The sequence below is a fragment of the Leeuwenhoekiella sp. CH_XMU1409-2 genome, assembly GCF_037029365.1.
Lineage (GTDB): Bacteria > Bacteroidota > Bacteroidia > Flavobacteriales > Flavobacteriaceae > Leeuwenhoekiella > Leeuwenhoekiella blandensis.
In genome coordinates, this window is sequence record NZ_JAYMEI010000011.1 from 1 (window position 1) to 57,671 (window position 57,671).

Here is a 57,671-nt window from a genome sequence, read left to right on the forward strand (position 1 = left end):
CATCGCTATGGCATTAATTAAAAATCAAACAAATTATAAAAACCGCTTGGAATTGTCATAGAAATCGAAGTGACAGTACGTTGCTTATTTGTATTTCGTATTTCAAACAGCAAACCGTAAACAGAAAACAACAAACTGCCCACTGCCACTGCCTACTGTAAACTGAGAACAACTTCTCGATACAATCCTCTCGCGCTAAGGCGCTCGAGAATCACTCGAAGTGACAGTGCGTTGCTTATTTGTATTTCTAACTTCGTATTTCAAACAGCAAACAGCAAACTGAAAACTGCCAACTGCTCACTGCGACTGCTTACTGAACGTTGTATTTTGTACTTCTGATTTTGTACCTTCAATAGTCTTTGCTCTCTGTTCTATTCTCTAACATCTAACATTTCAACAAGAAGCTTCACTAAAAAAAGAAGTTCGTTTTGCATTTTTTTACTATTTTTCAGAAGATGTCCTTCCCTACAGGTCTTTAGCTTTTTTACATGATAAATTTTAGATACCTGCTATGCCTTATGCTGCTTGTAGCGGCTACAGGTTTTGCCCAAGAGGGAGTGCTTAAAGGAAAACTTTTTGATGATTATGGGGAGCCACTGCCGGGGGCTGTTCTCCAGATTAAAGGTACTCCAAAAGGGACGCAAACCGATTTTGACGGTGCATATACCCTAAAATGCTCGGTAGGAGATGTGCTGGTGATCACCGCGTTGGGCTATGCTACCCGGGAACTCACGGTAACAGCAGCGATGTTTAGAGAAGACGGTCTAGAAATCGATCCGCTTAAAAAGGCAGTAACGCCCATTACGCAAACGGACTATGAGCAAGCCATTAAAGACCACAATCCGGATTTCTATGCTATTCCCGATTTAAGCACCACGCCCCTGAGGTATACCACAAATAGGAAGTATCTGGATGTGCATCGCATTAAAAATGTGAGTAAGAAAGACAGTATCCTTCACCTGGAGACCTATGCCGACGAGGCATTTTTTGAAATAGGAGTGAGTCAGCACACGGCCTTACAGTATGTTCCTAAAAGCAATCTGCCCGAGCTGCAACAATCTTATGCTCAGGGCAGACCGGAAGCAGGTGAACTTACCCATCGCGGTCCTGAAACGGGAGAACGGTTTAGTTACGGGCCATTATTGAGCAGCTTAGCTTACGATGGGAGCAGCTATGCCTATGACGTTAATGGAAGGCCTGTACCTCGGGATCAAGTTTCAGGTGCCCCCGTAACGCCCTACGCTCAAGATATTTTTGAAAACGGATGGAATACATCAACTGCAGTTAAGTTGGGCGTGTATTATGATGTGCACCGGTTGAATTTCAACTTTGCTAACGGTACCCAAAGAGATCTTTTTGATCAGGGAAAAGAAACCTACAACCGGATCAACTTCGGTTACGAAAATAATAATAGTTTTTTGAGCTATAGCCTCAGCGCGGGTTACAGCAGTTCTAAAACTAACAACGCCAACCTTAATGGCTTGCATAATCAGGTATACTACAGCAGCCTGCTTACGCCGCCTACATTCTCCAATACACAAGGAATACGATTGTCAGACGGTACGCAACGCAGTTTCAGTCCGGGAAATTATAATAACCCGCTATGGCTATTACAAACCAATGCAAACCGGCTCAACGAACAGGCTTTTAATGTTCAAGGAACCGGAACGTACCTGGGCGAGAAGTTTCAATTACGGGTAAAGACCCTTTATGATACAAATACTGCCGGGCAGGAAGTTGGTATTGCAGCAGGAACTGCAGGTTTTAACAACGGCCTGTTTACAAACAAGAATTTTGAAAGTGAACAGTTGGCTGCCGAAGCTAAAGCGATGTGGTCTGACCTGTACATCACCGATTTTCTAGACTTTTCGCCTTCGGCTACGTTTCAATATACCTACTCCGGTCTGGATTTTGATTTTACCGAAACTCAGAGTGGTGAAGTGCTGACAGATCTAAATCCGTCCAAGACGACCATACAGATGTTAAATACCTTAGATGCCAAGGCCGACTTCTATGACTTTAAACTGAACCTAACCTTACAGCAAAAGCTATTTACCAGTTCATTACAAGGAAATAATTGGTGGCTTCCTGATGTTATTTTAAATGCTGATTTTAGGGACATCTTTTACAGTGATTTTTTGAGGCGATTTAAGTTTACCGCTGCCTATAGTACCAATGTGAATGATCTTTCGCTGTATTACAACAACTATGGGTATAACAGTTTGAACCTGTCGCTAAGCGAAAGTCAGCAATATACCACCAATGCCGATCTGTTCAACAACGCTGCTTTAACTTTTGAAAAACAAAAGGGTTTAGACTTAAGCCTAACCATGTGGTTGTGGAACCAGGTAACTATCGATCTTAATTATTATAGATCACAGACGCGAGATGCGATCTTTCCGGTTTTTACAGAGCAGGCCTGGAAGTTGTTAAATACAGCCGAGCTACGGGACAGCGGTTTTGAAGCCGGAATCAAGATCGATACCTATGACTACTCGGTAGAAACCGATTTTAGGTATACCACAGCGATAAGTTTTAGTACGCACAATCCCGTGGTTCGCAACCTGGGAACCTATGAAGGGACCAGACTGCCCGTTGCGGGTTTTGGAGAGGTGTCTCAAAATCTCATTGCCGGGCAGCCGGTAGGGGTTATCATGGGTACGGCCTATGCACGAGATGGGCAGGGCAACCTGCGCATAGGAGCTGATGGATTCCCGCAGATCGCTTCTGAACCTAAGATCTTAGGAGATCCTATACCTGATTTTAATTTGGGATGGAGTAATACGCTGCGGTATAAAAAGTTTTTACTCAAGTTTACCTTAGATTGGCAACAAGGAGGAGACGTGTGGAACGGGACGCAACAAGCCTTAAACTATTTTGGTACTTCTCTTGAATCTGCACAGCAGCGAACGATTACCGATTATGTCTTTGAAGGGGTTGCTCCTGACGGAACGCCCAACACACAGCCGGTTGCATTTGCACCTCCAGATGCCCCGGTTACGGCAAACCGATGGGTGCGTTATGGCTATGCCGGTGTGGCTGAAGCATCTATTGCAGACGCTAGTTTTTTAAACCTGCAACAGCTGAGCCTTACTTACGAATTGAAACGCAAGGCTTCCTATTTCTTTAAGATGCTCAGCATTAGTGTGTATGGGAATAATCTATGGAACTCTGCAGGTTTTAAAGGGGCCAACCCGTATAGCAGCTTATATGGTAATCCTACAGGAAGTGCACTTCATTACTTTAATATGCCGCTTGCCGGTGAACTGGGTATTCATTTAAACATCAAGATCTAATGCGTCAATGTATCACCCTATTTAAAATTGTTATTGCGTTATGCATTTGGAATACACCTGCGTTTACTCTGGCACAAAAGTATCATAAGATCGAAAAAATGTATACGCATACAGACCGGCCCTTCTATTTTCCCGGAGAGTCGATCTGGTTTAAAACCTATGCGGTTGATGAGACGAATATTCCTTCGGGCATCAGCGATGTACTGGTGACGGAGTTGATTTCACCTGCCGGAGACGTTGTTCAGACGCAAAGACATTTTCTACATTTCGGAGCGGCTTATGGAGCATTTCAGCTTAAAAAAGAATGGGTAGGTGGTATCTATACGCTACGCAGTTATAGCCAATACATGCGCAATCAAGGGGAGGACTCTTTTTTTACCAAGGAGATCACCGTACAAAAGGTGGTGGTTCCTCAGTTGCTGGTTAAGCTCGATTTTGACCGGGAAGCTTATGGTAAGGGAAGTGCTGTACGGGCTACCTATACGCTCGAAGATCTGGATAATCGCGCTGTTGCCAATGCTCGTCTGAGCGCGGTACTGTATATAGATGGTAAGGAAGTTACCCGGAAGCAGTTGCAAACACGCACCGATGGCACGCAGGATATAGACTTTAGCCTGCCTGAAGACCTGGATACCGTAGATGCCGTTCTGGTCGTTCAAGCCGAATATAACGGAGTTACTGAGTCCATTTCACGCAGTGTGCCTATTCTTCTAGATGCGGTAGACCTGCAATTTTTACCGGAAGGCGGTAAGCTGCTTTTAGGAAGCCCTAACCGGGTTGCTTTTAAAGCGATAGACCCCTTTGGAAGGCCTGCCGATGTGCGTGGGATGATCGTTAATCAGGACGGTGAAGAAGTGGTTCCTTTTGACAGTTTTCATGATGGGATGGGCAGTGTTTATTTTGAGCCGCAGGTAGGCCAGCAGTATTATGCACAGCTTACCCATCCTTTTGTTTCAGACAGTCTGTCGAGGTATGCTTTACCTAAGACAGAACTTATGGGTGCAAAGCTAGGTATGCTTAAGCAAGAGGGCGATAGCTTAGTCTTAGAAGTGGCTACCACTGCAAAATTTAAAGGCAAGATCGTCCTTATCGATGCCGCACAACACCTTTGGGATTCCCGGGAAATTGTTTTAAAAGAAGGGGAGACTACGCTGCATTTTGACGTGAAGCAACTACCTCAGGGTATTGTAAAAGTGCAACTGCAAGATCACATAGGTATCGTGCAAAGCGAGCGTTTGGTATTTGTTAATCCACAAGCCGGTTTACAGATCGCTTTGCATTTTGATCAAACACAGTATTTACCCCGAGCACCTGTGAATCTGGAGATCAGCACTACAGATGTGCAGGGGAATCCCGTGAGCAGTAACCTGTCTGTTGCTGTAGTTGACAATGCGTTGCTTAGCCTGGCCGATGATAAGCAAGATAACATTGCAAGTTATTTGTTGATGAGCAGCGAACTTAAGGGAACTATCCACGAGCCTTCTTTTTACTTTGATCCTGAAGAACCTGATCGTTTGGAAGCATTAGATCTGGTTATGCTTACGCATGGTTGGCGGACATATTTGCAAAAACCGGTTCCTAGAGGAAAGGCGCTTAAGCACAACCCTGAGCGTAAGGATATTGTGTATGGGCGTATAACAACTGTGGAAGGTGAAGCCGTACAAGCTGAGGTTTTGGTTTTAGACCGAAACGGAACTAAGATCCTTCAATTTAAAACCGATCCTGAAGGTCATTTTAAGTTCAAAGCAGGTACTGTAAATTATTATGTGATCGCAGCCTATACCGAAGACCGACAGCAGCTAAGCATTCACTTGGATGAAACCCTGAATGAGAAATACGGTACTGCCGGGTTTAATTTCAATAGAAATGCCAGAGCGACTAAAGAGACTGAAGTTGAAGCAGAAGCTCCGGAGTCTCCATTTACCCAACCCTTACAGGAAAAGGCGTTAGACCTTAGTCTCAATGCTGATAATGCTGCCCTAGATGAGGTGGTGGTCGTGGGGTATGGTATTGATAGAACCGCGACTACTACGGGGGTAGTTCAAAAGGTTGATAGTGACGACCTGGCGGGCGTGAGCGGTAGTGTTGCTCAGGTATTAGAGGGCAATGTTTCTGGGGTTCAGGTTACGCAAGCCCAAGGTAACGGGGACAGTCAAATTACGATACGCGGTGCAGCAAGCATACGCGGAGATAGCAGTCCGTTATTTATAATAGATGGCGTACCGGTAAATCTCGGAACCGGTCAGGATTTTGATCTTTCTCAATTAGATGCTTCTCAAATTGATGCGGTAAGTGTGGTTAAAGGCGCTGCCGCAACAGCTTTGTATGGTGCCCGTGGGGCGAATGGTGTCATTGTGATCACGATCAAGAATCAAAATTACGGGAATAACAAACGCCTGTTTTCCCAAAAGTTTAAAAACTATGCGGTACGCGAGATGTACCAAGGACAGCAAGAGGTACAACTCAATCAGCCCGTACACTTCTATACGCCGGTATATGATTCTCGGGAAGTTCCAGAAAAGCGAACTGATTTTAGAAAAACCCTGTATTGGAATCCGGTAGTACAAACCGATGCTTTAGGAAAGGCCAGTCTGCGCTTTTACAATTCTGATGCGCTCACCTCATTTAAGATCATCGCAGAAGGAATCGCTGCACAAGGAATCACAGGGCATAAGTCGCAGACGTATAGCGTGACCAAGCCTTTGAGCATTACCGCAAAACTGCCCGCTTATGCCAGTGTGGGAGACACCCTGAATATTCCTGTTAGGGTCACCAATGCAACACCTACCGCCCGGAAACTGAGTTTAGCACTTCAATTTACCGATGAATTTAAAGTGCTTCGTGCTCAGGAAATTCCAAAGGATCTTGAGGTAGCAGCAAATTCCTATCAGGTAATCGATGTTAGGGTAACCCCGGTCAAGACGGCTTTGAACGCAGGCTTTACAGCAAGCATTGAAGGGGCATCAAGTGCAGATGCTTTTGAAGAACGCCTGGAAGTGGTAAGTCCGTATTTTCCTATAGAGACCAGTATTAGTAACAATCAGAGTGCTGCTTATAGCTTTGATATTGTCAACGCTATTCCCGGAAGCCTTCAGGCAGATTTTGCACTCTATATTGATGTGGTGGGCGAGTTGATGAATGGCATTGAAGGCATCATTAGAAAACCTTATGGTTGTTTTGAGCAAACCTCTTCAGCGACCTATCCTAATGTTATGGTGCTGCAATATTTAAAAGCTACAGGTAAAGCCGATCCGGAGGTGACGGCAAAGGCTTTAGAGTATATCGCTCAGGGGTATAAACGCCTTATAAGTTTTGAGACTAAAAAAGGTGGTTTTGAATGGTTTGGGAAAACCCCTCCACATCAAACCCTTACCGCCTTTGGTATTTTAGAATTTACTGAAATGAAAGAAGTATATCCCGAAGTGAGTGAAGCGATGCTCAAACGCAACATCGACTGGTTGCTGGGTCAGCGGGATGGCAAGGGAGGTTTTCATAAAAGTAAAAAGGGTTACGACAGCTTTGCTAGTTCGCCTCCTTTAGTAGCTAATGCCTATATTGTTTATGCCTTAAGTGAAGTGGGTATCACTACTGAGATCAAGACCGAATATGAAGCGGCATTTGAAAAAGCCTTATCGTCTAAAGATGCCTATCAAATGGCATTAATGGCTTTGGCAGCTCATAATTTTGGAGATCATACGCGTTATATGCAACTCATGGAATTCCTTCTGGAAGCCTATAATAAGAATGCCTTTGAGTGGAATACGGGTGCAACGATCACCCGTTCTTATGGCAAAGCTAAATTTTTAGAAACCACCGCGTTTTTCATACTCGCAGCTTTACGAGAACAGGTATTTGACGAGGTTGTGGCCGAGGGGGTGCAGTATATCGCGCAAAACCGTGAGTACGGTGCTTTTGGTAATACGCAAACCACAGTCATGTGTTTAAAGGCTTTACTCAAATACAATCAGCAGTACACTGCAAAAGTTTTGGCTTCAGAAAAGCTCTTGACCCTAAACCTTAATGGAACAAAGCTCGATCTAAAACAAGCAGCACAGCATGATGGGGTGCTGCATATAGACTCCCTGGAGCGCTATATTGAACCCGGGAAACAGCGGGTACACGTGACTTTTGCAGATGAGAAGATTAGTTTTCCTTATGCATTAAATTATTCCTGGAAGAGCAGCCTACCTAAGAGTGCCGAAGCTTTACCGGTACAGCTGCGTACGCAACTGCTTGCCTCTAAAGTTCGTAAGGGGGAACTGGCGCGCATGCAGGTCGAAGTGCGTAATACCACGCAAGAAGGCAAAGGAATGATCACGGCTATTGTAGGGATTCCTGCAGGAGCTTCGGTACAAGCGTATCAACTTAAAGAACTTATGGAAGAAAACCAGATCGCTTATTATGAGGTAGTTGATAATTTTGTGATCTTGTATTGGCGTTCTTTTGAAGCAGCAGCGGTCAAACGTATTGCTTTAGATCTCAAAACCGATATCTCGGGGAGTTATACCGCACCTGCGAGTACTGTATACCCGTACTATGGTGATGACTTTAAATTTTGGACTAAAGGCGTACACTTAGAGATTTACGAATAAGCAATGCTATACTGGAGCATGTCACAAAACATCGGTTTCAAAAGTTTTAGCATTAAGCAGGTGCAGAAGAATGCTTTGCTGTAAGAAGATTATATTTACTCGATAATCGAGATTAAATCTTTCTTGTTCGTTTACTTAAGAGGTTTTCATTTTAAAAAGGCAATGGTGTTTTTACGTGTTTATTATAGTCTTATTTTAGTATTCAGTATAGGTTTTGTCGGGATGGCTCAGTCTTTAGAATCTCCTGTTCTATTGGCTGACCCAACGATCTTTGAAGAAGAAGGGATCTATTATTTATATGGGACCAAAGAAGATGCTTCGATCAAAGGTGCCGGATTTTTGGTGTATACGTCAACCGACTTAGAACACTGGTCTGGGCCTGCAGGGGTTCAGCAAGGTTATGCCTTTAAAAAAGGCGATGGTTTTGGGAGCACAGGTTTTTGGGCGCCGCAAGTGTTTAAATACCAAGATCGGTATTATATGGCGTATACGGCCAATGAGCAAATTGCTATCGCCACCGCTGATAGTCCGTTAGGCCCTTTTAAAAATACGGGGACAGCCTTACAGGCTTCCGTCAAGCAGATCGATCCTTTTATCTTTTTTGAGAATGAAAAAGCTTATTTATACCATGTACGGCTTCAGAAAGGCAACCGCATCTTTGTTGCGGAATTGACCAGAGACCTTTCGGCAATAAAAGAAGAAACCTTAAAAGAATGCTTGCATGCAGCCACCGGATGGGAAAACACACAAAGTACCGAGTGGCCGGTTTCAGAAGGACCTACCGTGTTCAAAAACGGAGCAACCTATTACCTGATGTATTCTGCGAATGACTTCAGAAATCCCGATTATGCGGTGGGGTTTGCTACAGCAATGCATCCTTTGGGACCGTGGATCAAGTACGAAGGCAATCCTATTATTAGTATGCAAAATACCGGACAGCCCGGTATTGGTCACGGGGATCTTTTTGTAGGTCCTGAAGGCATATTGCGCTATGTACTGCATACACATCAATCAGAAACGCAAGTGGGCCCGCGCATAACGGGAAGCGTAGGTTTACAATGGGAGGGAACCGTCTTAACTTTAATCCCCGGTAGTTTTAAGCACTAAATCTCGTTAAGCTTCTTCTTTTAAAATAAACCCTTTACGGTGAATGTTCTCAATGCTCAGGGAAGGGTCTTCCTGCAGGTATTTGCGTAAATGCGATACAAAAACATTCAGGCTTTTTTTATTGAAATAATCATTGGCTCCCCAAAGTTTAAGCAAGATGGCTTTGTGTGTGCACAACTCATTTTTATGCTGAATCAAATAGACCAACAGGTCAAGTTCGCGATTGGTGAGCTTTTGCGTGTGCTCATTAATAGACAGTTCTTGGGTCTCTTTATGGAGGGTATACTTACCTAACTGAAGAACGCGTTCTTGAGCAGTCGCTTCTTGTTCCTGCGGCAGTCTGTTGATGAGGTTTTTGATGCGTACCACGAGCTCTTCTTCGTCTATGGGTTTTTTGAGATAGTCTACTGCTCCTAAAGCAAAACCTTTAAGCACATCGACCTTTAAGGCACGCGCGGTTAAAAAGATAAAAGGCAGTTGCGCTGTGTTTTCTTTGATTTTAGAAGCTACTACAAATCCATCCATATCCGGTAGGCTTACGTCTAAAATGGCCAGATCAAAAAGATGCTGGTCGAGTGTTTCCAGACCCAGAGCACCGGTTTTTGCCCAGACCACTTCAAACCCATTCATTTGTAAATACTCAGACAGGAGATAACCTAATGTGGGATCATCTTCTACTAGTAAGAGCTTTTTTTTAGAGGCATTCATCGTTGTAATGGGATTTTAAGGGTGACCGTAGTGCCAGAATTGGGTTTGCTTTCAAAGTTAAGCCTTCCTTTGTGCTTTTTAATGATTTGTTGTACATAGGTGAGCCCGAGTCCGTAACCGCTTTTAGAGGTTAAAACAGCCGAGCCGCGGTAGTATTTTTTAAAGATCTTAGGGCGTTCTGCTTTTGATACTCCCATTCCCTGATCTGTAATACATATTTCAAGATGCCGCTTACTTTTATAGGCGACCAGGTGTATAGGCTTGCCTAAACCATACTTAAGCGCATTATCCAGCAGGTTGTTCACCGCGTTTTCCAGATGACCGGCTTCGGCTAAAATAGGATAGGATCCTTCCTGAAGTTGGTAGGTAAATGGGGTAGTTTCTAAAGAAGCGATCGCTTCAAACGAAGCGCAAAGCGCCTCGAGATTCGGTTTAAAATCTACAGGCTCAAGACGTATAAGGCGTTTTTTCTCTTCAAGTTGCGCCAACTCTAATACATTCTCGATATGTACTTTTAGACGGTCTGTCTGGGTGCGTATGGTTTGTACCAAAGGGCGGTCGCGGTCGGCTACCCGTTCATAAAGCATTTTTGAAGCCAGCCCAATGGAGAACACCGGAGTTTTGAGTTCGTGGGTAAGGTTATTGATAAATGCATTGGTGGTCGTGATCACATTGCGCTGCCAGTAAAAGGATCTAAGCACCCAGATCACCGTAATGATGATGGTGATCATAAAGAGTAATGCCGGGATAGTGAGTCCGTTGAGTTGAAAAAAGAAATAATCACTCAGGTTCTCAAACTGCAACTCGAGGATGAGCGGTTTATTTAGTGCATCTACCAAAAAACCTTCTATTTTAAAAGGATAGGTTTGGGCTTCGGTAGTTGAAGGAAGGCTGTTGGGCGAACTCAAATAATAGGTGCTGTCTCGTGTAAAAAGGCGGTAGCTGTAGGCTGCCGTAATTCCGTTTTCGGTAAGTCTGTGACGGATGAAGTCATTAAAGAAATGCCGAGAAGCGTCGGTAAGACTGTCGGGTGTGGTTTTAAAATACGAATTGTCCTGAAGCAAGGCTTGTTCTAAAAGAAAGGTAAGCTGATTGCGTTCACGAAGGTCCTGTTGTATGCTGGTGCCGGCATCCTTTATTTGTTGGTCAAACTGTACCCGCGCAAGATTGAGTCCAATGCGTAAAAATTGAATTTGTACCACAAAAAGGCCTAAAACGGCAATGATGAAAATGATGATATATCCTTTCTTATTTTTGATCATAGGATACGATAATAGTACATTTTAAACTTGATTACACCAAGTTAACCCATGCTTAATCTTATTAACCTTTCATTAATCTTTTTAATTTGTGCTTAGTCTTTACAGCTTCTAAAAGGTAGTATTTTAGCTCTTGAAAACAACATACTTCTAAAGCTTTGATTTTTTGGTTATCAAATCCTTTAGTTTCTTGGTAAAAAGTCGGCAGCAGTGCTGACTTTTTAGCATGATACACCTTGCGTTCTACGTTGCTTAGCTGCTCTTTAGGAAGCTCTACGCGATAATCAAGATCGAAAGCCCTCTAATAGTATCTTCTTACCGGATAATTTCATTTAAGGCACATCCAGCATATAGGTTGAAACAGCGTTGCTGTAAAAGATCTTTTTCAGTATGCTTTCAGGCAGTTTTAAGCCGTTAAAGCTTCCTTCAAATTCAGCAGCTTCCATCAAATGATCTGTGGCAAAGAACTCCCAATGATACTGCCAAAGCTGTTCTAATTTAGCAGCGGTAGCTTCCGCAGTAAGGCTTCCGTCATCAATAACATCGGTACCGTAAAGGATACGGTCCTGATAATCTATAAAAAACTGCCGCACTTTTTCGCGGTTGTGCATCGTCTGTAATTGCACGTGGCAGATGCGCTCGGCCAGATCGGTCTGACTGTTAGGAAACCGGTCGAGGCGCTTAGCCACTTCTTCCAGATCATATTCCATACTGAAGAGGTGCAAGCCTACGTAATTCAGCTTCGGAAAACGTTCTAACACCCGGTCGCGTGCTGCCATCTGCGTTTCGTAAGCGGGATAGTGCTTGTTTTTAAACATATGGTATTCCGGATGTGCAGCAAAATACTCCCGGTCTGAAGCTACGGTCATTTCTTCTAGCGGTAACCAGCAATTGCGCGGTTCGCCTTGGTGGTTAAGCAGTACAATTCCGGCGTCGCTCAGGTATTGAAAAATGGGATCAAAACGTGCATCATCAAGCAATACAAAATTTCCTTGATCATCTTTTAAGTTTTCGTCCATCCCGATATTCTTCCAGATCTTAACGCCTTTAGCACCGGCGGCAATACCGGCTTTAATTTGTTCCATCGCGTGTGGCAGCCAGCGCGGGGTATTCCAATATTGGGTGTCAAAAGAAGTGATGAAAAAAGCGCGCGGTGTGTTTTGGTTTAAGGTATTGATCATCTCACGTTGCGCTTGGAGATCGATAAAGAATGGAATATCGGTATTGATCGAAACAAAATACGCATCATACTGCGCTGCCAGTTGAAGTTTGGCTTGCGTGTTTGTGTTGAGATGTACGTGAGCGTCTATAAAAGGGCGTTGCATGAGGTGTTGTTTACTATGGTTTTGCAGGAACGAAGGAATGTTTTAATTTAACAAAGATACGAGTAGCCCTGCAGCCTGCTCCCATGCTAATTCAAAATCTATGAATTCCAGAAGAACTTTTATCAAAGGCTCTGCGCTCGTTGGAGCCGGAATAAGCCTCGCACCGCATTTAGTATTTTCACAAAAGGCAAAACCCTTGGCCCACAAACTGAAGTTAGGCTTTATAGGTGTAGGTTTAAGAGGAACCAATCACTTAAACAATGCGATGCGACGCAAGGATACCGAGATCACCGCGATTTGCGACATTGATCCTAAGCGTATTGACATCGCTTTAGACCTGATCGAAAAGGATGGGAGAAAGCAACCTTTGGTTTTTGGGAAGCATGAAGAGGATTATTTGAACCTCTTAGATTCAAAAGATGTAGATGCCGTGATCATTGCTACGCCGTGGTTGTGGCATACTAAAATGGCAGTGGCTGCCATGCAAGCCGGGGTGTATGCCGGCCTGGAAGTTTCGGCTTCTCAAACCATCGAGGAGTGCTGGGATCTGGTAAACACCCACGAGGCGACGGGGACGCATATGATGTTTTTAGAGAATGTGAACTTTCGCAGGGATGTAATGGCCGTGCTAAATATGGTAAAGCAACAGGTTTTTGGTGAAATGATACATTACCGTTGTGGCTACCAGCACGATCTAAGGGAAGTGAAGTTCAATAACGGGAAACAGCCGTATGGTGGCGGCGTGGAGTTTGGAGCAAAAGGAATCTCTGAAGCCAAATGGCGTACCAAACATTCGGTTTACCGCAACGGGGACACCTATCCTACGCACGGTGTGGGGCCCATCGCGGCTATGGCCGACATCAACCGGGGCAATCGTTTTGTGAGTATGACGGCCAGCGCAACAAAAGCGGTAGGCTTGCACAATCATATTGTAGCTCAGGGAGGTGCGGCGCATCCTAATGCCAAGATCAAATTCAAGCAAGGAGATGTGATCACCTCTACTATAGCTTGTGCCAACGGCGAAACCATTATTGTGACGCACGATACCAATTTGCCCAGACCTTATTCGTTAGGATTTAGGGTGCAAGGCGCAAAGGGATTATGGGAAAAGGATGGCGACCGTATCTATATTGAAGGTAAATCGGAGCCACACCGCTGGGATGCTGCGCAAGATTGGTTGACGCAGTACGATCATCCGGTGTGGAAAAAATACGAAGCAGAAGCCACCGGAGCCGGTCACGGCGGAATGGATTATTTTGTAATGAAGGCCTTTGTAGAGTCGGCACTTGCAAACGTAGCGCCACCCATTGACGCCTATGATGCAGCAGCCTGGAGTGCGATCACTCCGCTCTCTGAAACCTCGATCGCCAATAACGGTGAACCCCAGGAGTTTCCTGATTTTACACGAGGGCAGTGGGTCGCACGAACTCCGTACAACTGGATGAAGGAGGAGTATGGGGGGTGATATAAAATGCGTTTCTTTTAGCGCCGGGCGGGCTAGCATCGCTTCACCGCAATACCTCTAGTCCTGCAAGTATAACTGCCTGTCCTATCGGCCAGATGTTTTAAAAATAAAAAGCCCATTCAAATACATTTGATGGGCTTTTCTTGTTTTAATCCATAACGCAGTTATGGGTGATCGTGGAGTCGGGCGGGTTAACTTTGTTTCAACGCAATACCTGCAGTCCTGCAAATGCTAAATTCCCATCGCTAGCGCTCAGAGGTTTTAAAACAAAAAATCCTGCTCAGGTAAACCTGGCAGGATTTTTAAGTTTTAATCCCTTACGGAATTTTGCATTTGATCGTGGAGTCGGGCGGAACGACCAAAATTTTACTGTATCAATGTTTATGAGGCATCACACGGATTTTGAAAAAAGGGGACACCGAATTGGTGATGCGTTAACAAAATTTAACATTTTAAAAATTTTTAGCTTTAGCAAATGCAGATAAAATAAATTTATTTATTAAGATATTTTCTCTAAAAAAGATTCGTAAGAAATCCGTTTTCCATTGTCTAAATCTTTTATGCCTTTTTTTATTTCTTTTTGTTCAGATATACTCAATTCATCCCAAAAGTCCGTCTTTTCATTTTCCAATATGATTTTCGATAGTTGCAATTTTGTTGCTTGAATAGCCATACGTGATGTTTTAATCAAATTAACGAATTTATCAGTTGCTTTTCAGTTAGATGATCATGTAGAATTTTAATCTCGTCATTTGAACATGTTTAGAAAAATTAACCAGTTCTAGTCTGAGGTAGCTTACAAATAGTGTTCTTGCTGATGCATTTGTAGCAATGATAACGTACAGAGAGCTTTTCTCTATTCTTGTTATAAATCATTAGGCTTAGCCGAAATTGTAGATTTGAATTGGGCAGATTTGTGCAGTATAATTATTACATTTCTTTGTTAACTTAAAGAGTTGATTCATCATAATAACGATACGCTTTTAGTTAAGCATTAAATCGGCCGAAATCAACAAATCTAAACACAAAAAACAGAGATTTAAACCCTTTTCATAAAGCAATAGTTGTGACTTTTGTGGCCAGTAAAAAAATATATGAATTGGTTTCTGGTCATCGCTGTTTCGATTTGTGCTGCGCTATTGCTGTTTCTAGGGTATAGAATTACCGGAATTGGTACGTATTCTTGGCTTCTAGCATCCCTTATAGTGGGTACGGTATTGCTATACCCATTGGTATGGTATGGCGTTTTACCTGAAAAACCAGATTTGATTCTTAGAGCCCTAGTGCATTTCGATATCGGTCTACTTGGTCTACTGCTTACATTTCTTATCCTTAGAGACATCCTTTTTCTTCCATTGGTCTATTTAAAGGTGGAATGGGTATCTATTGTGTTTTCAAAATCTGCGACTTCATTTTTGTTTAGTTTCTCTTTTTTATTGCTCGCAGTAGGTTTTTGGAAAGCTAAGCTAGGACCGGAATTGGTAAGCGTTGAGATACCAATCAATAATCTACCCTCATCTTTAGAAAATTATAAAATTGTTCAAATCAGCGACCTACATACAGGCCCGGGTATTGACGCTACTTATGTAAATAATGCGGTAGAGATGGCGCTAAACCAAAAAGCAGATCTTGTTGTTTTAACTGGAGATATTGCTGATGGAAGTTTTGAAAGATATCAATCTTATCTAGCGTCTCTCTCAAAACTAACAGTGCAAAGTCAGGTTTTGTATGTCGTCGGAAATCACGAGTACCTCAAAGACAGTGATAAATGGTTAGCGTATTTCAAGAGTTTGGGTATTCAGGTGTTGATGAATGAACATCTTGTCGTTCCTGAAAAGGAAAGATCCATCCTTTTTGCCGGAGTCATCGATCCGGAAGTAAAAGAAGTGGATCCTGGCAGTGGACCTGATCTTCAGAAAGCACTTTTGGGAAGTCCGGAGACAGACCTTAAAATTTTATTAGCGCATCAACCCAATATTGCCGAGGAAGCTGCTCCCTATTTTGACTTACAACTTTCAGGGCATACGCATGCAGGACAGTTCTTCCCCTGGAATATTCTTATAAAACTTTTTCAGCCATATACGAAAGGACTTAACAAATGTGAAAATATGTGGGTCTATACCAATTCTGGAACCGGCTACTGGGGACCACCATTTAGATTGGGAACCACTTCAGAAATCACCGTACTCAAATTGACAAAACAATAGCTGAAGAGCGATTTGCATACAAACCTAAGAGATTTGAACACTTACAAGGACACTTCTTTCCTGAACTTTGTATCCGAATTAAAAACGAGAACTAATGAAAAAAGTAAAATTAGGATCACAAGGATTGGTCGTTCCACAAGTAGGACTTGGATGTATGGGAATGACCAAATTTGCCGGTCACGATGTGTACAAAACCGCAGACCAAGAAGAAGCCATTAATACCATTCACCGAGCACTGGAGCTGGGCGGTAACTTCTTAGATACTGCCGACCAATACGGTCCCGGAGACAATGAGCGCCTCCTTGGAAAAGCAATTCAGGGCAAGCGAGATCAGTATACCATTGCGACAAAGTTTGGTTACGAAATAAATGATAAGGGTGAATTAACCTGGAAAGTAAACGCAACACCCGAATATGTACGCACGGCTGTAGAGCGCTCTTTGAAAAATCTGAATACAGATTATATCGATTTGTATTACCTGCACCGTTTAGACCCCAATGTTCCTATTGAAGATACTATCGGAGCGATGGCGGATTTGGTCAAAGAAGGAAAAGTGAAATACCTTGGACTTTCTGAAGTCACTGCAGAAACTATAAAAAGAGCGCACAATATACATCCTATTTCAGCATTACAAACCGAATATTCATTGTTTGAAAGAACGGTAGAAGAAGCAGGTATTTTAAAGGCATTGGATGAAATGGGAATCGGTTTTGTGCCGTATTCACCTTTAGGTAGAGGTTTTATAACCGGAGATATTAAAAGTCCGTCAGACTTAAAGGAAGGCGATTGGCGTTTGAATATTCCTCGTTTTCAAGGAGAACAGTTTCAAAAAAATCTTGATTTGGTACAAGAAATTGAACTAATAGCAAACGAGAAACAAGTGACTACTGCGCAGTTGGCTTTGGCTTGGGTTTTAGTTAAAGGTTATGTTCCAATACCGGGAACCAGCAAAAGAACCCATTTAGAAAAGAACTTTGAGGCTACAAATATTATATTGAGCAATGAAGATGTGCAGCGTTTAGAACGGATTGTTCCACTAGGAGCAGACACAGGTGCAAGATATGATGCCCACGGAATGGAAAGTATTGATCAATAAGTTAACTACTTAAGAAAGGAAACAGCACAACTGTTTCCTTTTTTACTATTTTTAAATTATGAATAAAAAATCTTTTAAACACGTTTCCTCCGTGACCGAAGTGCATCGTATGCTCAATATAAAGTCACCAAAACATCCTCTTATAAGTGTCATCAATCTTGATGAATTAAACGAGGTCAACGAAGCTGTTCCCGGAAGTTTTATCAATGATTTTTATTCTGTTTTTATCAAAAAAGATTTTGATGGAAAAATGAAGTACGGCCAGCAATGGTATGATTTTGATGAGGGCGTAATGATTTTCTGTGGTCCCGGACAATTGATAGCTGTAGAAACCCCGGGCAAGAATAAACCACAAGGATGGTGGCTGCTATTTCACCCAGATTTTTTACAAACCTATCCTCTTGCCAATCGTATTAATGAGTTTGGTTTTTTTAAATACGAAATGAACGAAGCTTTACATTTATCTGATGAGGAAGAAGCCAATATTGGTGGCATTATGGAGCATATTCACAAGGAATACCAAACTTCGATAGACCATTTTAGTCAGGATGTAATCATTTCACATTTAGAAGTACTATTAAACTATTCCAATCGATATTATAATCGGCAATTTATAACCCGAAAACCTGCCAACACGAGTTTATTGAGCAAGTTAGAGCAAACATTAAATGATTATTTTGAAAAAGGTTTACCACTCCACAACGGACTCCCAACAGTTGGATTTCTATCCAATGCGTTACACGTTTCTCCAAATTATTTGAGTGATATGTTAAGAGCCACCACAGGTCAAACTACCCAACATTATATTCACCAAAAGGTAATTGAAAAATCAAAGGTGATGCTCAGTACAAGCGATTTGACAGCCTCAGAAGTAGCCTATCAAATGGGCTTCGATTATCCGCAGTCATTTAGTAAACTTTTTAAAGCAAAGACAAAAATGTCACCCATTCAATTTAGAAAATCCTTGAATTGATAGTTCTGGAACTCCGATGAATAACTTTTATAGCTGTATAATCATTTCTACTCTATTTTTTAAATTTTGGGAAAAGAATCATTAATCATTCTTCTTCCACTGAAAATAGATTGATAGGATGCTCTCTCCCTTCAAGATAATGTGAACCTAGCGCAGTAACTTTAAAGTTTAGGGCTATTTCCTCATTCTGATTTACCTCTTCTGAAATAAGTATTTTTTTATTCACAGTTTTGCAAAGTCTCTGTATTCTAGAACATACATTCATGGTGTCACCGTGAAAGGCAATTTCCCTTTTCAGGTCACCAATTTCAATAGCAGTAACGATTCCCTGATGTATACCGGCACGGAAAAACGGCACTGTTCCGTAAACAGAATTATAATAATCCTTTCTTTTTTCAAATCTTTTGTGTACTGCGAACAAGAATTTAATGGCTTTTAATGTATTAAAGTGTTCTAACTTCCAGGTAAGTACAATCTCATCGCCAACATATTGATAGATATGAGCTTTAAAGATTTTAGCTGCTTGGTTGACCTCCATAATGCTTTCCTGAATAAAACTACTATACTTTAAGTGCCCCAATTCTTCAGCCAAATGGGTAGAATCTTTGAGATCCAGAAATATAAAGATCCTTTTTTCTTCCTTAGGGAATCGATATTTACCAAGGATCATAGGCATAGTAAACCCGGGGCTGTTTTTACTGATCATTTCATTTATAAAGCTGACAATAAAAATCATAAACAAGGTATAAGTTAGGATGATAATATCAAAATTCCTCGTATTTGAAGGTGTTGTCGAATATCCACTTATAAATAAGTAACTATAGTCATTTAATACATTTTTTATGACGTTCAAAATAAGCCATAGAGCAACAAAATAAAAAATCGTCCTAACCAGACTGTTAACAATCAGAGAGCTACTTTTAAATGGCAATATTTTCAGTAATCCTTCCACTAGAGAAAGTACAGTTGCAGTTAAAAAACCAAATGCCATAAAAAAAAGAAAAAGCTTGGGGAATTTAATATTCCAATTAATGTCTAATGGCGTTTTTACCATTTGTGCCGTGAAATATAGTACGACCAACAGCACTCCATAGGCTACAAACCAAAAGCCAACCTGCCTGAAAAACAACCTCAAAAGTGGATATTGGTACAGGAGGCTTGATCTAAACATTCTTTTGTAATTAATATTATTAAAATATGGATGGTATTATGAAATGGACACAACCAAGAACTTACTGATTATTATAAGTTATCTGTTACAAATAAATAATTGGATTCTGCAATTTTATAATTGGCATAGGCATTGGCGTATTCGGTTTCGGCCGATTCTACTTGTTGTTGTGCGTCTAATAGATCGGTAAGATTATTAAGTCCGCTGTTGTAATTATCCCGTTGTACCTTTAGGTTCTCGTTGGCATACTCCAGATTGTCCTTAGCATAATTAATTTGCTTATAGGCATCCATCAGGTCGTACCAGCACTTCATAATGCCTATTTTAAGTTCGTCTTTACGATCTTGGAAATTATTCTGGACAATTTTTTCCTGCAAGGCTTTTTGCTTTACTTTATGACGCCCGGCTCCCCACCAATCGGAGATGGGAATGCTTACCATCCCAAAGGCAAACGGCATAAACTGACTCTCAATCGCATCGTTGAACGTCCCGAAATAACCCGCATTAACTCCCACAGAAACCTGTGGTAATACGTCTGATTTTGTAATTTTTGTTTGTAGTTGCGATGCGGTTATCGATTTTTCAAGCAACTTGTAATTATTGTTATTATCAAAATCAAGGTCGGGCTTAGGATATTTAATTCGGGGAGGGGTAACTTGCTTTAATGTATCTGCGACGACTGTAGTTGTATCATAAATTTTCCCTACATAAAGCCCTAAATCAAGTAATGCAAGTTTACGCTGATTACCGAGTTTGCTTTTTTGTAAAAGAACTCTGCTGCGGTTGGTTCTTACCCGCAATAATTGATTTTTAGCGATAAGTCCGGCTGAAAGCAAATCTTGCTGTTGCTTCAGTAATTCATCAAGGTATATTTTACTTGCCCGTATAGCTTTAAGTTGTTCTTGTACTTGTACTAGTTGCCAGTATTTCTGTTCAGTATTGAGAATTACCGAATCCACCGTCTGTTCGGCTTGTATGGTTCGGGTTTCCGCCTGAAGATTTGCCAAAGCGTTAGCACTTCTTATTTTTCCCCCGGCATACACAACTTCGGTCGCTGTTGCCCCTGCCTGATAAAAATTATCGATTCCATCGGGCAGTATTTCTGGTATAGGAGGTATAAAGTCCTTAAACCCATACAGTCCGACCCCCGTAGCGCTAATCTGCGGAAAATAGTTGGCAATAGCTTCTTGTTTGGCAGCTTCAGCTTGTTCAATTCTTATTTTTCCATTTTTGATATCGTTGCTGTACGATAATGCGGCTTGCTTAACTTCCTCTAAATTTAGTTTTTCTTGTGCAAGTAAACTCCCGCAGGACAAAAAACTTAGCATACAACAAATAACTAGGGATGTACTGTTCTTTATTAGCATCTTTTTCATACTATTTCTAGGCGTTTGCATTATTTTCTTTTGTTTCTCCTTTTTCCTCTTCGTCTTTCTCGTTCCTAAAGAACAGCCAGTATAATACGGGTAAAACATATAAAGTAAGTATCATAGACATCATTAAACCAAAAGCGATAACGGTTCCTAATGGTCCCCACAAACTTGATCTACTAATAATCATAGGTGTTACTCCAACAGCTGCTGCAGAGGAGGTAAGGAAAATAGGACGCATTCTTCGTTTGGCGGCGTGTGCGGCAGCTTGGTAAACTGAATGGTCGTGATGAATTCTCAATTCATTAGCAAAATCGATTAATATAATACCGTTTCTTACCACGATCCCGCAAAGTGCCAATAGCCCTAAGAAGGAAGTAAATCCAAAAGGATATTGCATTAACATTAGTCCTAAGGCTGCACCAAATATACTAAGCGGCATTGTGATGAAACTTAATAAGGCTTGTTTAAATTCCTTGAAATGCCAAAGTAGAATTAAGAATATAATAAGAATACTTATGGATAAGGAGATCCCCATAGGCATTAGGTTTTCCTGACTCATTTCGTGTTCGCCTCCATAGTCTACAGTAATGCTATCGGGAAGCATCATTTCTTCTATTTTGGGACGAAGCTTGCCTAATACTACATTAGCTACGGCTCCTTTTTCGATATCTACGCGTACCGTTAAACAGCGCATTCCGTTACGTCTAACAATTTGTTCTTGTTCCCAACCCGGGGCTATTTTGGCTACCTGACGTAGTGGTACTGTTTTACCGGTGTTAGGCGAAATAATGGATAATTCCCTTAGGCTGGAAACCGATTGATTTTTGTGATCTTCAGCCTTTATTTTTACGTTAATAGCGTAATCCCCATCCCAAACCTGTGTGGCATTTAAGCCTTCCATATTCATTGCTATAGTGTTGGCGATATCTTCACTTGTTAGTCCCAGGCGTGATGCTTCGGTTTCATTAACATCAATGGTAAGGGTTTGCTGCATTTCCCCATAATTGGTTCTAGACCAAATGGTTTCCGGAGTTTCCCTTGCCAGATCAATAATTTTGTTTCCGTAGCTTTTCAAGGTGTCAATATTATCACCAAAAAGGCGCACTTCTACCTGCGCAGGTTTGGCAACCATATTCAGCTGTTTCATCCTTACATACGCATTGGTAAACATTTCAGAATATTTTTTATCATATTCTTTTAACACCTCTTCCGTAGCATCGTCTGAGGTAGTGGTCACTAAAATTTGGGCGTAGTTTTTAGCAGGAAGGTTAGGCGCATATACCATATGAAATCTTGGAGAACTTTCGCCTATAAAACTGGTATAGTCTTGAATACGCTCATCTTTTTCCATTACCTTCTCAAACGCTTTAACTACTTTTTCTGTTTCCTCGAGACTGCTGTTTTTAGAAAGATAAACTTCTACTGCAAACTGGTTCCTTTCAATTACCGGAAACAATTCCTGCGATAGGTTAGAGAAAAAGAATACTCCTACAACTATAGAAAGTACACCAATACCTACTGTAATTTTATAATGCTTCATGGCGCTTTCAACACTCTTATCGAAAAAGTGCTGTAACTTTTCTAGCATCGATTTTTTCTTCTCTTTGTCTTCATCCTTTTTGTTATGGTGCAATCCTTTTTTAATGAATATGGTATTGAAGAAGGGCACTAATAATACAGAAATGGCCAGCGAAAGGAATAATGCCAGCATTATGGTATACGGAAAGGTACTTAAAAAGTCTTTCGCAGTTCCCGACATAAAGAATACCAAAGGCAGGAAAGTGGCCGATATCGCAAGGGTTGCTGTAAATACCGATGGGAAAAGTTCTTTGGCACTGTTAAGGGCTGCTTTCCAAACGGATTGCCCTTCATCTAGTTTTTCCACGTGGTTGTCTATCACCACAATGGGATCATCTACGACAATTCCCAGCACGATAATTAGAGCAGCTAAGGTTACAGTATTCAGCTCCATTCCCAGCATAAACATTAACGCTAGTGTTGCCAGAATGGTTATAGGAATGGTGGCTGCGGCAACTGAAGCTACACGAAAAGGCAAAAGCAGTAGCGTTACAATAATTACCCCTGCAAGGGCAAAGCCGAATTCTTTAAGGAAGTGGCTTATGGAATGATGAACTACTTCGGGCTGATTTGCGATTTTTCTTAACTGAATATCCTGCGGAAGTTGTTCTTGAAAAGTATCCAGTTTTTCATCAATTCGTTCTCCAAATTGTACAATATTATTACCTGAAGCCATCTCTAGCGTGATGATCATCGCTTTGGTTCCGTTAGCGGTAATAAAGGAGTCTGGATCTTCGTATTCTTTTTTTACTTCGGCAATATCTCTTATACGGATCACGCGACCGTCTCGATCGGTGCTTACAATGTGGTTTGAAATATCGGTCACATTTTTAAGGAATACTTTCAAATTTATAGGACGGTCAAAACTAGGCGACTCTAAAGTTCCGTTAGGCCTTATGGTTCCCTGCGATTGCAAGCTTTGCATTAAAGTGCCCGGACTGATACCGAATTGTGCCAATTTGTTTTGGTCTACATAAACCGCAATTTGCTCGGTAAGGCCACCAGAGTGACTAATCTTTGCCATCCCTTCCACCTGACGCAGTTGATCTTCTATTTCTTCTACGTGTTTTTGCAGGTCTTTATAAGGTCTGTTTTTAGATTCTACAGCGAGAATCATCGCGGCAGTACTTCCAAAATCACTATTCACTATAATTCCCTTAACACCGGGAGGAACACTACGTTGCTGAAAGATTAATAGATCATTCTTAAGCTTGTTCCAAAATTGTTCAGTTTCATGGTGGCCTATACGGTCGGCTACTTCCACATAAATATACATTTCGCCTTCTCGCGAATAGGAATAGGTTTTTTCTTTATCTACTTCATTATAGCTGAAGAGAAACTTTTCAACTTTAGCGGTAAGTTGTTCTTCTACTTCTTGTGAATTGGCACCGGGATAAACCCCAATTACCACTCCTTGTCTAATCGTAAATTCAGGAAATTCGTTACGAGGCATATTGAAAAGCCCTAACAAGCCAATCACCACAAAAATAAAAGCTAATGCCAGTGGAAAAGCTTTATTTTTCATTGCCCATTCTATCATAGAACCTTGTTTTTTCATAAAATAAGCACTTATTGTTTGTTTTTAATGGTAACCGGAGTGTCTTGCGTAAGCTTATGATAGCCTGAAGTGATAAGTTGATCTCCTTTTTGTAAACCTTCGGTGATGGCGATGCCATTGTTGTATAGTTTTCCGGTTTTTACAATGCGTCGTTCTGCCTTATTTTCATTGACTACATAGACAAAATTTTCATTCTTTTCGGTTACCGAAACGGTTTCTACAGGAACAATGAAAATTTTAGAGTCCTCTTCTGAAGTTTTTTCCTTTTCGGGAAGTATAACCGTACAGGCCATACCGGGCTTTATTTTTTTGTTTTGATTAGTAATGGTAATTTTTGCGGTATAGCTCGGAGTATTGCTATCTGATTGTACGGATATTTCTGTAACTTCCCCTTCGTATACAGTATCTAAGACCTCTATTTTCACAATAGCTTTATCTCCGGTTTGATATTGATTAACCTGATCGTCTGGAATAGGAATAATGGCTTTAAGCTTATCAATATCAAAAAAATCGACGATGGGTTGCCCGGGTGATGCCAGATCTCCGGTTTCCATCATTTTTTCACCAATATAACCCGTAAAAGGAGCGGTGATACGAGTAAACTTTACATTTTGGTAGCTGGCTTGCGCGGCTGCTTCGGCCTGTTTATAGTTAGATCGAGCTTCTACCATTTTTACTTCAGCAATACTACCTTTGCTATAGACTTCTGCTACACGATTGTAATTGTCTTCTGCCATTTCAGCCTGCGCTCTTCTTGCTTCATATTGTTTTTGATAGGCTGTGCCATCTATTTTGGCAATTAAGCTTCCTTTTTGTACAAAATCGCCCATACTTACCGGAAATTGTTCAATGGTTCCGGATACCTGAAAACTTAGTTTTACGCTTTTATCGGCAGCGATTCTACCGGTGGCAGAAAAATGGACTCCACTGTTTTCTGAAGAAGTCTTGCCTACCATTACGGTTTTAACCTCGATGGGCTGAATTTCCCTTTCTTTTTCTTCTTTTTTACAACTTTGAAATAATAATGTTGCCAAACAACACAAAAGGATGAAATGAAACTTGCGCATATGTTATAATTTTAAATGGTGAGGATTTTAGTTATTGATCGTATTTTAAACCTTTAATAAGAATATTGACAAGCCAATCTATCCTTACAGACATATTTTCTATGATGCCGTAAAGCAGCATTTCTTTTTCTAAACTATTATAGACAGTGACCATAGTCATTGCTAAAAATTGCCTATTTTCCTGATTAATGGGAGCGATTTCTTTTTTATGGATTGCCCACGTGAGTATTTCCTGAAAAATACTATTCTCTATATGCCTTAATTTTATAAATAGGGAATGAGCAATATTGAAGTCTTGCCTGATATCTTCTAGTAGAAAAGTATATTCTTTGGTTTTGTCTATGAGACTTTTGAGTTTAATCTCATTATAGAACCGTAGGTTTTCTTCAATGTTGTTGGATTTTTTAATTTTTGCTTTAGCCGGTTCTATTATAGAAAGATATTCCATCTCGGCCACCTGCTCAAAAACCTCGTGTTTGTTTTTAAAGTAATAGTAGAGTGTACTCCTTCCTTTATTTGCGGCTTTAGCAATATCGTCCATTGTGACTTTATCAAATCCTAATTTTTTAAATACCGCTACGGAAGAATTGATAATGTGCTCTTTAACTAAATCATCTTTCATTCAGCAAAAAATAATATTACGTCTAATTTTAGACAAATATAGTGTTTTTGTCTAAAAATAAAATAATCAAGAGTTGAATTTTTTCTAAATGCCAAAATCAATCTAATGGATCGCTGCTATTGAAGACTGTTAAGTTTTATCAATATAGATCTAAACCAACCTGTGAAAACATTACAAAAAATGCCTGTTAGGTAACGTTATGTAGAAGATTATATCGAAATAGTCTGGTTTTAAAGATTGAAAATTAATAAGCTCCAGGATTCTGCAATAGAACCTGTGTTGTAGGCATCAAATCCCGTATCATTGACCAGTTGCATGGCTGTTTCTATACTGCTTTAACGATCTCCTAATACTGTTAGAACTATTCTTCCCGGCGTTCCGTTCGGCAGGACACCCATTACAAAACTGGGTGCGATACTAGTGCTAAAAGTTTTCACTACCGGCCGGCCAATTTACCTCTCAACCCAAAGGCTGTGTAGTTAACCTTGTTCTAATTCTTCGATCACACCATCTCGGGATGGAAAATAATTGGAGATACCGATCATAGGTATCGCTATCTCCAACTGACTGAACAAATCCTTTGGTAATCCCGTGACTTTCCTGAAAGAGATGCAGAATAACAGGATCTTCTGTCTAAAACTACCTATTCAATTTTGACTGCTTTGACACCTGTTTGACCTGCGAAATCGATCGTATGCGGTCCTCTGGAATTGGTAATTATTATTTGATGTCCCTTTTTGCTAAATTTCTGAGCTGGTGTTTCCTTATCAATCTGCCAACAATTATTCTTATTTGTTTTTATGATTCATTATTCTAGGATCAATACCGTATTGATCTGGCACTCCCAGATTGGCTCGAAATGTTTCCCCTTCATAATCCTCATGGAACAAACCACGCTGCTGAAGAATAGGCACCACTTCATCTACAAAAGCATCGATCCCATCAGCATTCACATCTGGTGTAATCCAAAATCCATCTACAGCGCCTGCTTCAAACCATTCCTGCATATGATCTGCGGCTTCTACACCCGGTCCAACAATCACCGGATGGTAATCAATAACACCATGGGCAATAATATCGCGAAGACTCCAGCCTTCTTTTGCAATTTTTAACGCATGAGCAGACCTAGGATCATAAGGAGACGGGCGTGCATTTGTTAACTGTGCTTGGTTTAGCGGTTCGTTCAATCGATTGATATCAAGAGGAATACCCAGCATACGTTGCAGGTAAGCGACTCTTTCCGGGAAATTACTCTCCGTTAACTGAATCCTGCGATCTAAAGCGGTACGCCTGTCTTTGGCAATCGTGGTCATGAGACCTGCAAAGAATTTGATCTCATCAGGATCACGACTATACCGCTTAGCTGCATCTCTAAACGCTTTGCGTTGAGCCCGCGCATCATCAATGGTGAAGGTAGCGCCAACCACAACATTGGCAAAACGTCCTGCGAGTTCGTGGGCATTAGGGCTACCACCGCCATGAACGATCACAGGCTGTCCTTGCGCTGATGGTGGAACATACAGCGGTCCGCTAGCGCCTACATATTCGCCTTGCAGATTAATGGCATTGATAGCCCCTTTTTTTGTGAATTCGCTATTTTCTTTGTTGTGGACCCAGGCATCCTTTCCCCAGCTTCCCCAAAGTGCCTGCATCAGCTGAATCATCTCATGGGCTCGGCCATAGCGCTCCTCACTCGATGGAATCCTCTTGCCGTAATAAGCTGCGGTATCATCTGTACTCGAGGTAACTGCATTCCACCCTGCCCGGCCGTGGCTCATTACATCCAAAGCTTTGAAATGCCTTGCCAGATTGAACGGTTCGTTAAATGTTGTAGAACCGGTTGCTACCAACCCAATCCGTTTCGTTTCCCGTGCGATGGCGGCCATGGTCATCATCACATCGATATTAGGGCCGGGAGGTTGGGTCTCAATATCTCTTTCGCTGGCCGGCCCATCAGGGAAAAACAGAAAATGCAGTTTACCGCGTTCGGCTGCCTGCGCCTGTTTTACCATGACATCAAAGTTTGTGAAACTTTCCGGGTCTACGCCGGGCATGCGCCAGGCTCCGGGTTGGGAGCCATAGCCATTGCCCAGGTGCATAGCAACCAGTATTTTTTTTGCATTGTTCTGCATATTGGGAACTACATAATATATAAAACCCTGTTTAGGCCTACAAGAAACTTATTGTCTACAGAGCTCATTTCGCCATCTGCCCGCTCTGCGACAGCCGCAACCGCCAGATCTCTACGCTTTGGCAAACGTTCTTTTTCCGCAGTATCAATCAATTCTTCTATTTCGTGCAGAGAAAGATCTGTACAGTAAACAGGGGAACCCGGTTGTTGCCTCCAGGAATCAGCCAGTGAGCCTGCATCGAAAGCATCAAATCCGGTCTCATCCACTAATTGCATCGTGATTTTACGATCCTGGTCACGATCTGCCGCAATAGGAATGGCAATACGATCTGAACTTCCGGCCGGCTTTCCGCTTTCTTCAAAAGAAATATATCCTATGGCATTCCAAGCCTTGGCAATAGGTCTTCCTAATTGTTCGCTTACCCACAAACTTTCTACTTGACCTTCGTCAATAGCGGGGATATTGTTGTCTCGTGACGGATAATAATTAGAGGTATCTATTATGGTTACGTCTTCTGGTACTTCTGCAAGAAGGGGTTTGATCTCCGGAATTCGGTTGAAAGGGATCGATAAGATGATGACATCTTTACCCTTAACCGCTTGCTCAGCGGTAACAGGTTCTGCTCCTGTAACAAGTGCCGCTTGCTCTATAGTTTCTGGGCCTCTTGAATTGGCTACTTCTACTTTATGCCCTGAGTCGGGCAATGTTAGCGCTAAGGTCTTTCCTATATGACCTACTCCTAAAATTCCTATTTTCATATCATTATTATTTTTAAAAGCTTAGTTACAAATTTACTAAAACACACTTTCTTTAGTATAGTACTTTCCTAAAGGAAAGCGTTAATATATTGTTTAAATCAGGTAGCTGAATTAACGCAAGGTGATTAACCACATCCACATTTTGCATAAAGGAAATACTGGATGAACATCAATAAGCACTGCTGCATTTTCATTCATTCCCCGTTTTCAAGCTTTTTAATTGTTAGTTGTACTAAGTTTTACTTCAATGTTATTTCGGGTAGCGTTTGAGTAGGGGCAAACTTGGTGAGCTCGATCCGTAAGCCGTTGTGCTTCTTCGATTGATACGTCTGCGATATTAACTGCCAGTTCTACCGCCAAGCCAAAGGCTCCGTTTTCTGTTGAACCGATAGATACTTTAGCTGTTACAGAAGTTTCACCTGTTTTTACTTTTTCCTGCCGTATAGTATGGTTTAAAGCACTATCAAAACATGCGGCGTAACCCGCAGCAAATAATTGTTCAGGATTGGTGTAATCATCATTGGCACCCCCCATGGCTTTAGGTGCTCTAACCTGAATATCCAACACACCATTATCTGATTTAACATGACCATTTCTGCCACCTGTTGCCGTTGCTTCGGCTGTATACATTGCTTTCATTGTGATTTAATTTAAAATTCTAATTAATTAAGGATTATTTTCTTTTATTACTTTATGTACTAATTTTTCTAAATGAAGGTTTAGGGATTTCCAGATTTCCTCTGAGCTTATCAGATTCATATTCGGTTCGGTATATACCACGCTCCTGTAAAATAGGTACCACTAATTCAATGAAATCCTTCAATCCATGGGGGTGATCCTGGCGGAGTATCAGCATATCTATTGCGCCCTCTTCATACCATTGCTGCACCTGATTGGCCACTTTTTCGGCAGATCCAAAAAACAGTGGACGAGGAAGACTATTATTTGGCTTTAACCGTAGGAGCTCCAGATATTTTTCTTGCGCTTCTTGTTCTGTTCTGCCAACGATAGGGTTTTGTGAGATGGATATGATAAAGTCCTCAGGCTTTCTTCCTTTTTTAATTAATCTTCGCCTGATATCATTTGCGATTCCCACAGCCTCTTCAAGTGTGTTGCCATGAGTAAATACTCCATCTGTATAGGTTGTGGCGTGATCAAATAAGGTTGCTGACATCCCTGCTGTATACAGCACCGGACGCCCTTGTATAGAACGACTAATATTCAAGGGACCTTCCACCGAAAAATACTTCCCGCTATAATCAACTCTATGCATTTTATAGGGATTTAGATACACGCCCCTTTTCTTATCCCTCACAAATGCATCATCCTCATAGGTATCCCATAATCCTAAGAGGATTTCCAAAAATTCTTTTTGCATGGGACTTTGGTCTTGCTTGCCCAAATGCCCACGGCTGAAATTAACCATGCCGCCCGGATTTGAGGTAATGGCATTTAAGGACGCACGCCCCTTACTTATTTTATCTAACGAAAGGATTTGTCTGGCTACGCTATACGGATCGGCATAAGAAGTAGAAACGGTAGCCGAAAGACCTATTTTTTTTGTGTGCATGCTAAGGGCAGACATGAGCGAAACACCTTCGAACATACTCAGGTAATGCGGAATATTCCCCGGACCTACATGACTTACATCGACCAAAAAGAGCGTGTCGAACTTTGCAGATTCTGCCAGCTGAGCCTGTTGGATATAAAAATCAATATTTTCACTAGAATCGGCCGGGATATCGGGATGCTGCCAACCTACAAAATTCCATCCCGGACCATCAATATTGGCTGCCAATTTTAATTTCTTCTTTTTCATCACGAATTATTTTCAGTATTTATTTCTGTCATAACTTCTGCGAATAATCTAATGGATTTCAACCGGTCTTCTAAGACGTATGCTGTAGAGACCGCGATGAGTTCATCCACTTCGGTTTTGCCTAAGAAATCCTGAACCTGGTTTTTCACGGTCTGTTTACTTCCTACAAAAGAATATTTCAGCATTTGATGTAAGGAAGGATGCTTAAACATTCCTATTAGTTCATCCGTCATTGGTGTTGGTGGTTGCAGGGGATCTCTGCCGCCAGTTAAGACCGACATAAACATCCTGATCAAGCTGGTGAACATGCGCTCGGCTTCTTCGTCGGTATCTGCGACATACACATTGATTCCTGCTATTGTATAAGGTTTCTGCAAAAATTCAGAAGGTTGAAATTCCTGTTTATATATTCTCAAGGCATTGTGTAAATGATTGGATGCAAAATGGCTCGCAAAGGCATAAGGCAAGCCCTCTTTTGCGGCTAAATGAGCACTATCTGTACTAGAACCTAGTATATACAGGGGTACATCTGTTCCTTCAGCAATGGTAGCCCGTACAGGTGATTTTTTATTTTCCGGAGCAAAATACTGCTGAATTTTCTTTATTTCTCCTGGAAATGAATGTGCCGCCTGCATAAAATCAGATCGTATAGCTTTGGCAGTTTGAGGATCTGTACCCGGTGCTCGCCCCAAACCTAAATCAATCCGATTCGGATACAAATGCGCCAGCGTACCAAATTGTTCAGCTATAATTAAGGGAGCGTGGTTGGGAAGCATAATCCCTCCTGAACCCACTCTTATACTGTGGGTGTTTTCTGCAATATAGCCCATAAGCAAGGAGGTAGCGCTACTGGCGATATTATCTGAATTATGATCCTCGGCAAACCAAATACGTTTGTAGTTTGAAACTTCCGCTTCTTGTGCAAGCGCCAGTGAATTGTTGAGCGTCTGTTTTATAGAATCTCCTTGCGAAACAACGGCCAGTTCTAAAATGGAATATGCTATTTTTTCTTTCTTCATATATTCTGAAATGCTATTAATCTATACTTACGTAATTCTTTTAATAAACTCCCGATAGCACCTAATCCATAAATTTCAGTTTTATCCGTGAGCTACAGAGTCCTTTTAAATTGCTGTATACGAGCTATTTTACTTTCGTGGCGGTAAATTATTGATCTCACGAGCAATATCTACCGCGTGATCTACAAATCCATCTGGATAATCTCCTGAAATAAGAATTTTAAAATATTCCTCACCAAGATGTTGCATTTTGCCAAATGCAAGCTCCTGATTTTCTTTCAAGGTTTCTCTATTAGCCATTGCTCTTGCTTTGGCAAGCTCAGAAAGGCTAAGATCGGTACAATAGGCTGGCGAACAGGGTTGCTGACGCCAAGAATCTTCAAGTATACCGGCATCCAATGCATCAAAACCCGCATCATCTACTAAACCTAATACGACCTCTTTTGCTTTCTGATCATCAGAAGCTACAGCCAGGGCAATTCTTCCGCTAGCTCCTTTCGGTTTACCTTCCGCAGTCAAACTGTAGGCATTGATATTGCTGAATGTCTTTACAACCGGTCTTCCAAACTGCTCCTGCACCCAGACACTGGCCACCATTCCATTATCAATCGCTTCGATCTTATTATCCCGATGCGGCCAGTAGTTCGTGGTTTCAACAATTATTACATCATCAGCCACCTTTCCTTGTAGTGATTTAGCAAGGTCTGGGATCGCAAAAAGTGGTATAGAAACAACGAGCACCTCTATATCTTTTGTTACCTCCTCCATTTCCACCGCAGATACACCCGCAGAGCGAGCAATAGTATCTATACTAGCTGCTCCCTTAGCATCTCCTAATTTAACCTGATGTCCGGCAGCATTAAATTTTTTCGCAAGTGTCTTGCCGATTAAACCTGCTCCAATTATTCCTATTTTCATCGTTTTTCGCGTTAGTTCAACCTATAAGAGGTTTTATTTCTTCGTGTTTACATACATCGAACTTTACATCAACCTTTGCCAACCAAAAGTTTATCTATAAAGTAGCTTCCTGTATAATTACATTTGCAAAATTAATAAAAACTACTTTCCTTTGTATAGTCCTTTCCTAAAGGAAAGTAAGAAAATAAATCATATGGCTGTAAAAAAAGGATATTATAATTGTCTGGACACGGTAAGGCCCGTGAGGGATACCTTAGAGGTGATCAATGGTAAATGGAAATTACCTATTATTATTTCAATGGGTATTGGTAACGAAAGATTTACGGATATTCAGGATAGTATTGATGGATTAACACCCAAGGTTCTGGCTAAAGAGCTGAAGGATTTGGAACAACACCAACTCATTAAAAGAATTGTCATTGACGATTATCCAGTAAAAATCTCATACAAATTGACTCCTTATGCAGATACCTTAAATCCGATAATTTTTGCACTGAAAGATTGGGGGATTAACCACAAAAAGAAAATATTTAATAAAGAGTAAAAGATTTTCGAAACCACTACACAATAGACTAAAGCAATGACTTAGATCCAGTGTTAATTGTGACTTCGCACGCTTCGGCAAACTCACAAATAATCCATTTATAGAAAGCTTCAATGGGTCTTTCAAGGATGAGTGTTTAAATACAAATTGGTTCTTCTCTTTGGAAGATGCTCAGGAAAAGTTCGATATTTGGAGGGAAGACTATAACGGGTTCAGACCACACAGTTCATTGGGTGACATGTCACCCAATGAGTACATTGAAGTCAATGAAAATAGCCCAGATTCTCTAGTTATGACCAGTACCTAAATATGGGAGGAGGTCAATAGCCCAGATTCTCTAGTTATGACCAGTACCTAAATATGGGAGGAGGTCAATAGCCCAGATTCTCTAGTTATAACTAGAATCTGAATATGGGAAGAGGTCAGTGGTTTACTAATATTATTTGTAAGTCAGGTGATGAGGATAAGGGGAATTATTCAGTTCAAGCTTTTTCAAATTAACGGATCATAAGATTTTCGGAATCAGCAATAGACCTTAGCTTTTTCTCTGGTCTTGTGCCAATTTAATAAACACTGTGTTCTGCGAGATTGATATCAATATCTCTCAATGCATGGATAGAATAAATATATTATTCGCTTTATTATAAAAGCAGCCTACGATAAAAACAGGGGTTAGAAGATTAATGAGGCTGCCAAAATTATTGATATGATTATTATGAAAGTGAAACATCTCCCTCATCCTAATTTTTTCTTTCGAAAAGGCCTTCACAAAAGACAGGTCTTTTTGAAAGAAAAATTAAATCAAATATTACTATTTAGCGCAGCAATAAAAAGACAATACAAAATGCTTGTGAAAGAAAAAGAAACAGGGCTAAGATGACAAGCCAGTTGGGGATCGTTCGCGTATACTTGATCTTGCTTAGCAGTTCCTTGCGATTTTCCTGCTGCGAGATTAGATCCAGTTTTAATTTTCTAAGATGCGAATCGATCATCTTTTCAATTTGAGTGCTATCTGCTTTTATGGAGGTACTTTTAAGACCTTTTTCAATCCGTTCTAAGCGATTGACCTCTTGTTTGAATGAATGTAATTCTTCAACCAGTAGTTCTGATAGGTGTTCTAGTTTAGTCATATTCCAATACCTTTATCGATTACAATTTTTAATACTTTCTTAGCCACAGCTTTGGCCAGGCTTGGCGCAATAGGTATGCTTCCTCCGGATAACACAACAGCTTTGGCGCGGTTGATGGATTTAAGCAAATTACTGGCCGACATCGAACGATGCACTTCACTTCCCTTAATGTTTTGACCTTTGTATTCAAAACGAAACCCCTGCAGCTGTTTGGATTTATTGATCACCGGGATCACGGTAATGTGTTGCTCTTGCATGCGATTGATGTAAGTCTGAAGATCATTAGTAGAACCTTGAAGAACCTGCTGATGGGCTTTATGGATTTCACTTCGCGTCTGTGCTAAGGCTTTGTTTTTTTCAAGTTGAATGTCCTGTACGGTTTGAATACCCATTTGCTTTGCAGTCCGCTCAGCGGCCCACTGACTTTGCTTTCCGATAAAACTATCAGTATAAGCCTTACCCTTTAGATCGATACGATTCACATAGAGATGCACGTGGGTATGTGCTTTGTCCCGATGTACATACGCCACTGCCTGGCGCTCTTGTAATTTCATATGTTGAATAAAGGTTTTAGTGAGTTTCCCTAAATCTTCAGTGTTCATTTGAGCTCCATCGGTTACCGTTGGACTTAGAACAAAACTCAACGTGTTGCGCTCACAATTTTGATTGAGCGCTTGCACGGCTTTAAATTCTTGAGTGATTTCTTCAGCAGTATCACCTACCACTAGATCGCTATATACCAATTCTGCTTGTTTCTCTGGATCATTACCGTAACGCAACGCGCCAAGGGTACTGGATATAGCACTGCCTTTACCAATCATTTGATTATGGTTTTTAAATGTTTCTTGATTTCTTCGGCTACCTGAATGACTTCCTCACTAAGTTTTGGATTACCTTTTTTATACATATTCCCGATACGTTTAAAATTGTTGTGATACTTCACCAGCATTTTATAGGTATGAATATGTTCTTCATTCATCCGCTCGGTGATCTGTTGCTCCAACAAACTTCTTCTGCAAAAAGCACTCAGGCTTAAGCCTGCAGCTTTTGCTTTTACCTGCAGCAATTTTTTCTCATACACGCTGCACCTGAATTTGATAAGTGCTCGTTTCATCGTTTGTTTTTTTCTTTGCAACCACCGGGAGCAAAGCAAGATTGTGGCCACAGCCACACATCTTGCCCTGCTTCCCAGAAATCAGTTTTAAAAGGTTTTCATCAGCCAGGCATTAAGGTCTTTTTCCGCTTTATAGAAACAGGATTTATCAATACACGTAGCAGTAGTGTTCAGAAAGAATGAGGTTGTTTTTCTTCCGACTTTATCCTGATCGAGATACAATTCAACAGTAGTGCAGGTGTCAAAATAGGGAAGTGCTTTTTCTGCAAAAGCAATGGAGTTTAAAATCAGAAAATCAGCTTCCCCTTTTAAGTTTGGAAAAAGTGTAACTAGAGATAGCAGATCAAATATTCCCTCTATGACAATTAGTTTTTGAGATCCATTAGTGATACACCGCAAGTCCTTTGGTGAGCTTGATGCTTTAAAATATTTGTTTCTAAGTTCCCATCCTCCGGAATTGTTTTTAAGACCAATTGAAAAAACGTACTTCTCCTTTATTGTATAATGCACTTCTTTGCAAACCCCCTGCGCTACAACCGGACTAATTTTTCGACTTTTCAGATAGGCTAATAATGCCGGATGTTGAATCGGTTTTACCTGTCTGATTACAATTCCAGATTCGTTTAATTTCGGTAGTTGTAGTTTCGGAAGCGCATAGTTTCCGGTATTGACTTGAGCTAAAATTGCTAAAGCTTCACGTACAGCTATATTCTGAAGCTCACAAATAAGATCGATGCAATTGCCGCCTTTACCCAGTCCGTGATCGTACCAGCAGTTTAAAGATTTAGAGACTTTAAAGGAGGCTTGGGTTTCTGACCGCAGGGGACTCAGAAACCAAGCTTCCTTTTCCGTATTGCGAGTGGGAAGGTGCCCTAAAAATTCCAGCGCCTTAACGATGGATATTTTTCGGGCTTGTTCACACGATAGTTTTTCTTTTTTCATCTGAAAATAGTTTAAAAATCCCAAAACATCCTACCATCTTACCCATCCCAGTAAACACGGGGCTTGGTGACCTGGGTAGGTTATTTTTTTATCCTACCCATCCTACCACATTGTTGTGGTAAGATGGGTAAGGTTGTGGTAAGATGATTTAAAAAGATCCTACCACAAATGAGCCTAATGTTTATAGGGTCTTAGAAGATTTGTGGTAGAATGGTAAGAGGATTTACTCTTTTTTCTTTCATTAGCCTAATTCATAGGGTGATTCTATAAACTTTCGTTTTGCTAAATAGCCATAAATTCTACGTTTGGGATGTTTGATCTTTTGAAAACCAAAGCCTGAAAGTGCTCGCCCCAGATTGATCTGGCTGATGCGTATATTCAGACAGTTCAGGCTTACCATAATATCTGTGGCTGTTACAAAATCCTTTTGATCTGTAGACTTTTCGTAGTATCTCGCAATGAGTTCTTGCTCGGTAGTCATCTTAGTATACTTTTGATTTCGCTCCTCATTTTCATTGACATCCTGCACGGTTAGTTCGGGATTGAAGTCTGGATCATTATATGCTAAATAATAGGCCTGACTCCAAACATCAGCAATAGCTACTTCTTTTTTATAGCTGAAGTCAATAGGTCCCATTAATTCAAAACACAGCCAGCGTACTGAACCGGTTTCATCATTTAAAAAGGAAGACATATTGGTAGACCCCATAAAGGAGCATATGCGAGGAAGTATTGTATTCTTCCGATCATAGGGCAAACGCTCATTGATAAAGGTTTTTGAGAAAAATGCTTTAAGCGCATTCACATCATTTTTTGAAAGGACCGCTAGTTCATCCAGATTGTAGAGGAAATTTCTACAGAGCTGAATACGCGCATCTTTATCACTATTGATATCTTCAGCCATATATTCTGCCAATTCCGGCGGGCAGAGATAGCGGCACCAGGTTGATTTACCAGAGCTTTGACCACTATGACTGATAATTAGCGCTTGCTTATTGAAGTAAGCAGGCTCCAAAGCACATTTAATCGCTCTTACCAGCCATTTTTTAAAGTGATACACAAACACCTCGTGCTCATAAAGAGGAACAAATGAAGCGAGCTTCTCTATGTGATCCTGACCGTCCCAGCTCGCAAGTGATTCAAAATATTCGCGTATTGGATTATACTTATCAATAAGCTCTGATTTAATCAAGATCTCAAGCTTTGAGGTACTGATGTCAATCCCGGCTTTAGTCAGTTCAATAATAAGCGAATTCAGATTCAGATAGCTCCATTGCTTTTTCTTTTTCAGTGATATCTGAAAATCGTGAGAAATCTCATTGTAAAGTATATCGTATTTCTCAAACAGGTATTCAATTGCATAATCGTAAACCGTCTTTTTCTTAGGATCTGAAACTTGATAGAGTTTATCATTTTTCATAGCTCTTGTTTTATAGTTCTATGAAATTTTTGATCCTTTGGAATGACTCCAAGTTGATTCCTTCGAATTGCCCTTTGAAAACGTTTTGTTTTGCAATAACCACCGCTCGAGTTCTTCCCGCTCAAAATAGATGAGCTTACCATTTGGTTTGCTATGCGGGATGGTCCCTGTAGAAGTTAATTTATAAAGATAGCTTCTTGAAATTCCTGCATAGTCGCATGCTTCCTCAAGGGTTAGTACTTTCTTTTTTGCAAGTAAAAGCGATTCGATTCGCTCGAGTCTTTCGTCTAATTGAATAATGTTCATCGTATTCTTTTTTAAGGTGAATAGTGAACAAAGCGCTTTGTTTGATTAAGTAGAATTCTTGAATTAAAAGTAGGAAAGTGAAAACGTAATTGCTCCTTTTGAAGTAAAGAGTTATTTACAATACCCTTGTCTTTAGATTCTTATATTTTTTGTTTTCATCTGATAAGGTTTGATTTCATTTAGTATTAAATGAAATCTAGAGTAACTTTACTGGATACGTTTTCAGAGAGTTATGAACATTTATTTACGACTTCTATCTTACAGAGCAACACAAAAAAGTTTAGAAATCGTAATGCTTTATTGTGTGTTAGACTCCTTCTTTGATTTTTGTGCGGCTAGTTTTTCTTTTAAAATATTCATATCATCGCTAATTTTTCGATCAACAATTTTTGCATAGTGCTGCGTTGTACGCAATGATTGATGACCTAACATTCTACTTACAGTCTCGATGGGCACTCCATTAGTTAGTGTTACTGTGGTAGCAAAGGTATGCCTTGCCAGATGCGTAGTAAGTGGTTTGGAAATATCACACATAATGGCAATTTCCTTCAGAAAGGCATTGGATTTTTGATTACTTAGTACGGGGATCACGCGTTCACTTTCCTCAACCTGAGGATGATTTTCATAACGAGCTAGAATCTGTTCTGCTACAGGGAGGAGTGGGATGCTACTTCTGGAGCCTGTTTTGGTACGGTGAATACGTATCCATTTACTACCATCTATTCCAATTGTGATGTCAGATTTAGATAATTTCTCAACATCAGAATAAGCCAAACCGGTATAACAGGAAAAAACAAACATATCCCTAACCAAGATCAGACGTTCAAAATGTAGCTCTTTTTCCCACAATGCATCAATTTCTTCCTGTGTAAGAAACTCTCGTTCTACAGGTTCAAATTTTACTTTGTAGTTTATAAAAGGATCATGACTTATCCATTTATTAGCTAAAGCAATACGGACAATCTTTTTAAAATTGTTGACATATTTTAAAGCGGAATTATGATTACAATTTCTCTTGGTTTTAAGAAAATGTTCGAATTTAATTATAAAGTTATGGTCAATGTCTCTAAGCCTATAATCCTCTTCATCGTATTCTTCGTTAATGAATTGTTGAACGTGATTATGGCAAGTCCAATAGCGCTGTGCAGAAGAAGCAGAAATGTCTTTTCCAATTAATTGATCTATTTTCTCATTATGTTCTTTAAATACTTCCAGTGCCAATTTATTTTGTTGATTTTCTCCTTTTAATTCTTTAAGTAATGAATTGACGGTAATATGTTTATCGTGTTCAATAAAAGTTTGGTGTATTTGATTGAGCTTATGCCTCAAATTACTAATGTGTGTATTTATTTCTACAGCTTCACGGCTATTGCCCATTGCTTTTTCTTGACGTGAATTCCATTTTCTAGGATCAACTCTTCTAGAAATACTATGCTCTTTTCGTTTTCCGTCAACAGTCAATCGAAGATAAATTGGAGCTAGACCTCTTTTATTAACCTTCCTTTTAATAAGATGAAATAGTGCGTAATAATTATTTTTCATGACTTCAATTTTATGTAACTCCCGAACCTTCGTGGCAGGTAGGATATGAACCTTGAAGTCAAATTAGTAAATGATTTTTTAGGGTCAAAAAACTTTAACTTTTGTAAAAAACTAAAAAAGAGGGTGTTATGAGCTTGGCGAGACCCCCTAAGCTCAATATTGGCGGGACCTGCCTAAAGGGTCCCGATTTTTTTGCATTTAATCGATAATATATGATATTAAATAAAATTAAAAACCCTGTAAATCAATAATTTACAGGGTTTTTGAATGAGTTTGAAACTCAAAAAGTGGAGTCGGGCGGGTTCGAACCGCCGTCCAAACAGGCAACTCAATAGCTTTCTACACGTTTATTTGCCAATTGTTTTTCGTGCAACAGCCGGTCGGCAACTACCAACTGCTACCTTATTCTCGATTAAAGTTCACCTACTCATCAAGACCCTGAGCAGGCTATGTTTACTTTTTCGGTGCCTCTTAGCGAAACGCCGTAAACCAAGGCTTTTCAGAGGCATCATGGTCTCACACCTTGTGTGAGATTAAGATAACCGTACTATAATTCGGGTTATGCAGCCATGGCGTAGTTATTCTCGCCGTTTAAAAAGTGTGAAACCTGAGATTTACGAGCTATGTCCCAGCGCTCGACGTGCTTACCATTCAATTAGACCCGCTGTCAAAACCAAATCGACCCCATTGATGATAATCCTCAAAATTTGAGGGCAGCAAAGGTATTATTTTTTATTGATTTGCGCATCATCGTTTAGTGCCTTTACATTAATATTAGGCTTTCCATAGACATTGATAACCGCTTTATCTTGTGCATAGACCGATAAACTTTCATCAGCACTCACTGCGGCAGCAGAACGATCACTTAACGTGACTGCAGCATTTTCTACATCAAAATCATCTCCTTTATAATCGGCTTTGCCGGTAAGGGCTAGATTTAATTCGTTTGTTTTACCACGCGGATTAAATTCAGACGAACCACTCATCGTGAATTCGGCGATTTGCGTGTTTATTTTTCCTTTAACATCGGTGCGGTCGCTCATTTTCAAAGCAAGCTTTTCACTTTTAATATTCAATTGTCCGCTGGCGTTTTCGCGTAAATTGATACGCGCATTCGTAGCGGTAAGATTGGCGTCAATTCGTGATGAAGCGCCGGCGGTTACCGAAAAATCAGGCACTTCAAGTTGTCCCGGCGTTTCAAGTTTGCTGTCGTTCTTAAGAATTATGTGTTGCGGATTTTGAAGCTTGAGGTATACAGACAGTTCCTTGGCGCTGGTGACTTCCATATTGGTGCTGATGGTAAGTACACTATCAACTACTTTAAAATCAACCACGCTCACCAGATTACGGTCGGTCGTAAGAATATAATCATTGCTTCGGGCTTGCACCAGTTCGACTTCGATAGCATCGTCTACACTTATGGTGTTGATCCCGGTTTGTAAGCTTCCGTTTACGGAAATCACATCGCGATCCCCTTTAATTTTTTCTTTCTGCGTTCCACAAGAACTTGCGATAAAGGCAATTAGAATGCCCATACCCAACATTTTTTTCATAGTATTTTCTTTTCTTTTAATATAGCGAAAATGCCAGGCAAGATTAGCCAATGGCTTATTAAAGCTTTGCTAAGAACCTATTAAAGTTCCATTAAAATAGGTTTAAGATTCTCTATGTAAAATTGTATTTTACACCAAATATTACTTTTATGGCTCCTCTAAAATTTGCTCTGTTACGTGAACGTAAAACTCCGCCAGACCGTCGTGCGGTGCTTTCACCCATTACGATGTCTAAGGCTCAGGAACTCTTTCCTGAAGCTTCTTTTGTGGTAGAAGCTTCGCCTATTAGAGTGTTTCCTGATGTGGCTTATGAGAAAGCCGAATTTGAGGTTAAAGAGGATGTTTCTGAGGCAGATGTGATGCTGGGCGTAAAAGAAGTGCCTATTGAGGCCTTGATCCCCAATAAGAAGTATTTTTTCTTCAGCCATACCATAAAAAAACAACCTTACAACCGCGACTTACTCAAAGCGGTTTTAGAGAAAAATATTGAACTCTACGATCACGAAGTCATTACCCGAAAGAGCGGATTGCGCCTTATAGGTTTTGGTCGATATGCGGGGCTTGTAGGCGCTTACAATGCGTTTAGAGCGTATGGTAAAAGGCATAAACGTTTTGACTTGCCACCCGCAAATACGCTTACCGATGTTAGCGCTTTGATCGCACAGCTGAAAAAGATTGAACTTCCTGCTATTAAAATTTGCCTTAGCGGAAGTGGAAAAGTGGCCGGTGGCGCTCAGGAAATTCTGGATGCTATGGGCATCAAAAAAGTGACCATTGAAGAATATCTCACTAAGGAATTTAAAAAACCGGTGTACTGCAAAATCGGGGTGATGGATTACGCAAAGCGGAAAGATGGCGTAAAAGGCAGCCTCGCGCAATTCATTAAAGATCCTACGGGTTATGAAACCAATTTTTTGCGTTTTGCTAAAGTGAGTCAGTTATTTATCGCCGGGCATTTTTATGGCGATGGTGCGCCGTACTTATTCACCCGTGAAGAAGCCAAAGCCAAAGATTTTAATATTGAAGTTATCGCTGATATTTCTTGCGACATTGATGGTCCTGTGGCTTCTACCTTACGCGCCTCGACGATCGCCGATCCTTTTTATGGCTACGATCCGCAGACTGAAAAGGAAGTCGCTTTTGATGCTCCGGGAGCGATTACCGTGATGGCGGTTGATAACCTGCCTTGTGAGTTGCCTAAAGATGCTAGCGAAGGTTTTGGCGAACTCTTTGTAGAACGGGTGTTGCCCGCTTTTTTCAATGACGATAAAGATGGAATCCTCTACCGTGCGCGTATGACTAAAGATGGTAAACTCACCAAACGCTTCAGTTATTTGCAAGATTATGTAGACGGTAAAGAATAGCGTTTGTGTAGCACAAGTTCTGTGATCCCGGCAACTACGATTCCGAGTACGTACATCAATAAATCCAACCACGAGAAATGACTTCCTAAAACTAAGGTTGCAAGTTGTTTATATTCCTGCGGAAAGAATTTAGTCAGGTTTACCAACTGCAGGAGTTCTATCGCAAAAGCGATGGCAAGCGTGAGTATTAATCCCGTTTTTACTGAAGGTTTCAGGGTGCTCATCAACAAGCAATACAACAAGATCACAACCAGCAGGTCGCCGAGATACGCCCGGATAAAGCCGGTTTTTAAGTAGGTCGCAATGGCGATTTCCACACCTAAAAGGAATAGAAAAATCAAGAAATAGATTGCGCGTTTGGGCATAGTTTAAAAGGTGTACGATTTGGTTAGTAATCTATGCTTCCAGATTCTAAATAAGAAAAAACTGAAGTTTAAGAAAATTCCAAATCCTAAAGTGAACATCCAGACGCTTTTATGTTCAATAGGATTGATAAGATACAGACCAATGGTGCTGAAAAGATCGAGCGGATTGGTGATCAAATCCCACGAGTTGAAACGAACTACCCGCCCCAGATAAATTCCAAAACCGCATAAGATCAAAACGCCCACAGTTAAGGCATTCAACCAGGTTTCAGCTATTTCATTTTTAAACAGTTTACGCACTTCTATCAACGATTGAAAACCAAAATAAAGACTTAAGAGCGCAAAAACACCAATGGTGATTCCGTCATAAATAAACCAATTTGACGGACTGTAAGACAAATGAATTACGTCGGTAATCACATACGGTGCGTTAGGAAGAAAGAGCAGCCAAAGTACGAGTAAAGCAAACTTTGAAATTGAGTTTAAGTGCGTGTTTCTATGCTGTACATACCAAGCGACCCCTAGAGGAACAAAAGCAAGAAACAGGTTCCATACCAGAAAGAGACCAAAAAAGTCGTGTGTTGTTTTAATGCGAAAAACCAGCAGGAAAAAGCAGAGCAGTAATGCGCCAAAAAGGTATTTGAGCGTGTTGTATTTGTTAAGGATAAAGTCTTTCATTTTAATGTTTTTTTGGCACCGCCAAAGGGTTTATTACGCTGAGGCTTGCCGCAAATTTGAAAATTCGTTTCAAGCAATGCCTTATGAGCTTTTCCTAAGGTAGTTTATTAGTTGAAACAGGAGCGTTTCCGTTAGTTTTAGTTTTATCAAATTCGGCAATACAGGTTTCGAGCGGTTTACCTTGATTGTGAATGCAATTGCAAAAGTCAAAGCTCGCTGCATTTTCTTCGAGCGCTTCAGGAAGCCGCGTCACACAATCGTTATAAGAATTGCGCGGCATAATCTCATAGATTCGGTTGGTGCTTACAAGCGTCAAAAAGGCGATCAACAACACCGTCCCTGCAAAAAGGAACGGGAATTTTTTACTGATCGCAGGATTTTTAAAGGCGGCAATTCCGGGAGTGAAGCGCAGCGGTTGATCGGGTGCAAGCATGCTGGTTTCTGAAATTTCACTAGCTTGAAGCGGCGCATTATAGTTCAGTGCTTTAGACTGAATGGGCAAAATAAATTTCAATCGCTCATAATTATAAAGCAGAATGTACACGTTTGCCAATACCATTAAAGTAGAAGTGAACAACGAACCTTCAAAGCGTACCGCCCATGACAACACCCAAATATTGAGAATAATGGGGAAGTAGAGCAATCCGCCTAAAATTACCGTGCGCGGAATGAGCAAGAGTATTCCCGCTGCTATCTGAATAATTCCAATAAACGGATAGTAAAAACTCGTATGATGCAAGGCCTCAAGGTAGGCACCCATAGGATGTTTTACTGAGAGGCCGCTTGCAAAACGCTCGCCAATGATCTTTACATACCCGGCAACGATAAATCCCAAAGCCAGTGTGCATCTGCAAAACAAATAGAACAAGGCGTGCCAGAAGTTGCGACGTACGTGAATGTAAAAACGGTTGAAGTAGTTTTTCATAAACAGATCAGGTTAGCGAGCGCAGCAACTTTGATTCTCAGCAGCTGCGCTTAGGGTTGCTCTAAATTAGGAATTCCAGTCAATTTTACGCGATACATACATTACAAGCGCCAGAATAATAAACAGGCCAACACTGCCCACCAGTAGCGCGTAGCTCTCCAGCTGAATAATGACATAAATAAAGCTGTATAACAGGCTCAATGATGAAGCGATAAAGATGGGGAATTTGATGTTTTTAAGGATGCTTCGTGCGTATAGCGCGATCAACAGAATCACCGCAATACTGGCAGTTAGATAGGCATTAAAGTAATTGCTGTGTTCAGAAATAGAAATAAGCAAGGTGTAAAACATAATCAACGCCAGACCGATCATTAGATATTGAAACGGATGAATGCCTATTTTACTCAGGCTTTGAATGAGAAAGAAGATCAAAAAGGTAAGACCAATAACAAGAAAACCATATTTGGCGGTACGTTCACTTTTTTGATATTCATCTACCGGAATCATAAAATTCACCCCAAAAGCATATTCATTTAAGTGCGGTAAGTGTTCAAAAAAACTGCTGCGGAAAAGGGCGATTGATGTCCAGCACTTTCCACTTAGCATCAAAACCTTTGCCGTCAAGCTTGTCTTGATTGTAGGGCAAATAGTTACCGGTAAAGTTATTGGTTTCCCAATCTGATGTGATTTGTGCTTCTGTGGTTTTACCTACAGGAATAAAACGCAGTTGCTGACTTCCGTTGATGTGAAGTTTCATACTAAAATTCACTTTGGATTCCTGAGGGAGGCTTTCTGTTTTGAGGAAATCACTTTCCATCGTGTAGAGCGCAACAGGCTCCAGGGCTTTTGCCGGCCGCGGCTCGTATTTAGAAGTAAACAGATACGTATAGGTATTGAGCTTGATGTTGACTTGCTCGTTAACTCCTTTCAGGTTTGAAGTTTGAAAAACCACACGTGCTTTTCCCCATAAAATGGAAACCGGTTTTGAGGGCGCTTCGCTAAAATCGGGTATAGCAAACTGACCTTCAAAATGCGTTTCAGAATTATAAACGGTGGTTTTATAGATGCTTCGGTTTTTGATTTCGGGATTCACCTGAGTGGTTAACTCTAAATTTTCCGGAAAGAAATAGGCGATGTGTTCTTGCTCCTCAATCTGAGTTTCAAATGTTTTGGTCTCCCTGTTTTGCACGGTCTTTTTGACTTCGGTAGTATAAGGGATCTTCAAGACCGGACCATAAATGAGCACTTCTTCGCCCCATTTTTCATTGATCTCTGCCACCACCTCTTGTTGTCGCTGTGCCCGTTCATCAATAAGATTTTGTACAAAGAAGAGCGGGATCAAAAGTATAAGCGTGAGAAATCCCACCATAAACATACGTGCGGTGATCGAATTCTTGAGCCAGTGAATGAATTTATTGGGGGTTTGAGAATCTGTAGTAGACATAATAAACGATTTTAATTGATGAATTGAGATTTAAGTTGTTTGAATGGCTTGTGTAATAACCCTTTGAAGTCGAGATCGTATACAGGAGGAGCTAAGTGGCCTTGTACTTTAGCCGCTTTAAAAGTGGCATATTGATCGGGATACAGAAGATAACCGGCTCCCATAGCCAATGACAAAAAGGGGCTGCGTTTTCCATTGCCGTATAAGAAAAACTGCAAAGCGATCTCCTGTGCAGTATCGGTTTTGTAGCCGGTTAATACATGAAAAATATCGTGGTCTTCACATTTGGGTTGAGGTTCAAAGTTGTGTTGTAAGAGAAAGCATCCCAAATGAAAACCCAATGAATCTTCAGGGAAATCCAGAAGTTGCCTGGTGCTGAGGTTCCAAGGTGTACCTTGTTTCACTTTTACATACAACCGACTGGTTAAATCAAAAGAGGCGCCTACAAAAAGCTCTCGAACTATTAATAAAGTACTTTGAATTTCAAAGTAACTGGATAAAAAAATAGATTTAGTCATTAGGATTGATGAGTTTTTCTAAAGCCTCAATGTGCTTGCTAAAAGCTTCGCGTCCTTCAGCGGTTGCGATATAGCGGGTATTGGGCTTTCGGTTAATGAATGATTTTTCAACTTTGATGTATTCTTCTTTTTCTAAAGCTTTAGTATGACTCGCGATGTTCCCGTCTGTTGCGCCCAGCAGTTCTTTCAGCATATTAAAATCGGCGTACTCATTCACCATGAGAATACTCATAATGCCTAAGCGCACCCGATGATCAAAGGCTTTATTGATATGTTGAATGATATTCTTCAAAGTAAACGGTTTTGATATTTGCTCAACTGAAGCTTAACGGTCGTATTTATTGTATAAGATCACCCCGTAAATGATATGAAATATTCCGAATCCCAATGCCCAAAAATACAAACCGTAGCCCACAAATTGAGAGGCGATCAATCCTATAAACACATTGGCGATGCCTAAATATTTGATGTCGCCAATAGTGAATTTACTGGCGTTGAGCAGTGCAAGACCATAAAAGATCAAGGTAGCCGGAGCGACGAGCCCAACGATACCGTATTGCAAAAGAACAAGACAGAATAAGCCGCCGGCAAATAAAGGAATACCGAAATGTGCCAAGAGCCGTTTAGAAACAGGATTCCATATTTTTTCATTCAGTTTTTTGGCTTTGCGATAGGTGAGTAGAGCACCGGTGACTATGGCTAAAAACAATGTGAGCGTAGCTACAAAAAACAAATCACCAACGAGATCGTAGGCTGCCATAAAATTACCTACCGCATTTAAAACCACCGAGTCACCTGAATAATCGGGTAAGGCTGCAATCCTGAAATGCGCATATGCCGCTGCCGCTAACGCGTAGATACCGGCGAGTATGCCTGAAAGCCCACTTAAAGACATAAAACGCGATGATTTACTCATCATATTCTTAATGTCTGAAATGTCCTGTAGATAATTGTTATTGGTCATAATAAAGTACTTTGAATCGCAAAGTAAGTGTATTTTATGTTGCTATACAAATAAAAAATCCTCATCGGTGGGATGAGGATTTTCAATACATTTAAAGCGCTAGTTACTTTACAACCAGTAACGGACTGCCTAAGCTTTCTTCAAACAATTCTTCGGTGAGGCTTCCTATCAGGAGCGATGAAATATTGCTTCCACCTTTATCTGATAAAATGACCAGATCTGGTTTTTGTTTTTCGATCTCCACTAAAAACCTTTGGCTTACGCTTCGGTCTTTGGCATAGATGAGTTGGTTGTTTTCAGGAACAGCCCCGCCAAGTTTTCTAAAGAATTTAGCCGATTTCTGAAGCAAATGCTTTTCGATCTTTTGCGCAGCATCTTCTCTAGGAATATACGGCGAAAACTGCATAGGCACATGAAATATGTGCACAGCGTTTACCTCAAGATCCCATTTGCTTTTAAGCGCTTGGGCAAACACAAAAGACTTTCTGGAATGTCCCGAAAAGTCTGTACCCACCCAAACCTTATCGAGTTGTACTCTAGCTGTTTTAGGAACAGACAGAATACTGCACTTGAGCAGTCTCAATAATTTTGCAGTAACGACACCTGTGCCTTCTGTAGCGGGTTTATTCCCTACAATGGTAAGATCTATCTGGTATTTATTTGCGATATAGTGAATGAGTGATTCGGTATTGCTGTCTTCAGAAATAAGAACTTCCCAGTTTGCGGTTGCGGTAAATCTCTTTTCAATTTTTTCATTGAGCTCGTCGCCAATGAGTTGGTCGAGATTTACCTTTTGCAGTTCTTCTTCAAAAAGTTCTGAGATCTCGTATTTCTTGATATTATGAACAAAATACACATTTTCTGCAGCTACTTTTTCGGCTAGAAAGGAGCTGTATTCGATGAGGTGATTATCTATCGACGACAGGTCTAAGGCTACAAGAATATTCTTAACGCGTTCCATACTTAGGCTTTTTTGTTTCTACGTTCCACAATTTCTTTAACGACTTCTTCATAGTCGTCCATTTGTTTTTCAGATTTTTTCTTTTCGAGCTTTTGTAAATCTTCCCGAAGTCCTTTATACAGCGAGTAGCACATAATGAGCAGGATGATGGCAAAAGGCAAACCGGTAACAATCGTCGCGGTTTGCAAGGCTTCGAGTCCGCCACCTATTAAAAGTACAGCGGCTACGGTACCTTCGGTCACGGCCCAGAAAATACGTTGGCCAACCGGGGCTTCAATTTTTCCACCGGAAGTTAAACTATCTACAACCAAAGAACCTGAATCTGAAGAGGTGATGAAAAAGCCTGCGATGAGGATCACTGCCACGATATTGATCACCATAGATAACGGATAATCTTCAAAAAACACGAAGAGTGCCGTCGCGATATCGTCCTGTACAGCGGCTACAATAGTTCCGTCTCCTCCTAAAGCTTGCTCAATAGCTACACTACCAAAAGCCGACATCCAGAAAAACGTAACAAGCGAAGGTACCAGTAACACCCCAAGAATAAATTCTCTAATGGTTCTTCCTTTAGAAATACGGGCGATAAACATCCCAACAAAAGGCGACCAACCAATCCACCAGCCCCAGTAAAATACCGTCCAGTCATTTTGCCAAGAGGTACCATTAAAGGTCTCACTCCAGGTCGAAATTTTTAAGAAGTTGTAAAAGTAGCTACCGGTGTTTTCAACAAAAGATCTGAAGATAAATAGGGTAGGGCCTAAAATCAAAGCAAGTAGTAAAAGAACCACGGCTACGCGCATATTCCATTCACTCAGAATACGCACACCTTTGTCTACACCAAGCACTACCGAAGTTGTCGCCACAAGCGTGATTCCTGCAATTAAAAGTACCTGCGTGAGCGTTCCGTCAGGAAGACCAAAAACATGGTTAAGACCACTGGCAATCTGCTGAACCCCAAATGCTAAGGAAGTAGCCAGCCCAAAAAGAGTAGCCAGCACTGCAAAAATATCTATGGCATCACCAATTTTACCGTGTATTTTATCTCCCAGAAACGGATAGAAAATAGAACGAATGGTCAGCGGCAATCCACGAGAATAGGTGAAGTAGGAAAGTGCTAAGCCTACCAAGGCATAAACGCCCCAGGCGTGAAAGCCCCAATGTAAAAAGGTAAAATTCATCGCTTCTTGAGCGGCAGCTACCGTGTTAGCTTCAGCAGTAGGCGGACTCAATAAATGTTTTACCGGTTCGGCAACGCCAAAGAATAATAATCCAATTCCCATCCCGGCGCTAAAGAGCATCGCAAACCAGGACATGGTTTTAAATTCGGGTTTTGCTTTTTGTCCGCCAATTCTAAGTTTTCCGTACTTTCCGAGTGCGAGATAGACCAGAAAGATCAAAAAGAGATTGATGGTAAGAATAAAGAACCAGTCGGCATTCTCTGCAACAGCGTGTTGAATGTCGCCAAATATCTTTTCAGCTTGTTTCTCATAAATAAGCGTGAGCGCAATACTTATGATGATAAAAATAGCTGAGGTGAAAAAAACCGGGCCGTTTACATCTAATCCAAAAATAGATTTCTTTTCGTCACTTCGCGTAATTTTTTTAGCCATAAAATTATAATCTGTTAAAAGTAGTATCCAATGTTTATATTAAATCGGGCTTCCCATTTTGCATCAGGGTTTCCGATAGAAAAGTCGTCTACAAAATTTCCGCCTAACCAAGAATGGTTATAGCCGGCAGCATAATCGATATACGTGTAGACTTGTCCTGCGGTGACCAATATACCGGTTACGTTTTGAAAAGAATCGGTAAACTCCTTTTCTTTTTTCTGCATATACCCAAAGTCATTATAAATCTCGATTTGGGAGACCGGTCCCCAGTTCACTTTGACCTTTTTTGAAAGCGAAGCGGTATACATATTAAAATCGGCTGCAACTTCATAGGGTGTACCGTAGGCACCCATTTGTATGATGTCATTTGATTGTCCCGGTTCATTATTGGGATTATGCGCCACGGTGATCGCTTCAGTCTTTAAATTCCACGTATTCCAATCGACTTCATAGTGTAGCGCAAGTGCATAATGATCACCGTTGGAGTCTGTGTCAATATTGTACAAACTACCGTACTGCCCAGAAAATCCTATACGGTGTTTAACAGTTGCACCCAGTTTGCGCACCAGTTTTATATTAAATTGATTGGTTTCTTTATTTCTCCCCACCACATCGTAAGAATATCGGCTGGAATCATTTTCAACATCTCCGCCAAAATTGAGTTCTTCGGCATTTTTTAGAAACGCAATCGCATATTCCCAATCTGTTCCGGTGTGCAAATACTTTAAGCCCATATCGTGGTCATCTTCTAAACCGGCGTAATACGTAATGTTGAAAAACCAGTTGTGCGAATTGTATTGCTTGATCCCAAACGGGACATAGACCAGACCGGCGTGCAGTTCATCTTTTTCAGAAAATTGATAGCCAACCCAACCTTGCTTTAAAAATCCGCCACCAAATGCTTCTGAGTACAGTCGATATTCGGCGTTGAGAAAAACCTTTTTATAAGAAGCTTTGGCATTGATGCGAAACATATCGTAGCCCAATTCGCCACCTTTGGTTTTCTGTTCTTCTTTCCAAGAGGAGTAGACATAATTGAATCTTAGGGCGCCGCCGAGTTCTAGTTTTGGTTTATCTTTAGTTTGACCAAAACTTAAAATAGGGAGCATCAAAGCCGTTAACAGTGTAAAACAAACGTAGTTTTTGATCATTCACAAAATGGGTTAGGGTTATCGAAGAATTGGAAAAATAGGGGGAATTTTCTAAAAAACACCTTTAAAACAGAAGTATTAATAGTTTTTTAATGTTTTTGAAAGATTTTTTTAAGTTTTTCACAAGTTTTAAATATTGCTGAAATGAAACCTGCAGAAGCCTACATTCTATCTAAGCCAGAACCGTTTAAGAGCGTGCTGCTCGAGTTGCAAGTGCTTATAGCGCACACTGCTCCTGAAGCAGAACTGCTTTATAAATGGAACTTACCTTTCTATTACTTAAACGGAAAGATGTTTTGTTTTCTGAATTTTAGAAAGCGTTTTGTGGATTTGAGTTTTGTTTACGGCACAGACCTGAATGATCCCGAAGGGCATTTGGTTGCAGGTGAGGGGAGAAAGCGGTTGAGGTCTCTGCGTTACAAAGGGGTAGAAGATATCGATGCTGAGGTTATTATTTATTTTCTTGAACAACTCCGCAAAATCTGTAGAGGTTAGTTTTACAACATAAAAAAAATCCGTGTCTGATATTCAAACACGGATTTTTTCAATATTTAAGTTTAAATCAAATTTACTGCCCGGCAGCCAATGCGATCATCATATCAAGTTCTTCAACGAGACCGTCTGTATTACCATCAAAACCAACAGCTTTAAATTTGATTTTTCCGTCTGGGCCTACTACAAATTTGGTTGGAATTCCGTCAACTTCGTAAGCAGAAACCACATCATATTCCCGGCTTCCTTCTTCTTTGGGCGTATCCATAAGTACATTAAAGGTATATTCATTAGAAGTGATAAAATCAGTCACTCCTTTTTCACGGGCTTCACCGCTGGTGCTTTCCCAAGTATCGATGAATAAGAATTCAACCTGATCGTTATCAGCATATTTGGTCACTGCTTTTTGCATTCCCGGGAACGAGATTTTACACGGTCCGCACCAGGTTGCCCAGAAGTCAAGAACCACGGTTTTTCCTTTTAAATCAGCCAATGCGATTTCTTCGCCTTTAAGATTCTTGAGACTGAAGCTTGGCGCTTCTTCATCAAGCATTTCTTTTTTCAATTCGGCTAAAGCCTTATCGTGTGCTATTTTTTCGAGTCCGCTCAAATAGCTTTCAAAGTCTTCCTCTTGATCAGTTGCAGCATATGCGGTTTTTAAGTAGTCTTTAGTCGCTGCAGTGCCTTTTCCGTCTTTGATGTATTCGGTTGCTTTTTCAACTACTTTATCATATTGCTCATCAGCAGTCAAAAATTGTAGGTAACGTTCGGTCACGTCTGCGGTTGCGCGGTCTGCAACGGCTACTTCCTGAGCAGCGATCGCCTCTTTAATCTTTCCTTGTTGAAATAAAATAAAGCCGTAGGTGTCAGAATACATGGCTTTGGTAGAAGCTAAGCTCTGTTCAAACTGCTTTGTCGTGTAGTAGTTAGGTTTATCTGATTTTTGTTCGTCTACAAGTTCTAGAGAGGTTTTCGATAATTCTTCGGCCAATTCAAGGTTTTCTCCTTTTTCGGCCATATTCCAAGCCACGTTATTATATAGGCTTGCTTTGTTAGATGCTGCACTCATTTTTTCTGCAGCTTCTTTAAACTTTTCAATATTTCCTTCAGCTAACTCTGCTTGGGCCAAAGCAGAATACATATAATTTCCGTAGTTAGAAGCTACACCACCAGCCGCTTCAAATTCTGCAGCAATAGCCTCTTTATCTTCGAGCGATTTGGCCTCATAGATTTTTTGATAATAAGCGCGCTGAGCCTGATCTCCTTTAGGATATTTTGCTACGATAATCGGAGTAATAGAATCTAAAGCTGTTTTGTCTTTTTTTACATTGTAAATCGTGATCAAATCGCTGTAATCGTCTTCCGCTAATTCCTCTTTAGCCGATAGAGAGGCCAGCTTTGCATCATAAATTGAATCAGCAAAAGTTTTATCTTCAATACTTATCACATAAAGATACGTTAGGTTGTCAGGATGTTTGCTCCAATTTTCTTTTAATAAGGCTGCGGCATTTTCACGATCGTATTTGATTCCGTAATCAGCACCTCTGGTAGCTTTGTAATAGGTTACACTAGATTCACTTTCAGGTAAGGGTTCGCCCTCGTTATCATATAAATTTACCGAATATCCTTTTTCGTCATTCGCTTCATATTTCTCCCCAACCTTAAAGTTGAAGATCAAACCATCTGCAGAATCCGGTATTTTGATAGCGTCGGTATAACGCTCACCATCCTTAACCAGATTGAGATCTACAGGATACGCAGATGACGCTACGGTATATACATAAAAAGCTTCAGGAGTCAGAGAATCTTTTGAAGTGTAGGCTATTTTTAGACTATCACCCGGTGAAGGTTTAGTTTCAGAAAGTTCAAGATTACCAATGGTAAGCGGAGTTTCTTTAGGTTCGTCTGAACACGAAAAAAGGCTTAATGCGGTTAAGGCTACAACTGCCGGAAGGCGTAAGTATTTCATAATTATGTCTTTTGATTGCATCTAAATGTACTAAGAATTTAGTTTACTGCTTATTTACTAGTGGTTACATTTTTAGCGTATAATGCGGCAGGGCTTTACATTTTAATAATTCATCAGAATAGGATTGAAAAAATAAAGGTTCTTCAAAAGCGATGCCTTGAAGAACCTTAGAATTATCAAATATGGATTATGTTAAAACCGAAACTTTTTATTCGATCACCACTTTGCGTATCGCGACAAGCTTGGTCAACAAGCCTTCCAATAAACTTAGATCAAGCATATTGGCACCATCACTTTTTGCGTTTTTAGGATCAAAATGCGTCTCGATGAACAAACCGTCAACTCCCGCAGCGATACCTGCTTTGGCCATCGTACCAATTAATTCCGGGCGACCACCGGTCACTCCGCTGCTTTGGTTAGGCTGTTGCAAACTGTGCGTTACGTCAAGCACGGTTGGTGCATAACTTTTCATAGTAGGAATCCCTCTAAAATCAACAATGAGATCCTGGTAGCCAAACATCGTCCCACGGTCTGTGATCCACACGTTTTCATTACCGGTATCGGTCACTTTGGTCACAGCGTGTTTCATCGCTTCCGGACTCATAAATTGCCCTTTCTTTAAATTGACTACTTTTCCTGTTTCTGCAGCTGCGACTACCAGATCGGTTTGACGTACTAAGAATGCCGGGATTTGTAACACATCTACATATTCCGCAGCCATTGCAGCGTCTTCATTCACATGAATATCGGTAACGGTAGGAACATCAAAAGTTTCTGAAACTTTACGTAAGATCTTCAGTGCTTTTTCATCGCCAATTCCGGTAAAGCTATCGATCCGGCTTCGGTTGGCTTTTTTAAAACTTCCTTTAAAAACGTATGGGATTTTCAGTTTATCGGTAATGCTCACGATCTCTTCAGCGATGCGCAATGCCATCTCTTCACCTTCGATCGCGCAGGGTCCTGCTAGCAGAAAAAAGTTATTACCGTCAGTATGTTTTATTTTAGGAATATTTGAAAGTTTCATCAGTATATATTTAGACGGTAAAGATACGGCTTTGTACAAGATTATGTTTTTGAAAGAAGCGCTTTTCAATGCGTCTTTTAGGAATGTTCAAGCGATGTTCTGTCTAATTTCAATAGAAATGACGTTAAGTAAACATCAAAAATCAGTTGTATTTTAACCTTGAAAATCAAAATATTACAAGTTTTGTAAGGCTTTTTCAGGCACTTAAAACATTATAGGAATAAGTCGCTAATAATCCATTAATTACCACTATATTTGCGCCCTTAAAATAAGGCCTCTATGGATATTAAAAACATTGCGATTATCGCGCACGTTGACCACGGTAAGACTACTTTGGTAGACAAAATTATGTACCATTGCCAGTTGTTTCGTGAAAACGAAAACACCGGTGACCTCATTCTTGATAACAATGATCTTGAGCGTGAACGTGGTATTACCATTACTTCAAAGAACGTTTCTGTAACCTATAAGGATACTAAGATCAATATTATTGATACTCCTGGTCACGCCGACTTTGGTGGTGAGGTAGAGCGTGTTTTAAATATGGCAGACGGGGTTTTACTTCTTGTAGATGCCTTTGAAGGTCCTATGCCGCAGACGCGTTTTGTACTTCAAAAAGCGATCGACTTAGGTCTAAAACCTTGTGTGGTTGTCAATAAAGTAGATAAAGAAAACTGTACTCCGGAAGAAGTTCACGAGAAAGTTTTTGACTTGATGTTTGAGTTGGGTGCAGAAGAGTGGCAGTTGGATTTCCCAACCGTTTATGGTTCTGCAAAGAACAACTGGATGAGTGACGACTGGCAAAAACCAACCGAAAATATTGAGCCACTTCTTGATATGGTGATGGAGCATATTCCTTCTCCTAAAATCGAAGAAGGTACAGTGCAAATGTTGATCACTTCGTTAGACTACTCTTCATTTACCGGTCGTATCGCGATTGGTCGTTTGCAGCGTGGTACGTTAAAAGAGAATATGCAAGTTTCTCTTGTAAAACGTGACGGAACGATCAAGAAGACACGTATCAAAGAATTACACACTTTTGAAGGTCTTGGGCGTATTAAAGTAAGCGAAGTTCAAGCAGGAGATATTTGTGCTCTTGTAGGTCTTGAAGGTTTTGAAATTGGTGATACTGTTGCTGATTTTGAAAATCCTGAAGCGCTTAAAACCATCGCGATCGATGAGCCTACGATGAGTATGTTGTTTACGATCAACGATTCGCCTTTCTTCGGGAAAGACGGAAAATTTGTGACTTCACGTCATATCAAAGATCGTCTGACTAAAGAATTAGAGAAAAACCTTGCATTACGTGTAGAGGAGACAGACAGCGCCGATAAATTTATGGTTTACGGTCGTGGGGTATTGCACTTATCTGTTTTGATCGAGACGATGCGTCGTGAAGGATACGAATTGCAAATCGGTCAGCCACAAGTTATCATTAAAGAGATTGATGGCGTTAAATGTGAGCCGGTTGAAGAATTAACGATCGATTTACCGGAGAATGTTTCTGGTAAAGCGGTTGAATTCGTGACCTTGAGAAAAGGGGAGATGTTGAGTATGGAAGCTAAAGGTGACCGTATGGTTTGTGAGTTTATCATTCCATCGCGTGGTATCATTGGTTTACGTAATCAATTATTGACTGCAACTGCTGGTGAAGCGATTATGGCACACCGTTATAAAGAATATCAGCCATTAAAAGGTGGTATTCCTGAGCGTTTAAATGGTTCGTTAGTTTCTATGGAAAAAGGTACAGCAATCCCTTATTCTATCGATAAACTTCAGGACCGTGGTCGTTTCTTCGTTGATCCGGGTGAAGATATTTATGAAGGTCAGGTAATTGGTGAAAACTCACGTCAGGATGATATGACCGTGAACATCACCAAGACCAAAAAACTTTCTAACGTACGTTCTTCGGGTGCAGATGACAAGGCAAAAATTGTTCCTGCGATCAAATTTAGCTTAGAAGAAGCATTAGAATATATTCAAAAAGATGAGTACGTTGAAGTAACGCCAAATCACTTACGTTTACGTAAAATTTTGCTTACTGAAAACGAGCGCAAGCGCAGCAAAGCGATCTAAGCGCTAGCGAATAAATGACTGAAAAAGCACTTCCTTAATTGGAGGTGCTTTTTTTATGAACTAATTCCGCTTTGTTTTTTTGTATTTTTCCTTAAAATTTCACCTTGTCAAAGTATCAGATCATACCGTATGCTAAGGAATACAAATCGCGCTGGGATCGTTTTGTAGCATCTTTAAACGGAACCTATAAAGGCTCAAAAAACACGTCTTTTTTGTTTCATCGGGATTTTATAGAATACCATCAAGACCGCTTTGAAGATTTCAGTTTATTGATTTTTAAGGAGGAAAAACTGCGTGCAGTATTACCGGCAAATCGGGTGGGAGCTACGCTTTATTCGCATCAAGGTTTGACATATGGCGGACTCGTTTTAGATGCTGAAATTAGACTGAAAGAAGTCATGGAGTTGTTTCAAGAACTTCTTGGTTTTCTTTCGCAAAGCGGAATTGAAGAGCTCGAGCTTAAAATGTTGCCGCAATTTTATCAGGAATTGCCGGGAGACGAATTGGATTACCTTCTTTTTCTTACGGAAGCCAAACTCATTAAGGCTGAGACCGCTGCAGTGATCGATTACCGCAATCGTATTCCGTTGAATAGTTCGCGAAAAAATGCGGTGAATCAAGCTGTAAAAGCTGGATTTTCGGTTGAAAAAACTACCGATTTTGAACCCTTTTGGAATCAAGTGCTCATCCCGAACCTTGAGGCACAGCATGATGCCGAACCCACACATTCTTTAGAAGAAATTACAAGTCTTGCAAAGCGTTTTAAATACAATATTCATCAATTTGAAGTGCGAGATGCGCAGCACCAACTTTTGGCAGGTGCGACTATTTTTGAAACGCAAGTGGTGGCGCACGTGCAATATATTTCAGCAACTCCTGAAGGTAAAAAACAAGGCGCTTTAGACTTCTTATTTCAGCAATTGATCGAGGAACGATTTTCTCATAAATGGTATTTCGATTTTGGGACTTCAAATGAGCAGGCAGGAAACAAACTCAACGCTGGCTTACAGTTTTGGAAAGAAACCTTTGGCGCACGCACCAGAATTCAGCGTACCTATAGGTTGCAGACGAAAAACAGCTTTAAACTTGAAAATGTTGTAATATGATTCCATTTTTAGATTTAAAGAAACTCAATGCGCCTTACGAAGAAGCACTTACGGCTGCTTTTAAAGAAACGCTGCACCAAGGCGATTATATTCTTGGTGAGGCCGTGACCCGGTTTGAACATGAGTTTGCTGACTTCTGTGGTGCCAACTACTGTTTAGGAACAGGCAATGGGTTTGATGCGCTTCAATTGATTTTTGAAGGCTATAAACAACTAGGGAAACTGCAGGAGGGCAACGGAATTTTGCTGGCAGCCAATTCATATATCGCGACCGTTCTAGCCGTAATGCACGCGGGTTTAAAACCGGTTTTTGTCGAGATTGAAACGTCCACCTTCAATATAGATTTAGAGCAGTTGCCCGAGGCTGAACCTTCTGTAAAAGCAATCTTGATCACGCATTTGTACGGACAACTAGGTCCGGTAACAGC

Annotated in this window: 49 protein-coding genes, 1 other RNA gene and 1 pseudogene (1 of these 51 running past the window's edge); 14 read left to right on the top strand and 37 right to left on the bottom strand. The window is 40.7% G+C overall.

All coding sequences use genetic code 11. From position 1 onward, the window contains the following. Positions 1–488 precede the first annotated feature (488 nt). The 3 genes from WA338_RS12220 (at position 489) to WA338_RS12230 (ending at position 8,995) form a co-directional block, all read left to right on the top strand. A complete protein-coding gene (locus WA338_RS12220; RefSeq protein ID WP_336093524.1) occupies positions 489–3,296 on the top strand; it encodes a carboxypeptidase-like regulatory domain-containing protein in 2,808 nt (935 codons plus the stop codon). Further along, positions 3,296–7,888, top strand: coding sequence for a TonB-dependent receptor plug domain-containing protein (locus WA338_RS12225; protein ID WP_336093526.1), 4,593 nt, complete (start codon positions 3,296–3,298; stop codon positions 7,886–7,888). Before WA338_RS12220 ends, WA338_RS12225 begins: the two co-directional genes overlap by 1 nt. Before the next feature lie 162 nt (positions 7,889–8,050). Further along, positions 8,051–8,995, top strand: coding sequence for a glycoside hydrolase family 43 protein (locus WA338_RS12230; RefSeq protein ID WP_336093529.1), 945 nt, complete (start codon positions 8,051–8,053; stop codon positions 8,993–8,995). Positions 8,996–9,001: 6 nt separating this feature from the next. Here the strand turns inward: WA338_RS12230 and WA338_RS12235 are convergent, their stop codons facing one another. From WA338_RS12235 to WA338_RS12245, 3 genes are all read right to left on the bottom strand, one after another. After that, positions 9,002–9,703: a response regulator transcription factor gene (locus WA338_RS12235; RefSeq protein ID WP_336093531.1), complete on the bottom strand. Its 702-nt coding sequence runs from the start codon at positions 9,701–9,703 to the stop codon at positions 9,002–9,004. Further along, positions 9,700–10,965 (bottom strand): sensor histidine kinase, encoded by a 1,266-nt coding sequence (locus tag WA338_RS12240; RefSeq protein ID WP_336093533.1) that lies wholly within the window; start codon positions 10,963–10,965, stop codon positions 9,700–9,702. The genes WA338_RS12235 and WA338_RS12240 overlap by 4 nt, the downstream gene beginning before the upstream one ends. Positions 10,966–11,294: 329 nt before the next feature. Next, positions 11,295–12,287: an amidohydrolase family protein gene (locus WA338_RS12245; RefSeq protein WP_336093535.1), complete on the bottom strand. Its 993-nt coding sequence runs from the start codon at positions 12,285–12,287 to the stop codon at positions 11,295–11,297. Positions 12,288–12,387: 100 nt separating this feature from the next. Between WA338_RS12245 and WA338_RS12250 the strand changes: the two genes are divergently transcribed. Beyond that, positions 12,388–13,752, top strand: a complete 1,365-nt coding sequence (locus tag WA338_RS12250) for a Gfo/Idh/MocA family oxidoreductase (RefSeq protein ID WP_336093538.1) — start codon at positions 12,388–12,390, stop codon at positions 13,750–13,752. A 499-nt stretch (positions 13,753–14,251) separates the two neighbouring features. On the opposite strand, the gene WA338_RS12255 is transcribed toward WA338_RS12250, so the two are convergent. Then, positions 14,252–14,425 (bottom strand): hypothetical protein, encoded by a 174-nt coding sequence (locus tag WA338_RS12255; RefSeq protein WP_009780932.1) that lies wholly within the window; start codon positions 14,423–14,425, stop codon positions 14,252–14,254. 421 nt (positions 14,426–14,846) lie between these two features. On the opposite strand from WA338_RS12255, the gene WA338_RS12260 reads away from it, so the two are divergent. The 3 genes from WA338_RS12260 (at position 14,847) to WA338_RS12270 (ending at position 18,028) form a co-directional block, all read left to right on the top strand. Then, positions 14,847–15,959 (top strand): metallophosphoesterase, encoded by a 1,113-nt coding sequence (locus WA338_RS12260; RefSeq protein WP_050759331.1) that lies wholly within the window; start codon positions 14,847–14,849, stop codon positions 15,957–15,959. 94 nt (positions 15,960–16,053) lie between these two features. Continuing rightward, positions 16,054–17,055, top strand: coding sequence for an aldo/keto reductase (locus tag WA338_RS12265; protein ID WP_009780930.1), 1,002 nt, complete (start codon positions 16,054–16,056; stop codon positions 17,053–17,055). Between the two features lie 58 nt (positions 17,056–17,113). Continuing rightward, positions 17,114–18,028 (top strand): helix-turn-helix domain-containing protein, encoded by a 915-nt coding sequence (locus WA338_RS12270; RefSeq protein ID WP_040532822.1) that lies wholly within the window; start codon positions 17,114–17,116, stop codon positions 18,026–18,028. Between the two features lie 85 nt (positions 18,029–18,113). Here WA338_RS12270 and WA338_RS12275 read toward each other — a convergent pair whose 3' ends face one another. The 11 genes from WA338_RS12275 to WA338_RS12325 all read right to left on the bottom strand — a co-directional run bounded on the left by WA338_RS12275 (position 18,114) and on the right by WA338_RS12325 (position 32,043). Next, on the bottom strand, positions 18,114–19,199 hold the full coding sequence (locus tag WA338_RS12275; RefSeq protein WP_040532817.1) for an adenylate/guanylate cyclase domain-containing protein: 1,086 nt from the start codon (positions 19,197–19,199) through the stop codon (positions 18,114–18,116). A 71-nt stretch (positions 19,200–19,270) separates the two neighbouring features. Beyond that, entirely contained in the window at positions 19,271–20,527 is a 1,257-nt protein-coding gene (locus WA338_RS12280; protein WP_009780927.1) for a TolC family protein, read from the bottom strand. A 55-nt stretch (positions 20,528–20,582) separates the two neighbouring features. Continuing rightward, positions 20,583–23,708, bottom strand: coding sequence for an efflux RND transporter permease subunit (locus tag WA338_RS12285; RefSeq protein WP_225598954.1), 3,126 nt, complete (start codon positions 23,706–23,708; stop codon positions 20,583–20,585). 11 nt (positions 23,709–23,719) lie between these two features. After that, on the bottom strand, positions 23,720–24,775 hold the full coding sequence (locus tag WA338_RS12290; RefSeq protein WP_225598953.1) for an efflux RND transporter periplasmic adaptor subunit: 1,056 nt from the start codon (positions 24,773–24,775) through the stop codon (positions 23,720–23,722). A 31-nt stretch (positions 24,776–24,806) separates the two neighbouring features. Continuing rightward, entirely contained in the window at positions 24,807–25,397 is a 591-nt protein-coding gene (locus tag WA338_RS12295) for a TetR/AcrR family transcriptional regulator (protein WP_225598952.1), read from the bottom strand. Between the two features lie 788 nt (positions 25,398–26,185). Next, positions 26,186–27,529 (bottom strand): NtaA/DmoA family FMN-dependent monooxygenase, encoded by a 1,344-nt coding sequence (locus WA338_RS12300; RefSeq protein WP_009780923.1) that lies wholly within the window; start codon positions 27,527–27,529, stop codon positions 26,186–26,188. Positions 27,530–27,537: 8 nt separating this feature from the next. Continuing rightward, complete coding sequence (locus WA338_RS12305; RefSeq protein WP_009780922.1) at positions 27,538–28,287, bottom strand: NADPH-dependent F420 reductase; 750 nt, start codon at positions 28,285–28,287, stop codon at positions 27,538–27,540. A gap of 216 nt (positions 28,288–28,503) precedes the next feature. Beyond that, positions 28,504–28,926, bottom strand: a complete 423-nt coding sequence (locus WA338_RS12310; protein ID WP_009780921.1) for an organic hydroperoxide resistance protein — start codon at positions 28,924–28,926, stop codon at positions 28,504–28,506. A 52-nt stretch (positions 28,927–28,978) separates the two neighbouring features. Next, the gene (locus WA338_RS12315) at positions 28,979–30,106 is read right to left on the bottom strand and encodes an LLM class flavin-dependent oxidoreductase (RefSeq protein ID WP_009780920.1); all 1,128 of its coding nucleotides are present in this window, start codon (positions 30,104–30,106) and stop codon (positions 28,979–28,981) included. After that, positions 30,106–31,125, bottom strand: coding sequence for an LLM class flavin-dependent oxidoreductase (locus WA338_RS12320; RefSeq protein ID WP_272987449.1), 1,020 nt, complete (start codon positions 31,123–31,125; stop codon positions 30,106–30,108). Before WA338_RS12320 ends, WA338_RS12315 begins: the two co-directional genes overlap by 1 nt. A gap of 129 nt (positions 31,126–31,254) precedes the next feature. After that, on the bottom strand, positions 31,255–32,043 hold the full coding sequence (locus tag WA338_RS12325; protein WP_009780918.1) for an NADPH-dependent F420 reductase: 789 nt from the start codon (positions 32,041–32,043) through the stop codon (positions 31,255–31,257). Positions 32,044–32,236: 193 nt separating this feature from the next. Here WA338_RS12325 and WA338_RS12330 point away from each other — a divergent pair, with 193 nt between their 5' ends. Both WA338_RS12330 and WA338_RS12335 read left to right on the top strand, forming a co-directional pair. Next, positions 32,237–32,587: a winged helix-turn-helix transcriptional regulator gene (locus tag WA338_RS12330; protein ID WP_040533575.1), complete on the top strand. Its 351-nt coding sequence runs from the start codon at positions 32,237–32,239 to the stop codon at positions 32,585–32,587. A 46-nt stretch (positions 32,588–32,633) separates the two neighbouring features. Further along, positions 32,634–32,894 (top strand): annotated as a pseudogene (locus WA338_RS12335) (integrase core domain-containing protein); the annotation flags it as partial. Positions 32,895–33,402: 508 nt separating this feature from the next. Here the strand turns inward: WA338_RS12335 and WA338_RS12340 are convergent. The 9 genes from WA338_RS12340 to WA338_RS12380 all read right to left on the bottom strand — a co-directional run bounded on the left by WA338_RS12340 (position 33,403) and on the right by WA338_RS12380 (position 40,594). After that, a complete protein-coding gene (locus tag WA338_RS12340; RefSeq protein ID WP_272985624.1) occupies positions 33,403–33,717 on the bottom strand; it encodes a DUF6730 family protein in 315 nt (104 codons plus the stop codon). After that, positions 33,714–34,538: a relaxase/mobilization nuclease domain-containing protein gene (locus tag WA338_RS12345; protein ID WP_272985626.1), complete on the bottom strand. Its 825-nt coding sequence runs from the start codon at positions 34,536–34,538 to the stop codon at positions 33,714–33,716. Before WA338_RS12345 ends, WA338_RS12340 begins: the two co-directional genes overlap by 4 nt. Beyond that, the gene (gene mbpA / locus WA338_RS12350; RefSeq protein WP_009780914.1) at positions 34,535–34,831 is read right to left on the bottom strand and encodes a mobilization protein MbpA; all 297 of its coding nucleotides are present in this window, start codon (positions 34,829–34,831) and stop codon (positions 34,535–34,537) included. Before mbpA ends, WA338_RS12345 begins: the two co-directional genes overlap by 4 nt. Before the next feature lie 87 nt (positions 34,832–34,918). Continuing rightward, entirely contained in the window at positions 34,919–35,773 is an 855-nt protein-coding gene (locus WA338_RS12355; protein ID WP_272985627.1) for a toprim domain-containing protein, read from the bottom strand. A 241-nt stretch (positions 35,774–36,014) separates the two neighbouring features. Continuing rightward, positions 36,015–37,193: a VapE domain-containing protein gene (locus tag WA338_RS12360; protein ID WP_272985629.1), complete on the bottom strand. Its 1,179-nt coding sequence runs from the start codon at positions 37,191–37,193 to the stop codon at positions 36,015–36,017. An 18-nt stretch (positions 37,194–37,211) separates the two neighbouring features. After that, the gene (locus WA338_RS12365; RefSeq protein ID WP_009780911.1) at positions 37,212–37,499 is read right to left on the bottom strand and encodes a helix-turn-helix domain-containing protein; all 288 of its coding nucleotides are present in this window, start codon (positions 37,497–37,499) and stop codon (positions 37,212–37,214) included. 297 nt (positions 37,500–37,796) lie between these two features. Next, complete coding sequence (locus WA338_RS12370) at positions 37,797–39,041, bottom strand: site-specific integrase (RefSeq protein WP_009780910.1); 1,245 nt, start codon at positions 39,039–39,041, stop codon at positions 37,797–37,799. Between the two features lie 285 nt (positions 39,042–39,326). Then, positions 39,327–39,727: a transfer-messenger RNA gene (gene ssrA / locus WA338_RS12375) on the bottom strand. A 39-nt stretch (positions 39,728–39,766) separates the two neighbouring features. After that, a complete protein-coding gene (locus WA338_RS12380; RefSeq protein WP_272985630.1) occupies positions 39,767–40,594 on the bottom strand; it encodes a GIN domain-containing protein in 828 nt (275 codons plus the stop codon). A gap of 149 nt (positions 40,595–40,743) precedes the next feature. Between WA338_RS12380 and WA338_RS12385 the strand changes: the two genes are divergently transcribed. Beyond that, entirely contained in the window at positions 40,744–41,958 is a 1,215-nt protein-coding gene (locus WA338_RS12385) for an NAD(P)-dependent oxidoreductase (protein ID WP_272985631.1), read from the top strand. Here the strand turns inward: WA338_RS12385 and WA338_RS12390 are convergent. The 11 genes from WA338_RS12390 to WA338_RS12440 form a co-directional block, all read right to left on the bottom strand. Next, the gene (locus WA338_RS12390; protein WP_272985632.1) at positions 41,937–42,323 is read right to left on the bottom strand and encodes a ribosomal maturation YjgA family protein; all 387 of its coding nucleotides are present in this window, start codon (positions 42,321–42,323) and stop codon (positions 41,937–41,939) included. The two genes, WA338_RS12385 and WA338_RS12390, sit on opposite strands and share 22 nt — an antisense overlap. A 3-nt stretch (positions 42,324–42,326) precedes the next feature. After that, the gene (locus WA338_RS12395) at positions 42,327–43,001 is read right to left on the bottom strand and encodes a DUF1361 domain-containing protein (RefSeq protein ID WP_272985634.1); all 675 of its coding nucleotides are present in this window, start codon (positions 42,999–43,001) and stop codon (positions 42,327–42,329) included. Between the two features lie 94 nt (positions 43,002–43,095). After that, positions 43,096–43,926 carry a DoxX family protein gene (locus tag WA338_RS12400; protein ID WP_272985636.1) on the bottom strand — a complete coding sequence of 277 codons (831 nt, stop codon included), beginning with the start codon at positions 43,924–43,926 and terminating at the stop codon, positions 43,096–43,098. 66 nt (positions 43,927–43,992) lie between these two features. Next, positions 43,993–44,433 (bottom strand): inner membrane CreD family protein, encoded by a 441-nt coding sequence (locus WA338_RS12405; protein WP_009780904.1) that lies wholly within the window; start codon positions 44,431–44,433, stop codon positions 43,993–43,995. 43 nt (positions 44,434–44,476) lie between these two features. Beyond that, a complete protein-coding gene (locus WA338_RS12410; RefSeq protein ID WP_336093557.1) occupies positions 44,477–45,370 on the bottom strand; it encodes an inner membrane CreD family protein in 894 nt (297 codons plus the stop codon). Positions 45,371–45,381: 11 nt separating this feature from the next. Beyond that, complete coding sequence (locus WA338_RS12415) at positions 45,382–45,888, bottom strand: hypothetical protein (RefSeq protein ID WP_009780902.1); 507 nt, start codon at positions 45,886–45,888, stop codon at positions 45,382–45,384. Beyond that, positions 45,881–46,180: a winged helix-turn-helix domain-containing protein gene (locus WA338_RS12420; RefSeq protein WP_009780901.1), complete on the bottom strand. Its 300-nt coding sequence runs from the start codon at positions 46,178–46,180 to the stop codon at positions 45,881–45,883. The genes WA338_RS12415 and WA338_RS12420 overlap by 8 nt, the downstream gene beginning before the upstream one ends. 33 nt (positions 46,181–46,213) lie before the next feature. Next, positions 46,214–46,852 carry a hypothetical protein gene (locus WA338_RS12425; RefSeq protein ID WP_273017148.1) on the bottom strand — a complete coding sequence of 213 codons (639 nt, stop codon included), beginning with the start codon at positions 46,850–46,852 and terminating at the stop codon, positions 46,214–46,216. A gap of 103 nt (positions 46,853–46,955) precedes the next feature. After that, a complete protein-coding gene (locus WA338_RS12430; RefSeq protein ID WP_273017149.1) occupies positions 46,956–47,813 on the bottom strand; it encodes a universal stress protein in 858 nt (285 codons plus the stop codon). 2 nt (positions 47,814–47,815) lie between these two features. Next, positions 47,816–49,426, bottom strand: a complete 1,611-nt coding sequence (locus WA338_RS12435) for a BCCT family transporter (RefSeq protein ID WP_336093560.1) — start codon at positions 49,424–49,426, stop codon at positions 47,816–47,818. Positions 49,427–49,440: 14 nt separating this feature from the next. Then, entirely contained in the window at positions 49,441–50,577 is a 1,137-nt protein-coding gene (locus WA338_RS12440) for a hypothetical protein (protein WP_272985640.1), read from the bottom strand. 144 nt (positions 50,578–50,721) lie between these two features. Between WA338_RS12440 and WA338_RS12445 the strand changes: the two genes are divergently transcribed. Then, a complete protein-coding gene (locus WA338_RS12445; RefSeq protein ID WP_009780895.1) occupies positions 50,722–51,072 on the top strand; it encodes a DUF1801 domain-containing protein in 351 nt (116 codons plus the stop codon). A gap of 73 nt (positions 51,073–51,145) precedes the next feature. On the opposite strand, the gene WA338_RS12450 is transcribed toward WA338_RS12445, so the two are convergent. Further along, a complete protein-coding gene (locus WA338_RS12450) occupies positions 51,146–53,038 on the bottom strand; it encodes a redoxin domain-containing protein (RefSeq protein ID WP_272985643.1) in 1,893 nt (630 codons plus the stop codon). Positions 53,039–53,246: 208 nt separating this feature from the next. Continuing rightward, positions 53,247–54,062 (bottom strand): 3-deoxy-8-phosphooctulonate synthase, encoded by an 816-nt coding sequence (gene kdsA, locus WA338_RS12455; RefSeq protein ID WP_272985644.1) that lies wholly within the window; start codon positions 54,060–54,062, stop codon positions 53,247–53,249. Positions 54,063–54,341: 279 nt separating this feature from the next. Between kdsA and typA the strand changes: the two genes are divergently transcribed. The 3 genes from typA to WA338_RS12470 all read left to right on the top strand — a co-directional run. Continuing rightward, positions 54,342–56,138, top strand: a complete 1,797-nt coding sequence (typA, locus tag WA338_RS12460) for a translational GTPase TypA (RefSeq protein ID WP_009780892.1) — start codon at positions 54,342–54,344, stop codon at positions 56,136–56,138. A gap of 104 nt (positions 56,139–56,242) precedes the next feature. Next, positions 56,243–57,244, top strand: coding sequence for a GNAT family N-acetyltransferase (locus tag WA338_RS12465; protein WP_272985647.1), 1,002 nt, complete (start codon positions 56,243–56,245; stop codon positions 57,242–57,244). Then, positions 57,241–57,671, top strand: partial view of a DegT/DnrJ/EryC1/StrS family aminotransferase gene (locus WA338_RS12470; protein WP_272985649.1) — the 5' end (the start) only. Its footprint extends 670 nt past the window's final position; 431 of the gene's 1,101 nt are visible here — the first part of the coding sequence; the start codon lies at positions 57,241–57,243; the stop codon falls past the right edge of the window. The genes WA338_RS12465 and WA338_RS12470 overlap by 4 nt, the downstream gene beginning before the upstream one ends.

Bases quoted from the DNA above. Each gene is read 5' to 3' on its own strand.
- WA338_RS12220 (WP_336093524.1), top strand. From the start codon at position 489: ATGATAAATTTTAGATACCTGCTATGCCTTATGCTGCTTGTAGCGGCT.
- WA338_RS12225 (WP_336093526.1), top strand. From the start codon at position 3,296: ATGCGTCAATGTATCACCCTATTTAAAATTGTTATTGCGTTATGCATT.
- WA338_RS12230 (WP_336093529.1), top strand. From the start codon at position 8,051: ATGGTGTTTTTACGTGTTTATTATAGTCTTATTTTAGTATTCAGTATA.
- WA338_RS12235 (WP_336093531.1), bottom strand. From the start codon at position 9,703: ATGAATGCCTCTAAAAAAAAGCTCTTACTAGTAGAAGATGATCCCACA.
- WA338_RS12240 (WP_336093533.1), bottom strand. From the start codon at position 10,965: ATGATCAAAAATAAGAAAGGATATATCATCATTTTCATCATTGCCGTT.
- WA338_RS12245 (WP_336093535.1), bottom strand. From the start codon at position 12,287: ATGCAACGCCCTTTTATAGACGCTCACGTACATCTCAACACAAACACG.
- WA338_RS12250 (WP_336093538.1), top strand. From the start codon at position 12,388: ATGAATTCCAGAAGAACTTTTATCAAAGGCTCTGCGCTCGTTGGAGCC.
- WA338_RS12255 (WP_009780932.1), bottom strand. From the start codon at position 14,425: ATGGCTATTCAAGCAACAAAATTGCAACTATCGAAAATCATATTGGAA.
- WA338_RS12260 (WP_050759331.1), top strand. From the start codon at position 14,847: ATGAATTGGTTTCTGGTCATCGCTGTTTCGATTTGTGCTGCGCTATTG.
- WA338_RS12265 (WP_009780930.1), top strand. From the start codon at position 16,054: ATGAAAAAAGTAAAATTAGGATCACAAGGATTGGTCGTTCCACAAGTA.
- WA338_RS12270 (WP_040532822.1), top strand. From the start codon at position 17,114: ATGAATAAAAAATCTTTTAAACACGTTTCCTCCGTGACCGAAGTGCAT.
- WA338_RS12275 (WP_040532817.1), bottom strand. From the start codon at position 19,199: ATGTTTAGATCAAGCCTCCTGTACCAATATCCACTTTTGAGGTTGTTT.
- WA338_RS12280 (WP_009780927.1), bottom strand. From the start codon at position 20,527: ATGCTAAGTTTTTTGTCCTGCGGGAGTTTACTTGCACAAGAAAAACTA.
- WA338_RS12285 (WP_225598954.1), bottom strand. From the start codon at position 23,708: ATGAAAAAACAAGGTTCTATGATAGAATGGGCAATGAAAAATAAAGCT.
- WA338_RS12290 (WP_225598953.1), bottom strand. From the start codon at position 24,775: ATGCGCAAGTTTCATTTCATCCTTTTGTGTTGTTTGGCAACATTATTA.
- WA338_RS12295 (WP_225598952.1), bottom strand. From the start codon at position 25,397: ATGAAAGATGATTTAGTTAAAGAGCACATTATCAATTCTTCCGTAGCG.
- WA338_RS12300 (WP_009780923.1), bottom strand. From the start codon at position 27,529: ATGCAGAACAATGCAAAAAAAATACTGGTTGCTATGCACCTGGGCAAT.
- WA338_RS12305 (WP_009780922.1), bottom strand. From the start codon at position 28,287: ATGAAAATAGGAATTTTAGGAGTAGGTCATATAGGAAAGACCTTAGCG.
- WA338_RS12310 (WP_009780921.1), bottom strand. From the start codon at position 28,926: ATGAAAGCAATGTATACAGCCGAAGCAACGGCAACAGGTGGCAGAAAT.
- WA338_RS12315 (WP_009780920.1), bottom strand. From the start codon at position 30,106: ATGAAAAAGAAGAAATTAAAATTGGCAGCCAATATTGATGGTCCGGGA.
- WA338_RS12320 (WP_272987449.1), bottom strand. From the start codon at position 31,125: ATGAAGAAAGAAAAAATAGCATATTCCATTTTAGAACTGGCCGTTGTT.
- WA338_RS12325 (WP_009780918.1), bottom strand. From the start codon at position 32,043: ATGAAAATAGGAATAATTGGAGCAGGTTTAATCGGCAAGACACTTGCG.
- WA338_RS12330 (WP_040533575.1), top strand. From the start codon at position 32,237: ATGGCTGTAAAAAAAGGATATTATAATTGTCTGGACACGGTAAGGCCC.
- WA338_RS12340 (WP_272985624.1), bottom strand. From the start codon at position 33,717: ATGACTAAACTAGAACACCTATCAGAACTACTGGTTGAAGAATTACAT.
- WA338_RS12345 (WP_272985626.1), bottom strand. From the start codon at position 34,538: ATGATTGGTAAAGGCAGTGCTATATCCAGTACCCTTGGCGCGTTGCGT.
- mbpA (WP_009780914.1), bottom strand. From the start codon at position 34,831: ATGAAACGAGCACTTATCAAATTCAGGTGCAGCGTGTATGAGAAAAAA.
- WA338_RS12355 (WP_272985627.1), bottom strand. From the start codon at position 35,773: ATGAAAAAAGAAAAACTATCGTGTGAACAAGCCCGAAAAATATCCATC.
- WA338_RS12360 (WP_272985629.1), bottom strand. From the start codon at position 37,193: ATGAAAAATGATAAACTCTATCAAGTTTCAGATCCTAAGAAAAAGACG.
- WA338_RS12365 (WP_009780911.1), bottom strand. From the start codon at position 37,499: ATGAACATTATTCAATTAGACGAAAGACTCGAGCGAATCGAATCGCTT.
- WA338_RS12370 (WP_009780910.1), bottom strand. From the start codon at position 39,041: ATGAAAAATAATTATTACGCACTATTTCATCTTATTAAAAGGAAGGTT.
- WA338_RS12380 (WP_272985630.1), bottom strand. From the start codon at position 40,594: ATGAAAAAAATGTTGGGTATGGGCATTCTAATTGCCTTTATCGCAAGT.
- WA338_RS12385 (WP_272985631.1), top strand. From the start codon at position 40,744: ATGGCTCCTCTAAAATTTGCTCTGTTACGTGAACGTAAAACTCCGCCA.
- WA338_RS12390 (WP_272985632.1), bottom strand. From the start codon at position 42,323: ATGCCCAAACGCGCAATCTATTTCTTGATTTTTCTATTCCTTTTAGGT.
- WA338_RS12395 (WP_272985634.1), bottom strand. From the start codon at position 43,001: ATGAAAGACTTTATCCTTAACAAATACAACACGCTCAAATACCTTTTT.
- WA338_RS12400 (WP_272985636.1), bottom strand. From the start codon at position 43,926: ATGAAAAACTACTTCAACCGTTTTTACATTCACGTACGTCGCAACTTC.
- WA338_RS12405 (WP_009780904.1), bottom strand. From the start codon at position 44,433: ATGATTCCGGTAGATGAATATCAAAAAAGTGAACGTACCGCCAAATAT.
- WA338_RS12410 (WP_336093557.1), bottom strand. From the start codon at position 45,370: ATGTCTACTACAGATTCTCAAACCCCCAATAAATTCATTCACTGGCTC.
- WA338_RS12415 (WP_009780902.1), bottom strand. From the start codon at position 45,888: ATGACTAAATCTATTTTTTTATCCAGTTACTTTGAAATTCAAAGTACT.
- WA338_RS12425 (WP_273017148.1), bottom strand. From the start codon at position 46,852: ATGACCAATAACAATTATCTACAGGACATTTCAGACATTAAGAATATG.
- WA338_RS12430 (WP_273017149.1), bottom strand. From the start codon at position 47,813: ATGGAACGCGTTAAGAATATTCTTGTAGCCTTAGACCTGTCGTCGATA.
- WA338_RS12435 (WP_336093560.1), bottom strand. From the start codon at position 49,426: ATGGCTAAAAAAATTACGCGAAGTGACGAAAAGAAATCTATTTTTGGA.
- WA338_RS12440 (WP_272985640.1), bottom strand. From the start codon at position 50,577: ATGATCAAAAACTACGTTTGTTTTACACTGTTAACGGCTTTGATGCTC.
- WA338_RS12445 (WP_009780895.1), top strand. From the start codon at position 50,722: ATGAAACCTGCAGAAGCCTACATTCTATCTAAGCCAGAACCGTTTAAG.
- WA338_RS12450 (WP_272985643.1), bottom strand. From the start codon at position 53,038: ATGAAATACTTACGCCTTCCGGCAGTTGTAGCCTTAACCGCATTAAGC.
- kdsA (WP_272985644.1), bottom strand. From the start codon at position 54,062: ATGAAACTTTCAAATATTCCTAAAATAAAACATACTGACGGTAATAAC.
- typA (WP_009780892.1), top strand. From the start codon at position 54,342: ATGGATATTAAAAACATTGCGATTATCGCGCACGTTGACCACGGTAAG.